Here is a 57,671-nt window from a genome sequence, read left to right on the forward strand (position 1 = left end):
CACCTCTTCCCATTCCGAACAGAGAAGTTAAGCCCAACCACGCCGATGGTACTGCAGTTTTGTGGGAGAGTAGGTAACCGCCATCTTTTTTATAACAAAGTCCCGTAAGTATAATAACTTACGGGACTTTATTGTTTATAGCATAAGCATAACAACATACAATATAATATAATTTATAAGATGAGCATATAGGAAACCTTTAGGAGATAATTTAATTTCTTTGTTGAATAGAAAACGGTAATAAACTGAATTGTATTATTAGAATTTTGATATTGAATATATGTTTAAACATTACCACTTTCTTTAAATTATTTGTATTTCCTTGTTGCTTTATTATATTTAGTTTTTTATATTTGCAAATAGATATAACAATAAATTTATGAAAAGCCATTTACATCACCATTTTGGGTTCTCTTCATTAGGTAAGTGAAGACTTATTTTTGTGATGTAATTTCAAAATATAAGTAATAAAGAGCTTACCATGTAGGTAGGCTCTTTTTCATTTTCACAAAACAATATTTATGCTACGAATTGCTATTCAGTCAAAGGGAAGACTTTTTGAAGAGACTATGGAGTTACTTGAAGAAGCAGGTATCAAACTAAATAATAAGAAGAGAACATTATTGGTACCTGTATCAGGTTTTGATGTTGAAATATTATTCTTGAGGGACGATGATATTCCTCAGGCTGTAGCTACAGGGGTAGCGGATGTTGGTATTGTAGGAGAGAATGAGTTTGTAGAGAAAAATGAAGATGCTGTAATTGTAAAGCGTCTGGGCTTCAGTAAATGCAGACTTTCTTTAGCTATACCGAAAGATGAAGATTATAAAGGACTGGAATGGTTTAGTGGAAAAAAGATAGCCACATCCTATCCTTATATTTTAGAGAATTTTCTATCAGAAAATTCCATAAAATCGGAAATTCATGTAATTTCGGGTTCAGTAGAGATTGCCCCAAGTATCGGACTGGCTGATGGAATATTTGATATTGTCAGTTCAGGTAGTACATTGGTAAGTAATCGGCTGAAAGAAGTAGCAGTTGTGATGAAGTCAGAAGCACTGCTTATCAGTAACAAAGAGTTGACAGATAATAAAAAACAAATACTGGATGAACTCATCTTTAGGATAAACTCGGTTCAGAAAGCCGAAGGAAAAAAATATATCCTCCTAAATGCACCTAATGAGAATCTGGATGAGATAATTAAATTATTGCCGGGAATGAAGAGCCCTACCGTATTGCCTTTAGCTGAAACAGGATGGAGTTCGATCCATTCGGTAATAGCTGAAAAGGAATTCTGGGAAATAATCGGCAAACTCAAGTCATTTGGAGCAGAAGGTATATTAGTTATTCCGATTGAAAAGATGATATTGTAACTCCGGACAATAACTGGATAATATTATGCAGAGTGTACAAAGCTACTTTAGATCGTTGTATTTTACACATGGTATTTTAACTCTCTTATTAGGAGCCTTTCTTGCTTTTACGAAATGGGAGATTATTCCTTACCGGGAAGATGAGTTTGATATTCCTTTTTTAATATCAGACGCTATGATCATAGTCCTTGGGTTGATCTATGCTTTTATTTATTTAGGAAAAAAGAATAAGTCGGCAAAGTACCGAAGAGGGCTTGGTGATAAACTAACGGTGTATAAAAAAGGATTGGTAGTATCGTGGGTGATAATGGCTGTGATGACATTATTTTCCATCGCATCATATATTATGACCGGTGATGAAAAATTTGTGTACGTATCATTATTCTGTGTTTTAGTTCTATTACTGAATCGCCCGACAGTAGGTCGCACTATTAGAAATCTAAAATTGGAAGATGACGAAATAGAAGTTTTGCAAAATCCTTTTTCTGCCTTATGAAAATTAATGTTACATCTGATATTTTACTGAGGCCTGTATCGCTGGAAATGGTTCATGATATATTCAATATTCTGAATACGCAACGCAATCACCTTCGAAGATGGTTGCCCTTTGTTGATAGCACCTTAGAAGAAAACGATACTCGCACGTATATTCAGAGTGTAAAAGATGAACCGAAAACTCAGTTCGGGATATATTACAGCAATGAATTTGTCGGACTTATAGGTTTCAATAATATAGATGTACAAAACCAGAAATGCGAAATAGGTTATTGGCTATCTGAGAAGTTTGAAGGACGAGGGATAGTTACCCGGTCTGTAAAAGCATTGCTAAAGTATGCATTCTTGGAAATGAAAATGAACAAAGTCGTAATAAAAGCAGCAACAGAGAACAGAAAAAGCCGTAAGGTTGCTCAACGCCTTGACTTTACATTGGAAGGGATGGAGCGTGACGGAGAACTTCTGGTTGATAATCAGTATACTGATTTGGCTATATATGGTTTACTGAAGAACGAATTTATATTGAGTGATTTTACAGAAAAGGGCTAAGTTTTATTTGAAGCCGGGTCTTGCAAAACGAGCATTTAATAATACGGTGAAAAATACAGTTATTTAATAGCTTACTTGAGACCTTAAAGACAATAACTTGTTTTTAGAAGAATAATCGAAATAATAAAAAGGTTTGTAACCTTGATTAACGAAGTACCTATGCTTACCAATGTTACTAATGAGGCTGCATCATGTATGCAGGTAATAAAGCATCCCGACAAAAGCGAGTGGAAGAGCCTGCTTGCCCGTCCTACATTCGATACATCATCTCTGAATGATACTGTATCTCGTATATTAACTGATATAAGGCAGGAAGGAGATGCTGCTGTATTACGCTACGGAGAGATGTTCGATAAGGCAGTATTGAAAGAGTTACGGGTTACTCTGCCCGAAATCAACGAAGCCGCAAATCTCTTGTCTGAAGACCTGAAAGAAGCGATCCATGTAGCGGCAAAGAATATTGAGAAATTCCATGTTTCGCAAAAATTTGAAACAAAAAAAATAGAAACGACCCCGGGCGTAATATGCTGGCAGAAAGCCGTAGGTATAGAAAAGGTGGGGTTGTATATTCCCGGAGGGAGTGCACCTTTGTTTTCGACAGTATTAATGCTTGCTATACCTGCAAAAATAGCAGGATGTAAAGAAATAATACTGTGTACACCGCCCGATAAGGATGGAAATATAAATCCTGCAATCTTATATGCAGCTAAAATGGCCGGAGCAACCAGTATTTTTAAAGTCGGAGGTGTACAGGCTATAGGAGCTATGGCATATGGTACTGCTACTGTGCCCAAAGTATATAAAATATTCGGTCCCGGTAACCAGTATGTGATGGCAGCTAAGCAATTGGTTAGTCTCAGAGATGTAGCTATTGATATGCCGGCAGGGCCATCCGAAGTACAGGTTATTGCAGATGAGACAGCAAATGCCGCATTTATAGCGGCTGACCTTCTATCTCAGGCGGAACATGGAGCCGATAGTCAGGTTATTCTTACCACGACCAGTGAAAAGGTTATAGAACAGGTTTTGTCAGAAATTCAGGTTCAATTAGCCCTTCTTCCCCGTAAAGAAATTGCAGAGAAAGCATTAAAGCACAGTAAAGCGATATTGTTAAAGAACAATGAAGATATAATAGAACTGACGAACGAATATGCGCCCGAACATCTGATAATTGAAACAGCAGATTATATTCAGTTAGCACAGCAGGTTGTGAATGCCGGTTCTGTCTTTTTGGGTAATTATACTCCGGAGAGTGCCGGGGATTATGCTTCGGGAACCAATCATACATTACCTACTAATGGATATGCGAAAGCATATAGCGGAGTGAATCTGGATAGTTTCATAAAAAAAATAACCTTTCAGGAGATAAGCCGGGAAGGAATACAAAATCTGGGTAAAACTATTGAGGTAATGGCTGAAAACGAATTGTTGTATGCTCACAAAAATGCTGTAACCCTGAGACTGAAATAATGGACTGTTATATTGTAGAATACGGGTCGAAAAAATATAATCTGGCAGTAGATCTCAGATATGAGCTTCTACGCAAGCCATTAGGTTTGGTTTTTTCGGAAGAAGACCTGAAAAGAGACAAAGAAGATATTTTATTTGTCGGGGATAAAGACGGAATTATTATCGGTACCTGTATACTTTCGAAAATAGATAAAGATACGGTTCAGCTCAGGCAGATCGCTATCGATTATCATTTTCAGGGAAATGGAGCAGGACGGAATCTGGTTGAATTTGCCGAAAAGACAGCGGCAGATCTGGGATATTCAAAAATAATATTACATGCCCGTAAGGTCGTTGTAGAATTTTACGAAAAACAAGAATACTCTTTAGTCGGACATGAGTTTACCGAAGTAGGGATACCTCATATTACGATGGAAAAAATAATAAAAACAAATACACATATGGAAAGTAAATGGACTGTTGAACAACAGGAATTATTAGATAAAGTAGCCCGGTTTATAGATATCAATGTTGTTCCCTTCGGCAAGCCTGTCAATACGGTTCTGGAGATAGAAAAACGTGACCCGATGTATGGCGGAAACGGAGTTGTGTACATGTTATCGGTATTCGAAAAAGGAGCTTTGGTTAATAACCGTATCGGAGTATATATGGTATTGCCAGCAAAAGGAGATCAGGCAGGATTTCATGAACACGGATCGAAGAAGGAACAGGAATTGTACGTAATTGTCCATGGGGAAGGTAAATATATAGAAAGGGTAGGTGAGGAGAATGAAACACGAACTCTAAATCTGAAAAAAGGAAATATAACCTCCATTCAGGGGGATAACAACTACCACTCTATAATAAATACCGGCGACGAACCTTTAATCATTTTTGTGGTAACAACTTACGAACCTAAGTAAGCGTATTATTTTTTTATCTATTAATAGAGAAGGCTAAAAGAATAATTAAAAACTAAAAGCTAAAAAAGGTAGATGAAAATATTATTCGAAAATAGTGTCACTTTTGTCACCTTTAAAGCTTAATAGCCTGTAATAGAAAGGATAAATAGGGTGACAGATAATGCTCAAGTGTCACTTTTATGTCACCTTTTAGTATAAGTTGTCACTTTCTTGTAACGTTTTATTTTATTTCTAAAATTAAGGACATAATGAAATTAGAACAATTGGTTCGTAAAAATATACAAAACCTGAAAGCATATTCGTCTGCCCGTGATGAGTTTAAAGGAGAAGCATCTGTTTATCTGGATGCGAACGAAAATCCATTGAATGGGCCTTATAACCGTTATCCTGATCCTCTTCAATGGAAGTTGAAAGAAAGAGTGTCTAAGATTAAGAATGTAGACGTGCATAAGATATTCTTTGGCAATGGAAGTGACGAACCTATAGACATCGTTTATCGTGTATTTTGTGAACCTACTGTCGATAATGTGGTCGCGATAGATCCTAGTTACGGTATGTACAAGGTATGTGCCGATATTAATAATGTCGAATACCGTCAGGTTTTATTAAACGACGATTATACATTGGATGCCGGTCGTCTGTTACAGAATATAGACAGCAATACAAAACTTGTTTTTTTGTGTTCGCCAAATAATCCTTCTGCCAATATTCTGAATAAAGAAGAAGTAAAAAAAGTCCTTACCTCCTTTGATGGTATCGTGGTTATAGACGAAGCCTATATCGATTTTTCTATAGCTGACAGTTGGTTACCCGAATTGGATAAGTATCCTAATCTGGTGATATTACAAACCTTCTCGAAAGCATGGGGACTTGCAGCCGTACGGCTGGGAATGGCATTTGCAGCTCCTGAGATAATTTCTTATTTCAATAAAGTAAAGTACCCTTACAACATCAATATCCTTACCCAAAACTTTGTACTGGAAGAGTTGGATAAGCAGGATGAGAAGGAAGAATGGGTGAAAACTTTGATCGGGCAACGTATTTGGCTGGAAGAAAAATTGCAAACTGTAGCTTTAGTAGAAAAGATTTATCCGTCGGATGCTAATTTTATACTAGCAAAGGTTACAAATGCCAACAAGGTATATAATGACTTGGTTGAGAAAGGAATAATTGTACGTAACCGGAATACGGTTTCACTCTGTAAAGATTGTTTAAGAATAACAGTTGGTACCGAAACCGAGAATAAAGCTCTGATAGAGTCGTTAAACTCTTTATAATATGGCTTATGGGAGTAGATGAAGGTGTAAAGAAGAATAAAAGAGGAGTAAAGGCTTTGTTGACAATTGCATTGATTGTGCTTCTGGTCGCTTTGTTTTTCATGTTCTTTGTAAGAATCACTCATGTCGAATCGGGATATATAGGCATAAAGTCTACACTATCCGGTTTGTCCGATTCTTCTGCCAAGCGTAATGTATCGCTGGTTAGAGGCTATAGTATCTATATGCCTTTATACACAGATTTCAAGATATACCCTGTGACTATTCAGACCGCAGCTTACGACACGATGCGAGTTAACACAGATGATGGGGTTGAGTTTGTTATTAAACCCCGTATATCGTTTCATGTAAGTGAAGATAAGGCTGCTTTGTATTTTACATCGGTGAATGATGATCTGGGGAGACTCAAGAACGGATATTTGAAGGAAATTATAGCAAGCAGTTATACAAGCATTTTGGGAGGGTATACGTCCGATTCTTTAACACGGCATCAAAGTGAAGCCGATCGTGAAGTGGAGAGCCTTATAATATCCAAAATGACAGATATTGGTCTGGAGGTAGATAATCTGAATACAAATTTTCAGATCCCGAAGAAGATAAAAGATATAATAGAACTACGGAGCCTGGCTGAGCATAATATTCTGTTGGCTCAAAATCAAAAGCGTCTGGCTTATGCACAGGCTGATATTGCCCGGATGGAAGATTCGCTCCGGTACTCATCATTGACAGACTTAGCTATAAAGAAATTATACATTGATAAATGGGATGGAAAACTACCTGCATATGGTAATGTTTCATCTAAACTACATAAAGACATAATAGAATAAGGATAATGAAAAAAAGAGCTTTATTTATAGACAGGGACGGGACAATTGTGATAGAACCTCCGGTTGATTATCAGCTGGATAGTCTGGAGAAATTAGAATTCTATCCGAAGGTAATACGTAACCTGTACTTCATAAAGAAACACCTGGATTTTGAGTTTGTCATGGTTACAAACCAGGATGGACTGGGAACTGCATCTTTTCCCGAAGAGACCTTCTGGCCAGCACACAACCTTATGCTCAAAACGCTGGAGGGTGAAGGTGTTACTTTTGAAGATATATTGATAGACCGTAGCTTTCCTGAAGACAATGCTCCTACCCGTAAACCCCGTACAGGAATGCTGACTAAATACCTGTCGGGAGAATATGACCTTACCCACTCTTTTGTAATTGGTGACAGGCTGACGGATGTTGAACTGGCAAAGAACCTCGGAAGTAAAGCTATTTTCCTAAGGGAAGATATGGATATACCGACAGAACTAAAGGAATCTTGTGCCCTTCAAACCAACGATTGGGATAAAATCAGTGAATTCCTTTTTGCAGGAGAGCGTAAAGCCGAAGTAAGACGTACAACAAAGGAAACGGATATTTATATTTTCCTTAATCTGGATGGAAAGGGCGTTTGTGATATTCATACCGGATTAGGGTTCTTCGATCATATGCTCGAGCAAATAGGCAAACATGCCAATATGGATCTAACTATACAGGTAAAAGGTGATCTTCAAATAGATGAACATCATACGATTGAAGATACTGCTCTGGCTCTGGGCGAGGCTCTGGCTAAAGCTTTGGGCGATAAACGAGGAATAGAACGTTACGGGTACTCTCTTCCGATGGATGACTGCTTATGTTCAGTTGCCCTTGATTTCGGAGGACGCCCTTGGTTGGTATGGGACGCCGAGTTTAATCGTGAAAAAGTGGGAGATATGCCTACCGAGATGTTTCTGCATTTCTTCAAGTCATTGAGTGATGCTGCTAAGATGAATCTGAATATAAAAGCTGAAGGAGCAAATGAACATCACAAAATAGAGGGAATATTTAAAGCTTTAGCTCGTGCCCTGAAAATGGCAAAGCAACGGGATATATTTAATTATGAACTTCCTAGCACCAAAGGCGTGATCTGAAGAATGTCTCTCTGAAAAAGATTCGGCTAAATTTGTATGAATATCTTGGCTAAATAAATATATTGCCTTATATTTGCACTCGCAAAAGCAAAATGGTTCCTTGGCCGAGTGGCTAGGCACCGGTCTGCAAAACCGTCTACGGCGGTTCGAATCCGCCAGGAACCTCAGAGTTTTGACTCGAATTAACGCTAATCTTTTCTTAATGAATCGGTTAGCGTTTTTGTTTTAAAGCCATCTTTCTAAACTTGCACGGTATTCGCACGGCATTTAATGTTCTACACTTGTATAAGCTTATGTAGAGAATTTCAATTTAGGTAACTGGAGGCAAGAAAAGAGGGGGTATGCCCCTTAAATGAATCTTACACTCACGCTCCAATCGCATCCGTCGAATTTTTTTTATTTTTTTTCTGAGTTTTCCAAAGCGAAAAAGCTCCGAGCAGTTAACTAACACTTTGTTTGTTGTGTTAAAGAATTGTAATATAGCGAGTTATGCGTTTTAGCCCTCTGTTTTATGTAGGGTATGTAGGATGACGTTTTTGCTATGTAGGGTTATTTTGTTTCCAAAAGACATTAGGTTTGTTGATGTAAAGAGTTGATATGATGTAAGTTATCTTGTTTTGTATAACATTTTATGTAGGATATGTATGATATGTAGGGTTATTTGAACATTTTCCCACATACGTGAGGAGAGTTAGGCTCACAACCCTACATACCCTACATGATTTTCGTTAAAAGTATGTGAAATTCGAGAATTGTCCGAAAAATAAAAAAACGTCAACGAACAAAATTTTTGTTGATTTGTTTTGGTGGATGAAATGTCTTGTAATTTCTAATCCAGATATTTTACAGTCTCTTCGAGTTTTTTCTTTACTTTGTATAAAGTTAAAAATTCAGCATGAACCAGAATATTGATTTAGTAGGCTTAGGTATCCAAAAAGGCTTGATAAAGTTCGATGAGGATAAAAAGTCAATCACATATATACACCAGAACAAGAAAAAAAACTATACTAATCCAGAAGAGAAAGTACAGGCTTTGACTTTTCTTAAATTGGTACTTCATTATGGCTATAAACCCCAAAGGATACGGCAGTTTGTGTCTGTGAAGATGGGGTCTGATACCAAAGAAGCAGACATAGTTGTATATAATGATGATGAATGCGAAGAGCCTCATATTTTGGTTGAATGCAAAAAGGAAGAAGTTAGCGAACAAGAATTTTTGCAAGCTATTGACCAAGCTTATAGCTATGCTTATGCTCTCCCCAATGATGTAAAATATGTTTGGGTAACGTCTGGACTCAGAAATGAATATTTTTCGGTTGATAAAAATAAAGTTTCTCGAATTGATGAACCAGATATTCCTCAAGTTGGTGTAAACAAGCTGGAGAACTATAAATTCGTTTATGATGCAGAAGGCTTAAAACAAGAAGTTGGAAAGCAAAAATTTTCAGACCTAAAAGTTGTACTTGAAGAAATACTGACTAAGCAATTCGAGAAAGCTCATGATGCCCTCTGGGCTGGAGGGCAATTAAACCCTTCGGAAGCATTTGATGAACTGGATAAACTTATATTCTGTAAAATATGGGATGAACGTAAATACCGACGAACTGGCGAACCTTATGATTTTCAGATTATCACAGTAGATAAAGAAGAAATAAAAGGCTACATAAGACTTTCCGCTGACCAACTGAAAGAAGCTATTCGTTTGGAGGAAAACAAACGCCTTGCCGAACGTGTAAAGTCTTTGTATGAGGAAGGGCGAAAGAAAGACCCCGAAGTGTTTCGTGACGGAATCCGATTGACTGACGAGCGTATTCGCACCGTTGTTGGTTATTTTCAAGAGATTAATTTAGGGGCAACAGACTTAGATAGCAAAGGGCGTGCTTTTGAGGCTTTTATGGAAGAGTATTTCAGAGGGAAAAATGGACAATTTTTCACGCCTCGCCCTATTGTTGATTTTGTAACAAAGGTACTGCCAATAAAAAATGAGTCTTTGGTATTAGACACCTCTTGTGGAAGTGGAGGTTTCTTGCTCTATGCTTTAAATAAAGTACGAAAACAAGCAGATGAACGATATCCTGATTACAGAACAAATTATGAAAAAGCTTTAAGACATAAGAGCTATTGGCACGACTTTGCCGAAAATAATCTCTATGGGATTGAGATAAACGAGCAAATATCACGAGCTGCCAAAATGAATATGATTATCCACGATGATGGTCATACTAATGTGATTACAGCAGATGGACTTCTGAACGAAAGTGAAATTCAAAAGCTAACAAAAAACAGAGGCTTTCGATACAACCGATTCAATTTTATTATAACCAATCCTCCATTCGGTTCTACTATCAAGAGTAAAGAGAAAAACTACTTGAAAGAATATAATTTCGGACAGAAAGACCCCGACTGGTTAGATGTAAAAGCAAAATCGACACCAACACCAAGAGAGAATCAAAGTACTGAAATTCTATTTATAGAACAATGCTATAAGTTTCTGGAGGAAGGCGGATATTTAGCTATCGTCTTGCCCGATGGAATTCTAACCAATAGTAGCCTCCAGTATGTGCGTGACGGTATAGAAGATATGTTTCGCATTGTAGCGGTGGTATCTATGCCACAAACGGCATTTACAGCAACAGGTGCAGGAGTTAAAAGCTCTGTATTGTTTCTCAAAAAGCACAAAGTAGCACATACCGAAAAGCTGAAAAATAAGAAAATGAGTCTACAAGCCAAGTTGAAGAAGAAGTTTGACTATGATGTTACTTTAGAAATTTGGGACATAGAGAAGAAACAGATATTGAGAGACCTTGAAGGATTCGATAATCCGTTTATCGACCTAAGCACCACTGAACTGAAAAAGACAGATGAATATAAAGAGTGGCGTGCTGAGGTAAATGCTGAATATACAGAACGTATCAATAATCTGAAAGAAGAGTTACAAGAAGCGTACCTAAAAGTCAAACAGGAGGAACTGCCCGACTATCCTATATTTATGGCAATAGCCGAAGATATTGGGTACGATGCCACGGGCAAGAAGACCAACAACAACGAACTGGATTATATCAGTGAGGAGCTGACTAAATTTATAACTGCAATAGACAATGGAGCAATATAAATTACCCTCACATAATAATTCCGATAAGGTTTTTATTGTCAATCGTTCTGAGTTGGAGGGACGAATAGATCCTTATTTTTTCAAAAAAGAGTTTGATGTAATAAGCGATAAGCTATCTCATATCGAAACCTTACCCTTAAAGAAAGTAAGTGTAAAAATATTTTCAGGGATTACTCCTTTAAGCGGTGGCGATTCATACACAGATAGAGAAAATGGGATTGCATTTATCCGAAGTGGAGATTATTCAGAAGATAATATTATAGACTTTTCTTCTACTAATTATATTACAACCTCTGTACACAATGGCATAATGTCAAGCTCTAAAATAAAAAAAGGAGATTTACTGATAGCAATAGTTGGAGCTACGATAGGAAAGGTTGGAATATACAATTACGATGAAGAGGCAAATATCAACCAAGCAATTTGTGCCATTCGTTTAAAAGAGCAATTTATACCAGAATTTATACATATTTATCTACTAACTGCATTAGGACAGAAGATATTAGATAGATTAAAGCGACCTGTTGCTAGAGCGAATATAAATTTAGAGGAAATATCTTCTATACAGATACCTCAAATTACCCGAACAAGACAGAAAGAAGTAGTAGATTTTTATTACAATAAGATTGACCTAAAGCAACAAAAAGAAGCCGAAGCTAAAGCCCTTTTAGATAGCATAGACAACTATTTATTGGGCGAATTGGGTATTACCCTCCCCGAAAAGGATGATAGCCTACAAAAGCGTGTATTTACTGCTCAGTTTAGTGAGATTGGAGGCGGAAGACTAGACCCATTGTCATTAAAAAATAACATATCTGATTTTCTTACAGGTAAATATAAAGAGAAAAAAATAAAAGAGATTGCTCTTAACTTTAAATCTGGATTTGGAGCAGGAAAACAAGATCAAGTTTTAGATGATAGTGGAATTATCCAGATTAGACCTACAAATATTGACGAGCAAGGTACTCTTAAGTTTGACAAGAACGTTTACCTTCCTGTTGATAATAGTTACAATGGGAGTGATTTTATAAATGTAGATGATATTTTGTTTAATAATACCAACAGCCAAGAATGGGTAGGCAAAACAGCCATCTTGAAGGAACAACAACAACTTCTATTTTCAAATCATATCACAAAAATAGTCGTAAATAAAGAAGTTGCAGTACCTGATTACATTTGGCTTATTCTCAATTCTTATCAGAAGAATAAAATATTTTACTCGATATGTACGAATTGGAATAATCAATCTGGAGTTGGTTTAGATTTGTTGAGGTCTTTACCTATACCTATCCCTCCACTCGAAAAACAAAACGAGATAGCTCAACATATACAAAGCCTCAGAGAGCAAGCCAAACAGCTTCAAAATGATGCAAAAGCGATACTGGAGCAAGCTAAAAAAGATGTAGAACAAATGATATTGGGGTAAAGCAGTACGAAATAAAAAATATATTATGGAAGATTTTCTTAACAAAGTATTTAGTGACTCAAATACATCTTTTGTATTAACTAGCATTTTAGCCTCTTTTGTATCTGTAGCTTTATCGACTCTTTTAATTACCTTGAAAAAAGGGAAAAAGGAAAGAGAGAAAATTGAAGACTTGTTTTACGCACAACTATCTAAAAAATTAGAGCAAGGATTAATAAAAGAGAAAGAAGATATCGTCATACTTTTAAGTTCATTGAATCGAAAAAAAGATTCGTATGATTCAGATTTGATACTATTATTTATTATTGAAGATTATCTTGCAAGTGATAAATGTTTACCTGAACATTATGATTTTTTGAAAAATATAGTGAAAGAGGAAAAAGAAGAGAAACCTTTTTCAGACATTCCAGAAGAGGAGCGTCGGATATTGAAATCAATAAATGACTCCGTAAAACACAATGATACAGATTCCATAAGTGATTATTTAGAACAATTAAGGTCTGTAATATCCACTAGAAATAGATTATACCTTAAAACAGCAGCATTAAACAAATGGTCTATGCCTGTAGCAATCATTGGAGTCGTTCTTACCATAATGTTTGGAATAATGAGCTTTAATAGTGTGGATTATAGTAAAATAGAAGAATCGAATCAAAGAATTTTGAAGTCAATTCAAGAGGAAAATAACCTCAATAAATCTGATTCAATTCACTAAAAATAAAATATATGGGTAGGCTAACTTTATTTTTGAAAAACTTGCGAAGATGTATAAAAACACAAGATGATAATATAAGTGAACAAAAAAATATTGTATTCATTTCAGAGCATCAAGTCTGGACAAACAATCTTGAGCGAACACTAGATAGATTATATAAGTGTCGAGACCTTGAAATAGCCAACCTTTGGCAACGTTCTGTATTTTTGGCAGTTTTCTTAACATTATGTCTTACTGGCTACGGGATATTAGTTTCAAAATTATTTTCTTTAGATACAATTTCAGAAATTAACAAGCAAACTTTTACCCATATTGGAGCGATTGGTATTGGTATTTTAGGTTTTTTATTTTCCCTTATTTGGATAATGATGGCTAAAGGCTCAAAAGCATGGTATGAAGTGTATGAAGGGGCAATATACAATTTTGAAGAAGAATTTCAAGTCGATTTACAGATACCTGATATGTATCGTATGGGGATAAACGATGGAGTTGATGGAAAATTGAACAGCTCGATAATATCAGTCAAATCAGGAGCTTACTCTCCTTCAAAAATTAATATAGTAATAGGTCAGATATTTTTGTTGCTATGGATTGTTGTTATGCTAATTCATGGTTTTTTCTTATTTTCGATAGAACTCCCTTTATGTGCTTGTTGTTGGGCTATACTATCCCTTTTATTCTTAGTCGGATTGAGTACTTTTATAATAATACAATCTAAAAGTAGCCACCTATCAAAAGAGGGTATTAAGGAGAGAGAGGGTTATAGAGAAAGTGCAGATAAATTTCGAGAAAAAAGAGATTCCGAAAGAAATTATGAGGATGTCTATTATTTTAATACTGACAAATATTTGAAAAATAAATAACGAATATTACCATGTTAACCACAGAGGCAAAAACAAAAATAGAATCTATTTGGGATAGCTATGTAGCTACAGGACGGCTTGTATATGATCTCAAAGGCAATCGACTTGAGGATATAGACCAACTACGCTTGGAGGCGATCAAACATCTAATGATATTTATTCAGCAATTTTTGGATAAGTCTATAGATGTATATGAATTTAAGACTAATGTTGATAGTTACAATAAGCGGAATAACCTATGGGGCTTCACTGCAATGAAGGGGCAAATGTTCTTCAATCAGCTGGTAAAGTATAATGAACAGCAGATAGATAAATTGACAGCAATTCTTGCCTTATGTATTGTGATGCCAAATAATTTGCAGGAAGCTCTGACCAAGATAGATAAATTGGAGTCATTTTGTAAAGTGGCTTATGAAAAAGCGGAAGACAGACGAAAAACAGCTAATCCCAATTCTGTCGGTTATTTCTTATCTTATTTTTGGCAAGTGCAAAATCCCGAAGAGTGGGCTATACTGTACACTTCCCAAATTAGAGCCTATCAAGAGTTAGATATCTGGAAGGAAAAGCCAAACCAAAAAGAGACCTATCAGTTTTTCTATCAGCTAAATGAAGAAATTCGTCTTGCGTTGAAAAACTATACTAAAGCAAGTATTTCAAATTGGGATATCGAACACGCATTTTGGGAGTATAAAGGTAATCCAAATAAAACAGCAGAGGTTAATTTACCCAAAATCGGCAATCAGCCCAAAGAATCTCCATCTATTCAACCTCAACCAGAAGTTGAGGTAGCTTTACCTCTCAAGGCGAGTTTTGAACTATCGGAGTATCTAATACCTAAAGTTGCTAAGCTTGTTGAATTGGGTAGCCAGATAGGCGTTACTTCGTCTGCTAAAGGAGATGAATTTGAAAGGCTTGTTGCTGAGATATTTAAACAACTGGATTTTGATGTTCAATTATTGGGACAAGGTACAGGAAGAAATCCAGATGCGATAATTCGATTCAGAGAGGAGAATACGGCTTTTATAATAGATGCAAAAGCGTATACCAATGGTTATACTCTTGGAACTGACGACAGAGCTATTAAAGAGTATATAAACCACCATTGCCCTAAACTGAACAAGGAGGGGTATAAGAAAATAGGGTTCATTATTGTCAGCAATTCGTTCAAATCTAATTTTGACAGCTTTATCAATTCTATTACTTGGGATACCGAAATAAAACGCTTTATACTACTCACTTCTGAGGCTTTGTTATACCTATTGGCATTCAAGACCAAAGACCGCTTACCTCTGACCACTATTATAGAAAAATTAGTGGGATTAGGTAATCTGATTGAAGCAAAGGATATTATAGCAGAGTTTGACGATGTATAAAAATAAGAAGAGCCATATCTCTATGGCTCTCATTCTGTTATTTCTTAAATACCTCCCATCGCAAGTCGTTGCTTCCTTTCATCTTGAACTCTGTAGGGCTAGAGATGAGTAGATTTGAATAAGTTCTATTACCAGTTTCAGTGAACGATAAGCCAATAGATGTTGCATTATGGTCGATGTAATAATACTTGTCGAACGATTGACCATTGTAGTAGGTCACTGTCAGCAAACCGTGTATTTTTCGTTCTCGTCCTTCTCCAGTTGCATAATTCTCATCGAGAACAACCACCTTTGCAGGATTGTACTGCTCCTTGAATGTAATAGTTGTAGTGCCAACTTCATGTACATACTCGAACGTGCCATTAAAGACAAATAGAGCCTTTTTTTGAGCCTCACTCATCGAATTGCCTGCGTTGTCGTCATCGTCGTCGCTAGAACATCCTACAAATGAAAAACTAACCACCGTCAACATTAAAAATAAAAATGCTTTTTTCATAAAAGTAAATTATAAAGTATCCATCAGCCCCGAATTGGAAGGTTTTATAAAAAAGAAACGTGGGAACTGCTAACTCATTGTAGTAAGAGGCTCTGGTAAGCCCATGACACAAATAAGCAACAGCCCCACGCCTTTTATGAAGACGTGGAACATTCTGCCTATTATCTATGTGTCAATTTGAATTTACCAGATTCCTTACTACAAGATAAAGATAGACGTTTCGTATATTTTCAATAAGTATGGAGTCTCCTAACGTTTTAGTTAACTCCATATGGCAAAGATATAAAAAAGGTCGGTATCGTAACGAAACCGACCCTCAATAATTACATTTAGCTTGTTGTATTATATCCTTTGGATATCAGCCATAAGACGCTCTTCATTTAGCTTAAATGCCCCTGCTTCTTGGTTGTGGTCAATGTAGTTCATTGGAAAGAATCCGCTATTGACAAGCTCACAGACTGTATGAGTTAACTCCATCATTTTGCATTGTTGCTCAGATAGCTCGATATGGGAAGCCTCCTTGACATATTTATCTAGGACTTCTTCATCAACCCAACACAATCTAGTCATAGAAGGAAGAGGATACCTTATTTTGAACTGCCATTCTTCAAACGGAATACCTAGAGAGCTGAATCGACTAGACAATGAGGATAGATGTGGAATAGTATTCATATAGCCTGCTAAATATTTCTTCCTCAGTTCATCTAAAAAATCTCTAGGAAAATCAGCATGATTCGCCAAAAATATAGATACAGGACGTACAAAAATATCTTTTGTCTCATCTTCCTTATCAACAGCCCTCATTATTCGTTCTAGGTCTTCTCTGCAAAATTTGACATCCCCAAATTTGCACGCTTCAATAATAATACCTTCGAAAGCACGACACACTTCTTTATACTGACCTCGTAAATATGCTTCCTTGGAAGCTAAATAGATTTTTTTCATAACCCTAAACTTTTAATAATATTCTCAACTATAGAGCCACTTTGTTGTGGGCTTGGCTCTTTACTCCCTTTTTGTAATTCGTCCACAATTCCGATTTCTAGAATAGTGTCCCGAATAAGTTTTTCCTGTCGTTCTTTATACTCCTGTGACGGCTGTGGAGTATCAAATAAATTATTCATGTTAATTATTGTTTGTTGAAGCTTCTTCTTCTTTTAACTGTTCTACTCGTTCCCTTTTGCGTTGCTCCTGCTTCTCCTTATAATATTTGCAAAGGTGGCACGTGAGCGGAAGATAAAAGACCACCTGTTCTTTTTGTGTAGGAGAATCTTTATGATAACCCATGAGCTTATTGATAGCTTCCAAACAAGCAATCTTTATTCGCTCATCCTTTGTTCCATCCATAATTGCTTTATAGCGTCGAATTTGGTTGTGACGGGTTAGGTAATCATCATCCAGCTCAACATCTTCGATGGATTGAGTTGAGGAGGGTAAACTTTCATCTGAGGATGAGTTAACTCCTATCGTATTGAAGGTTAACTCCAACTCCTTTTCTGTCAGATATTCTGCAACATGAGGAGAGGTCTTTAATCGAGAAGCCTGAACTTTCATGCTGTCTCCTTTCGCTGTCGAATTCGGATGAAGAAGTCTATATGCTTTAGTAGCATCCCATCCAGCTAATACCAAATCGCAAAAAGCAAGCTCTTTGGTTGTTAATTTATTGTCTTTTTTAACCATATTGAAAAGTTAAGTAATTTATAATATGAATGTTATTGTTGTTTTCTGTCTGTGGTAATCTGGTTAAAACCTAACCACGAGTACCTGTGTGTATGTGGTATGGTATATCTGAGATATACCTACTACCACGTACCACAATACCATATACTAAAAATCAATTTTTATTTGTTCTGGAATTATAGAGTATTTATGCCTGTTACAGTTTGGTTTAGCTAAATTCTTAATCCACCCTTTCTTAAGATAATATTTGATAAATTCACGAGCAGGCTTATCGGAACACACAAATCGGATTTCAATTTTTTCCCCTAAATTTCCTTTTGTATATATCGTATCCACAGATTGAAAAGTGTCTTTTAAAAACTGTATATGAGTTTTATCTTCGTAAGATGAAGGACTAATCTTAACTTTTTTAGTTTCTCCATTCTTGCCTCCAGACTTAAGATTCTCAAAGTCTACTCTGTCCCCTGTTATATCAAAACACAAATTCTCATCCATTCTTAGCACATAACTAGCTACTTTCTCAGACTCTGCCAGATAGTTCGCCTTGACAATACAGAAATGCCGTAAGTTTGATTCAAAACTATCCTTGCGAAACTCAATAACGCATCTGGATTTGGCTTCTATAGCTTGACTTCCAATTACATTATTTTTACTTGGAGCTAGTTCTTCCGTACGTTTTCCTGTATGATGCAAGAAGCATACGGAGCATTCATATTTTATGGCAATATCCGAGAATGGTTGCAAGAACTGTCTGACTTGGTTGTTTTGGTTTAAATCTTTGGCTGTATATAAATCGCCAAAGGCATCTAAAACAATGAGGTCGACGGGAAGATCCTCTAATACAGAGCGTAAAATTTCTATGAGATTATCTGAATCTGTCGTGCATAAGAAATTTTTCAATTTGTCTTTTGGTACTTTTAAAGTCTGATTCTGCTTGCGTACTAAAAAAGCAATAGACATTTTATCATCCTCAGTTGAGATATACAAAGCTCTTCCATGTTTGCCATTGAATTGATTTCCTAAAAAATCTATTTGTCCTGCCACAGATAAAGCTAATTGACGTAAAATCATACTTTTTCCTGTATCACTAGCCCCGACCAAGAACCAAAGCCCAACCATCGGAAATAATCCAAACAATTTTGAGATTTCCTCTATTTGCATATCTATCAGCTGACTCCCATCTGTAATACAAGGTGGTAATTTTAGCTCTATATTCGCATCCAGAGAAGCAGATTCCGTTTTTTCGTTGTTAACAACAACTTGCGGTTTATAGTCCCCACCATTTTGAGAGGACTGCATAGGATTCTTCTCCATATCAAGCTTTTTTCGAATGTTTGTACTTACCTGTCTTTTTTTCTACTACCGCTAGGTCTACTTCTTTACTGAGAAACAGAGTTCTATCCGAAATTTTATAGGCTTTCAGACGTCCATCATTTACCCAATTATTTATAGTTTGGGGTGTGACATAGAACTTAGCACATAAATGCTCTATTGTTAGATATTTTTTATTATCTTCTTTCTGTAAATCTGCTATCGCCACAGTCACAGCATCAGATATCATCTGTTTTAGATTATCTGGAGACATTTGAATCAAAATACTATTAGTCATGCTTTTAAAATAAAAAATTTAACAAAAGGAGCTGCAGCAACCTTGAAATTGATTCAAAAGTATAATTCCTGTGATTTTTTAGAGAAGCTTAAAATATAGCTATAGTAGGATATTATAACCTGCTGATTATCAGTTAATATTTCAATTGATTTTATATTTGATTAAAAAAGAAGTAAACATTTGTGATTAAGAAGTTATATAGTATTCGAAATTATCTATTGCATTATTGCTAGATATTAAAAACAAAAAGAAGCGTTCGTATTAAGCTGATGTTCAGCGATATAATAAGTATTTCGTTAGACATTCCATTTTTTAAATAGTTGCTAATTGTAGTGTAGCAAAAGCTTATACATAAAAACACCCCCACTACAAAGTATGTAATAGGGGCGGTGTAAGGGTAGTATTGGTATTGACTAAACTAACTCCATTTGATATATCTCATTTTGAGCATTTCGATAATCAATTAACATTTCAATGCAATCAATCAAATCCAGATTTAGATTTTTATATTTTTGAATTATTACAGAGTCAATAATGGTTAAAATCCATTCTGAAACTTCCTCTTTTTTCTTGTCCTTGAAATGTGTTTCATGTTCCATAAATTTGAATAAGGGAACTAAAGATTCTAATAGCTTCTTTCTGAAACTATTTCTATTCTTTCCTACTTTGGATTTTTCTTTGCTAGCCCGTTCTTTGATTATAGGTTGTATGGCTTCTAATATCTCTCGTAAGGTATGTCTATCTTTAATTCTCGTAGATTCTTTATTTTCATCATCTTTACCCAAAGAAAACGATATATGAAACAGGAGGTTATCTTTTCTTGTTAACTCCTTATACAACTGGTCTGCTTCAAATCTAGCCTCCCTATCTCTTTTTGCATTATTGGGGTCGGCTTTCTGATTAAGATAGAGAGCGTATGACATAGTATAACCGAAAAAGGTTAAAATAATATCCTTCTGTTCCTCAGTGAATTCTGCAAGAAAGCCTTTAAATTCATCTATATTGTTATTCGAGAATTCAGTAAATGCAAAATTAGCTATATCTCTATAACGAGAGAAGCCATATTTATTCGGGATTGCATATTTATTTATCATAATAGATTTTTCTTATCCAATTTTCATTTGTACACGTTGAAAATATCCATTGTCTGCAAGCATTGCTTTTTCTTTATTGTTTAATTTGAGGTAAGTTTTTAGTTGTTCCTCACTCTCATGTCCAGATATGGCTATTATTTCTGACAATTTACATCCTGCTTGTTGCATATTTGTACACAATGAACGACGGCAACTATGAGTTTTAACCATATCGCAGAATCGTTTAGATATTTTAGCCTTCATGCCAGCTTTATTTTGATTTATTTGAACTATCTCTGTAAACTCAGCCTTTTCGCATATTTTCTTTATATAATCATTAATCTTCTGGTCATAAGTCTTAGGTAAAGTGCCATTGTATTTATTCAATATCTCTTTAACCCTCCAATCTAAAGGTATATATACGGTCTTATCCGTTTTCTCTTGACATAATTCAACATATTCTAGTCCATTGGATAACTTTGTAATCATGCTAGAATTAATTCGCTTATAATCACTCACACGCTGTCCTGTTAAGCATCCGACAACAAAAACATCCCTTACCTTCTCCCATGCAAGATTATCGGATAAATCCATATTATAAAGTATTTCAATTCTTTCTTGAGTTAAGTAAACATTGTCTACTTCTTCATAATTAGCGACAAAATCAGAGTTTTCTATCTCCCTATTGTTATGGAGCTTCATATCTTTAGCTGCATACATGACAGTCTTTAATATTTTAATCATACGCCCTACAGTATTCGCAGCGTATTTTCTATCGAAGATCAAATAGTTTTTAAAGTCTCCATGAAAATCCATAGTGATATCTTCAAAATCTATCACTTTATTTCTGTCATTTTGATAGTCGTTTAGCCGATTTCTAAAACCCTTAATGCTTTTAACTGTACCTTCACTTACTTTTTTATTCGAGCGTTTCTTCAACCTTTTACCTGTTTCGAGGTCGTTAATATACTGTTCTATAAATTTATTTAGAGTTATTGGTTTTTCTATTACTTTAGGTTTTAATTCTAGGTAATAAGCATTTATAACTTCTTGTAACCATTCGCTAGTATAATCTCCAGAATGGCTGTTAAAAGCTTGAACAATGGAGTCTTTCAGTCCTCGAATTACTTTGTTGGTTTCTTGTATTAAATCATTGCTTTTATCTGTTTCTTCCACTAACTCATTTCTCTCTTCAATAGAAAGACCTTTGGTGTCTTTACTCGTTAGATATTTTAAATCCAACTCTTCTTTTTTGAGATTCCATGACTTAATTCTTATCGTAGTCTCAGTGACTCCATAGAGAGCTTTTTTCGCATCAATATTATATCTAACTCGAAGTATTGCAAATTCCGCATCTTTTTTGCTAGTTCTGTAGGTTAATTTTAATGTTGCCATAACTTTATTTTATCTCTTTATACAAAGATAAAGTTATTTTTTAGTTGCACGGTATTTGCACGGTAAATGTTTTAATTAAACAAGTTAAATTTTATATCAACAACAATAAAATATTGGTAATTAACATACTTATAACATATTCTTAACTAATCAAAACTATACAAATATTAATTTTGAGGTTCGCCAGGAACCTCAAATGCATGTTTAAAAACCTTGTAAGTTGCTATCTTACAAGGTTTTTTTTATACCCAAAGTGGTGACCACTTCAGTATATGATGCGTTAATTAGAATAGAATCTGCTTCGCTGGATGTGCTCAATACTTCACATCAATAATAGTCAGGAATATAACTTAATTTTTAATTCGTAACTGCTCCTTATTTTCCATTATTCTGTTTCTCAAATTCTTTCGGAGTCATCCCATACTGGCTCTGAAACAACTTAATAAAATATGAAGGAGAGTTAATTCCTATCAGATAACAGATTTCACTTACCCTGTATTTTCCCTCCTGTATCAGCCGGACGGACTCCTGCAGGCGGACCAGTCGTATAAAGTCGGTCGGAGTTGTGTCGGTTATAGTTTTTAACTTCCTGTGTAAGCTCGACCGGCTCATGTGGATAGCATCCGCAAGACCTTCTACATTAAAATCCGAATCAGATATATTCTTATTTATGATTTCTATCATGTTATTTAAGAATTGCTCATCCGCCCTATTCATTCCCGATTGCTGTACCGGCAAAAATGGCTTTCGGAGGAAGAGTTCTCTTTCGCGTCGTCTATTATTCATCAGCGATATTAATAAGGTCTGCAGATATTGAAAAGAAAAAGGTTTTTCTACATAAGCATCCGCACCAATTTCCAATCCTTTTATTTTGCTGCTCAGGTCGTTTTTAGCAGTAAGTAGAATTACTATTATATGGCTGTATTCGATTTCCGTTTTTATCTTTCTGCACAATTCGAATCCGTCCATTTCGGGCATCATAATATCGCTGACTACTATGTCTATGCTCTTTAGTTTCAGTACTTCCAATGCTTCTATTCCGTTCTTTGCTTTTTCTATCACATAGTTTTCATTTAGTTTTTCAGCAATGAAGTTTAGCATATCAGGATTATCTTCTACCACAAGAATTGTTTCAGCTTGTTTTTTCTTTCCCGGTTCTTCCTCATGTTCAACGATGTAGTCGGAAGGTTTAGGTATATCCTGCTCTTCTTCGGCAGGAATATGCGACAACGGAATTTTCAGGATAAAATCATTACTTTCCACTGCCGAAGAATAGAATAAATATCCATCATGCAATTCGGCTAACGATCTAGCCAGAGACAGACCTATTCCTGACCCTGTAGTTTTGCGATTTAGTGCCTCCATTTGAAAAAACGGCTCAAATATCTTTTCCTTCAGTTCTTCAGGTATCTGCTCGCCATCATTCGATACTTGTACCGTAAAATAGGTACTATCCGCCACTACAGAAATTTCTATTTCCTGTTCGGAATATTTCATGGCATTTGACAATAGATTATTTATTATCTTGGTAATTCCATCTCTGTCTACCATCGCATAAATGGGTTCGTTGTCTACGGCCGATAGTTTCAAGCTTTTCTTTTCAAAAGAGGCCTGCTGCTGAAACCTGTCTGTAATTTCTTTCACCAAAATGATCATATCTGTTTTGCGGAAGCTCAATAAAAATTTGTGACTGTTTACCTTCCTGAAATCCAGTAACTGATTAATGAGTTCCAAAAGGTTGTTCGTATTCTGTTTGATATACCGCAGATTTTTATTTACCTTTTCGTCCGGAATATCCATTTCAATGATGGATTCCAGTGGACCGCTTATCAGCGTAATAGGCGTACGGATTTCATGGGCAATGTTGGTAAAGAAATCCACCTTCGCTTCATAGAGCTCGCGCTCTTTCTCTATTTCAAACAGTTTTTGCCTTTCGGTATTCCTTTTCTGATATTTTTTCAATGAAAATTTGATCGATAAATACACTATCGTAACAAAGAGAATAAAATATATAAAATAGGCGATGTTTGAAGCCCACCATGGGGGTAATATAATAATCTCCAGCGAAGCTCCTTTTTCGTTCCACAAGCCATCGTTATTTGATCCCTTCACTCTGAATGTGTATTTACCCGGAGGCAGTTTAGCGTAAGACGCACTGTGGTTATTTTTAGTATATATCCATTCCGTATCTATATTTTCCATTTTGTAGGCATACATATTGGCTTGGGGGGCGGTATAACTGAGCGATACAAAATCAAGGATAATATTCGCCTGATTATATGGTAATTCTATTTTTTCGGTGTACAGAATACTCTTTTTCAGAGGCGAGTCTTCCATATCGGAACCTATTTCCTTATTGAAGACAGACAACTTGGTAATATACACAGGGGGCATATATTTATTCTCTTGAAATTCATCCGGTTTAAAGGCTATCAAGCCCTCCATACATCCGAAGTATAATTTCCCCGAGCTGCTCATCAACCCCGACTTATAGTTAAACTGATTGGATAATAAACCCTCATTCTGCGTGAATATTCTTACGGCCTTACTTTCTGGGTCGAATTGTACCAGCCCTGCATTGGTGCCGAACCAAAGGTTATGGTTTTTATCCTCCAGTATTTTGTATGCTACATCGTCGGGTAATCCGTCTTTTATAGTGTAAGACACAAACCGCTTGTCTTTCTTATTGTACATGCAGATACCCCCGCGATCGGTCGAAAACCAGATTTGCCCTTTGTGATCTTCTGTTATGCTGCTGACGGAGTTGGAACTCAACCCATTCCTATCTTCAACTTTGTGATGAACGATAATGTCTTGTTGCTGGTCGTACTGAAAAATTCCATTATTAAGAGTTGCTACCCATATAGTTCCTCCCGAATCTTCCATAATGTCGAACATGTAGCTTGGCTCAAATTTTGTTATCTGTTTGAACTTCATACTGCCTTTGTCAGCCACAAAGATACCCCAGGCATTACCCAGCCAGATTTTTTCGTTATGGTCTTCGCATAGGGCATATACGCTTTCTTCGTTCAGCCCCATGTCGAGGGACGAATAGTGTTGTACTCTATTCTGTGGCATATGAATTATGTCCAGCCCGTTCTTGAAGAATCCCGCCCAAATATTGAAATCCTGCACCAACAGGGCAAGAGCTTTATTGTAAGACAGATTATTTACCATACTGAACTTTTGTGTCTTCGGGTCGAAAGTGGATATACCGCTATCTTCTGTTCCTACCCATATTGTCCCGTTTTTATCCTCTTTTATTTCTCTTATCCGTTTCGAGTGGAGTGATCCTGATTCGCTGGTCGGAAAATATTTTTCAAACTTATTATTCCCGGTGGGGAGATAATTTACGCCGCCGAAATTGGTTCCTATCCATACGCCGCCTTCCCGGTCTTTATATATCTTTTCTACGATGTTGTCGGATAGAGAATGGCTGTTGAGAGGGTCTTCTTTCACATGATCTACAGTCTGCCGCTTTTCGTTTATGATATATAGCCCAGCCTGAGTTCCTACCCATATTTGGTCGTCGTTGATAACTGTTACGTGCCTTATTATCTTATAATTTGCGTCGGGTAAGCTCATATCTCTCAGTATATTCCGGCGTTTGTCGAGTTTCAGTAATTTTTCTTCATGTATTCCGATGATGATATCCTCATTGTAATGGCAGATCGTATATATATTTTTTCCGGCAAGGCTTGTATTTCCGCCCTTATTCCCCAAAAACTGAGTGAAAGTGTCATTGGATTCATTATATCGGAATACTCCCGAACCGTTCGAACCTATCCATACCCGGCCATTTTTTTCGATGGCGATACATTGCGGATTGCTTATGCTGGGGTTAAGTTCTTCAACAACGGTATATAAATATAGTTTCCGGCCGATGAGATCATATTTGAATACTCCCTGATTGGGTACCACAATCCATATATTGTTATTTTGATCCTGCTGTATGTCAGCCACCCATCCCGTGATACTGTCCCCGTGTACAGTTTTAACGTCGAAAGAGCTGAATCGTTCCGTTACCGGGTCAAAAGTAAAAACACCTTTATCTGTACCCAGCCATAAATTTTTGTCGGAATTTTCAAATAGTGCGCTAATGTTATTATTTCCTTTTCCTGTTATATGGTCGTAGCAGTTATATACTTTAAAGGATACCCCGTCGTAACGATTGAGGCGGTTGCGAGTTCCGAACCACATAAAACCGTAACTATCTTGACAAATGGATTTCACATTATTCTGGGATAAGCCCATGTTCCCATCAATTATAGATAGGTAATAATTGCTGGCAGATATATCCATTGCGGAAAACAGAAGTAGAAATGCGGCTAAAAATATATGCTTCATGGTAGACTATATGCTAAGTATCATATTGGTAACGAATATACATATTTCTAAAATCACATCTGTAGCAATAAATACAACAAATGTCCTAATGAGAATGAAAAAGTATATAGTTGCTACATATCTGTTATTTTTTGAAGAGATAGAAGTGTTTGTTTTCTCAATAATACGGATACTTTTGAAGAATCAAACATGGTAACAAATATTAATCTTTTTTAATACAGGTAGGCAGGAATCTCTAATGATTGATCTAATCTTAACATTCATTGATAATTGTTTTAATCTTAAAATTCTATGAGCAAATCAAATCTTAAATTCAGGCTAAGAGCGGCAATTACTATTCTGCTGTTCTTTGTTTCGGGGGTCATTGCTTTTGCACAAAATGTCACAGTATCAGGAACTGTCACCGATCAACAGAATGAACCTCTAATAGGGGTTTCGGTCGTAGTGAAAGGTACAACAACAGGTACCGTCACCGATTTGGATGGAAAGTATTCCATATTGGCGGCTAAGGGTGCAACAATAGTATTCTCTTACATAGGCTTCAACCCACAGCAAGCCATTGTATCAGGTGTAGTCTTAAATGTACAGATGCAGTCGTCCGACTCTTATATGGACGAAGTCGTAGTTGTAGGAACCGTAATGAAAAAGAGCGACTTGACAGGAGCCGTTGGCGGTATTAATGCAAAGGTACTGGCCGAAAAACCCGTGACCAGTGTCAATCAGGCACTTCAGGGCCGCTTGGCGGGAGTTTTCATTTCACAGGGAGCCAAGCCAACCGACGAGGCTTCCATCAGAATCCGTGGTATCAACACCATCGATGGCTCTACCGATCCTATTTATGTGGTCGACGGTATCGTTATGGATAACTGGTATGGCGGTTTCAACGCAACCAATGTGGCCGATATTGCTTCTGTAGAAGTATTGAAAGATGCTTCGGCAACAGCTCTCTATGGTTCCCGTGGTGCCAATGGGGTCGTTGTTATAACCACAAAGAAAGGTCAAGCAGGCGAAGGTAAAGTGTCTTACGATGGTTGGGTAGGGTTTCAGTCCTTCGGTCATCAGCCCAAATTGATGAATACGCAACAGTTGTATGATACTCGTTCGCAGGCATATATAAACGGCTATATAGACAGTTACTCGAAAACGAACGGTGGAGTTGCACCATCTCAATCGCTGATAGACAATTACATTAACAGCGAGATTAAAACACCGGACAGGGTTTTCACCTCGGCCGAATTGAAAGCTCTCGAAGAGGGTAGGTCGTATAACTGGCTCGATGAGATGTTGCGTAGCCCGGCTATTCAACAAAACCACGTTCTGAGTTTCTCGAGAGGTAGCGAAAGTGGATCTTTCTACCTAAGTTTTGGCTATATGAATAACAAGGGGTTGATCAAAAAAACCGAACAGACCAAGTACACAGGACGTTTCAATGCCGACCAGTTGATCAAGCCGTGGCTGAAGGTGGGTACCAATACCTCGTTTACCTATACTTATAATTCTAAATTGTACAAAGATGAGGTCTTTTATATGGCTCGTGGAGCCAGTCCATTCCTGGAGCCGAACGACACCGATCTATGGACAAGTTGGAGTAGCGGTACCAACAATGATCACAACCCTTTGCGTTCGTTGAGAATCGACAATGACGAAAGGATGAATCGTTTAGTAAGTTCCAATTACATTAATATAGAGCCAATAAAGGGTCTCAACATTCGTTCCACCTTTTCTATCGACTACGGCACCGCCGGGCGCAACAGTTATGTACCGAACGATATAAGCGAAGCGCAACGCGACTCGCATGATGGCCGTGCAACGGACAATCGCGATACCCGCACGGTGTGGCAGTGGGATAACTCTATCTCCTACAATCACACTTTCAACAAAGTGCATCAACTCAACGCAATGGTTGGTACCAGTGCCACTAGTACGAAAACAAATTGGCTAAACGCCCAAGCCGACGGTTTCTTTCTTAACAACCTCACATATCATAATATGAATGCCAACCTGAGAAAAGATCGTTTCGGGTTGAAGTCGGACTGGAATGAACAGGGGCTGATGTCGTATATCACACGAGTTAGTTATTCCTATAAATCCCGTTACCTGTTGACAGGAACCGTTCGTGCCGACGGTTCTTCTAAGTTTGCCGATGGGCACAAATGGGGTACTTTCCCTTCATTTTCCGGAGCATGGAACATTGCTGAAGAAGGTTTTATGGCAGATCAGAATATCTTCGACCAACTCAAACTGAGAGCCGGTTTTGGTGTCGTTGGTAACCAGAATATTGGTGATTTTATGTACCAGACACTCTATCTGATAAGCGGGGTTGTCACTGAGACCGGATACACTCCAACTTCCACACTCGAAGACGGACGCCGCGGTACACCTGACATCTCATGGGAAAAGCAGCAACAATGGAATATCGGTTTGGACATGGTGTTGCTCGATAGCCGACTCAATCTATCTGTAGACGCATATCTTATAGACAACAAAGATCTGCTCATGACCCGCATGTTGCCCGGTATTTCGGGTTATCAGAAAGCTACCGAAAACGTCGGAGCTATCCGGAACAAGGGATTTGAAGCCTCGCTGAATGCTCATATTATACAGGGACAAGACTTTACATGGGATGCTTCGGCCACGTTTTCTTTAGACCGCAACAAAGTTACCTCTCTTTATGGTGGTCGTAGGTTCATTTACAAATTACAAGACCAAACTGTCCAAAACGAAGGTAACCTATTCGTCGGACAGCCGCGTAATACCTTTTATATGATGCCCTCCGCCGGTATTGCACAACAATCGGATATGTGGTATGTAAACACTCTCGACCTCGGCGGTCGCGAAGTTAGCCCCGGCGATTTACTCCCTATAGATGTTAATCACGATGGTAGGATTACCGAAGACGGAGACCGTATCGTTGTGGGTTCGAAAGACCCTAAATTCTACGGCGGTTTCTCCACAGATCTTGGTTGGAGGGGACTCTCTTTAAATATGGTATTCACCTACTCATACGGAGCCAAACGTGTGGGCGGATGGTATAACGATATAGTCAGCGGTTATGGTAAGGGAATGACTTCGGCCGATCTGATAAACAACACTTGGACACCTGAGAATACCGGAGCCGAATTTCCCCGTCTGTTAGCAAGAGAAAGCTCCGGTTCTCAACGGTGGGGACAAGGTGAACTCGATTCCAGCCTGTGGGATGCCTCGTTTTTGCGTATGTCGGCTCTGACGCTCTCATATACTTTCCCTGAAAAGATACTCAGCAATATCCATATGTCTAACCTTAGGGCTTATGTAACAGGGTCTAACCTATTCTGCATCACTCCTTATAAAGGGTACGACCCCGAATTTGGGGACTCCTATCCCTCTACACGCATGTGGACATTCGGTGTTAATATGTCTTTCTAACGGCGGTAAAGTTTAAACATAAAAAAGAAATATAACAATGAAAAAGATATTCAAATACTGCGCACTATGCGCAATGGCCGGAATGTTTGTACTCTCCACTTCCTGTAACGATCTTCTGGAAGCTGAGCCGAGCGGGAAACTGACTGAAGCCGAAATGTTTGGAAATGTCAAATCGGCCATGCTGATCGTAAACGGATTGTATGATAAGAACCTCAATGCAATGCGCGGATGGGAATTCCTGCGTACAATGGTAGGAACGGACGAAGCAAGGTATGCCCGCAATCGCCACCTAACCGATAATTACGGTCTCGATGGAAGTTTTGACACTTATGGCGACGGACTTAGCGGCAACAACTCGGGACTGGGTGCACTATGGAATAACTATTGGGCTGTAGTAGTGGAAGCCGGTAAAGTTGTTTATTACCTAGGTGAAGACGAGTCGCCCGAAGCGAAGCAGTTGGTTGCCGAAGCCCGGTTTTTGCGGGCGCTGAATATGTTCAGGCTCTCCGTACAATGGGGCGATATTCCTATTCTGGATCCGGCTCTGGAAGCAGAGTATGGTACTGATCGCCAGCCTGAAAATGTGGTGTGGAAATATATCATAGACGACCTTACTGCGGCCATTGTCGATCTGGCACCCGAATCGTCCGATTCATTTCGTGCTACCCGTTACGCTGCTTTGGCTATGTTGGGTAAGTCACTAATGTATGCTCCCGAGTCTACCGGTCTCCGCAATTTCGCAGAAGCCGACAAATGCTTCGTGGAGATTATAAACTCCGGCAAGTATGGTCTGGTTTCTAATTATAAAGATTTGTGGAATAATGCCCCGTTTGAATACCCCAAAATCCCTGCTGTGTCCGATTTTCCCGACAGGCCCGACCTTATTAAAACTCCTAATTTTAAAGAAGGCGGAATATCCGAATCGCTCTTTACAGTAGAGTTCACCTATCGCTCCGATGACAGCGGCTACAATAGTTATCAGTGGTGTACCGGATCGTGGGAATTCGAAACATGGTTCGCTGGAGAGGCCTCATGGCTTTCCGGTTACGAGTACATGGTACCCAATATATTTATGTACGAAGATGTAAATACTGAAGCCGATTTTATTCACAATTATGAGTTTCCGGATCCGGTTCTCGGCCCACAACTGATTGACAGAGGTGTTGGCGTCTGGGAAGACGGTGATCAGCGCAGGGATGCTTCCATACGTTACGAATGGTACTATTATACCGATACATATTCGGAACAACCGGCCCTTAGCTATGGAGCTAACAACCTTGCTACTTATAAAAATAAAGGCACTGCGGGTCAGTTCAAATGGATACAGGTCAACGAACGCAAAGCTCAATTAGCTGATAATATGCGCGATGCGATGAACCCACATATCAAGAAATTCGAAGATTTCCGGTGTGATGTGAACACTGGTCTAGGGATAAGTATGTTCCGTACTCACAAACCATTCCCCGTGATTCGGTATGCTGACATCCTGCTTCTGCACGCCGAATGTCTCAGTGAAGCTGGTAATATCGGCGAAGCCATAAATGTTGTACAGAATCAGGTTCGTAAACGTGCATGGGGAGATGGCACACCTTCGGCTTGGAATCCGGCATCGAAGGAACAATTCCGAGATATGATTATGGATGAGCGTATGCGTGAACTTGCTTTCGAAGGATGGCGCCGTACCGACCTCATTCGTACAGGCAAATTCGTGAATCTGGTGAAGAGTCGCAACGATTGGGTTATAGAAACTCCGGGATATATTAATGAGAACAAAAAACACTGGCCGGTTCCTCTTTCCGAGATCACCGAATTCGGCTGGACTCAAAACCCGGGATACATACAATAATATTCATAAAAAAAATCAAGAACGATCATGAAAAATATAAAATTTGTGGTATTGTCTCTGTTGTCTCTTGCTCTGATTTTCTCTTGCACAGACGATGAAGAAAAGAACCATATTCCCAATACCGGAGCCCTCGAAATGGGAATCGTGGTACCGGGTAACGAAAGTGTCACTCTCTGCTTAGACCTCAAAGACAACGCTAATGTAACCAGAGCAGAGGTGTCTTGGGGGGATGATGGAAGTGCCTCCTTCGATATTGCAGGCAACCAAGTTCAACAGAAAATAGCTGTTCCCGAAGGTTCTTATATTTTTAGGGTGTTAGCATACGATGCAAACGGTAAGGAGGTAATTAATTTTCCGATGGCCGGGAAGTCTTATGGGGCAAATTATATAGGGACGTTGAAGAACAGCCGCGTGCCCATCAAGTTCAGACTCAGTCCCGAGAAAGATGTGAATATCACATGGGCTGACAATCCGGCAGGATGCCTTAGATCGGTGGTAAGCTACATCAAGGCGGGAGAAACAGAACCAACCGTGATTAATGTGACGACCGACGAGACAACATCCTTCCTTGAGAAACCGGCTCTTGAGATTGACGAAGAGGGTAAAGAGGTATTCCGCTTCGAAGTTATGAGCTATTATTACCCCGAAACGAAGCTGTTAAACACCTCGCAGAGACCCGTGTCGGTACCCGCCGATATTGTATTCGACGAGTTTCCCTCGACTATTACCAAGTACGACAACGGCCCTGTTGACGTCACATCGGTTTACATAAAGAACCCGGGACCCAACATGGTGGGAACGCCGGGTGCAGACTCAAGATTTGGAAATCTCACCGACTGGCAAACCAACACTGCTGCGAAAAACCGGGATGGTAATACCTATGGCGGATGGAAACAAGGCCTCATAGGTTGGGAAGTCGGTTGGGGTGCCGATCCTATCACCAATGGCAAGATATGGCAGAGTCCCACCCTTCCGGAGGGTACTTACGAATTGTCTATTTCCTTTGGCGGAATAATGACAGATTGGGTCGACCTGAATCTTGTCGTTGCTCCGGGCTCCGAACTTCCAAATGTCGAGAATCTTTCTACGCAAGCGATAACATACATGAGGCTGGTGAATGACCCGGTTCTGGGAAGCGACCGCAAGCTCACCTTCAAGTTGACGGGAGAAGACCAGAAGGTTTCGATCGGTGTTGCTATCACGGCAACGGGTGGAGATGCTTGGATCGATGCCATAAAATGGTTCAAACTTGTCGACCTCAAGATATATGACGAATAATTTTATAACCACAGGCAGGCGGCCATTGACCGGGCCGCCTGATAATGATAATTAGGTTATTTTGAAAATCAGTTACAAGTTACTTTGTCTTTCGGTACGTTTGTCCGCCTACTTGTAACTTGTAACTTTTTTCATATATATTCATCACAACAACAAACAATATCTTAATAAAGAGCTATAAGCATGAAAGCATTGGTATTAAGCATTCTCCTCTTCTTTTTGGCTGCGGTTACTACGCCGGGTCAAACCAAAGAGATTATACAAGTAGAGACGAACAACTTGGCGATGATTTTCACCGCCAGTCCCGGCGGGAAAGTAGTTTTCCAATATTGGGGCAATAAACTGAATGGCGCCTCTTCGTTCTTAGACAGGAAAGTAAAGGGGCAACCCGACACTAGCGATGATTTTGCATCGCAGCTGTATCCCGCTTATGGCGGACGTTATTACCTTAATCCCGCATTGAAACTAACGCATGACGATGGTGTGCTCACTACTGAACTCGTCTATGCCGGCTCACAAACAAAATCACTTGATGATAACAGGACTGAAACAATTATCAGCCTGAAAGACAAACTGTATCCTGTCTTTGTGGATGTACGCTTTGTCTCTTATAACAAAGAGAATATTATCAGCCAGTCGGTTACCATATCTCACAGCGAAACCAAGGAGATATTGGTAGAAAATCTGGCATCCTCATATATCCCTCTTCATGCCGAATCGTATTACCTCACCCATTTCAACGGTACATGGGCTCTCGAAATGCAGATGGAAGAAGAAGAACTGACTCACGGCACGAAAGTTATCGAATCAAAAAAAGGAATAAGAACCACACAGTCCGAAAATTCGGCATTTATTCTGTCGCTGAACGGCCCGTCGAAAGAAGATTCGGGTGAAGTTTATGCCGGTGCTTTAGCGTGGTCGGGCAACTATAAGCTATCCTTTGAATTAGACGAAACCGGAAAGTTGGGTATTACGGCAGGGATGAATCCTTTTGCTTCCACATTCCATCTCAAGCCCGGACAAAAGTTGGAAACTCCCGAAATGATATTGACATATAATGCAAATGGCATAGGTCAAATATCACGAAACTTTCATGACTGGACACGCAAGTACAATATGGCTCACGGTGACCAATTGCACCCTATTATCCTGAATAGTTGGGAAGGAGCCTATTTCGATTATACCGAGAAGACTATTACTGATATGATGGACGATGCCGCCCGGTTCGGGATAGAAATGTTCGTGTTAGACGATGGCTGGTTCGGCAATAAATATCCACGGAACGGTGACAACGCAGGCTTGGGTGACTGGCAGACAAACAAAACGAAACTGCCAAGAGGAATACCATACCTTGCCGATTATGCCGTAAGCAAAGGAATGAAATTCGGTATCTGGATAGAACCCGAAATGGTGAACCCCGACAGCGAACTGGCCGGAAAACACCCTGAATGGATTATAAAGAGCGGCAAGCGCGATATATTGCCCATGCGTAATCAGTGGCAGTTGGACTTGAGCAATCCTGATGTTCAGGATTTCGTATTCAACACATTTGATGAGGTTGTTTCCATGTCTCCGAATATCAGCTATGTAAAATGGGACGCCAACCGGCATGTTGACAACGTGGGCTCGGAATATCTCCCCGCAAATGAGCAAACCCACTTTTGGCGCGAATATATAAAAGGATTGTATAGTGTATATGATAGAATCAGGGATAAATATCCTGATATTCAGATACAATTGTGTTCGGCGGGAGGCGGCCGTGTAGACTTCGGCGCACTAAAGTATCACGACGAGATTTGGGCGAGCGACAACACCAATGCCCTTGATAGGATTTTTATTCAATATGGAACCAATCTGTTTTTCCCGGCCATTGTAACGGGGTCGCATGTATCCACCAGTCCGAATCATCAGACGGGTATGATGATTCCTCTCAAGTTCCGTTTCGATGTGGCTATGTCGGGTCGTTTGGGTATGGAGCTGCAGCCGAAAGATATAGGTGACGAGTACGAATTTGCAGCGAATGCAATTAAAGACTATAAGTTGATACGTCCGGTTGTTCAGTTGGGCGACCTTTACAGATTAATCTCTCCTTACGATAAGAACGGCTGGGCATCGCATATGTATGTGGCGAAAGATAAAAAGCAAGCAGTATTCTTTGCTTACAGCCTTAAATACCATGGTCGTACGACATACTTCGAAACCAAGTTGAATGGGCTTGATGCGGATAAAAATTATAAAATTACCGAGCTAAACGTAAAATCGGGTCGAAGTTCTTTCTATGGAAACGGTCAGACCTTTACAGGTGACTACCTGATGAAAGCGGGAATCAACTTGAATATAGGAAATCCGTTCGATAGCACCGTGCTGTTGATTACAGAAGAATAATTATTTTAGTACATGATTCTTTTTTGTTATGAGCTAAAATATAATTAACGAAAATAAATCCTTTATAAAAATGCGAAATCTGTTAAAAGATTATTATATCAAATTCGTTTTATTGCTATTTGCTATACTGTCCTGTGGAGTGGTATTGGCAGCACCAATAAAGAAAGAACTAAACTCTGGCTGGAAATTTCGCCAGTGGCGGCTGAATAACTGGTATCCGGCTACAGTACCGGGCGTAGTCCATACCGATCTGATGGCGAACGGAATTATTGAAGACCCTTTCTTCCGCTTAAACGAGAGAAGTGTTCAGTGGGTGGATAAAGAAGACTGGATGTACGAAACTCATTTTGATGTGGATGATGAAACATTCGCGAAAGAGAGCATACGCCTGCATTTCATGGGACTCGATACATATGTGGACGTTTACCTGAATGGGGAAAAAATCCTCGAGGGAGACAACATGTTCCGTGAATGGAAAGTAGATATAAAAAGTAAGGTGAAACAGAAAGACAATAAATTGGAAGTCTTTTTCCGCTCGCCTATCAAAGAAGACATCCCCAAATGGGACGCACTGCCTTTTCAGTATCCTACCGGACCCGACCAGTCTCAGCAAGGTGGTATCTTCAATAAAACAGTCAGTACATTTGCCCGTAAAGCAGGATACCATTACGGTTGGGACTGGGGACCACGCCTTGTAACATCGGGTATTTGGCGTCCGGTATATCTTGAAGCCTGGGATGATGTGAAGATAGAATATATATTTTTTGACCAGAAAAATGTAACCGCCGAATTGGCTGAAATAACGCTGAACACGGAGATTCTTTCTAATAGCAAAGACCGGGATGTTACTGTCAGACTGAAAGATAAAGAATCGGGAAAAATCTACGGGGAAAAAACATTCAATGTAAACGAGGGTTTTAATAATTTAGCACTTGATTTCACAATAAACAAGCCCCAACTCTGGTGGTCAAATGGATTGGGAGAACCCCATTTGTATCAATTTGAAACTGAAGTTATAGTCTCAAATACAACTGTCGATCAAAGGACAACAAAGATAGGCGTCCGTTCGCTCAAGGTAGTAAATGGACCGGACGAGTACGGCACATCGTTGTACTTTGTCCTGAATGGAACACCTGTCTTTGCCAAAGGAGCAAACTATGTTCCGAGTGATAATTTCCTTCCAAGGGTAACAAAGGCAATATTAGAAGATCATGTAATGGCCGCAGTGAATACAAACATGAATATGCTCCGTGTATGGGGAGGCGGTACGTATGAAGAAGACGTTTTTTACGATCTGTGTGATGAACATGGTATCATGGTATGGCAGGACTTTATGTTTGCATGCAGTATGTACCCATCGGAAGGAAAAATGCTGGAAACCATAAAGTATGAGGCCATAGACAACGTAAAACGCTTGCGCAATCACGCCTCTATCGCCATTTGGTGCGGTAATAATGAAGCTTACGACGGATGGTTCGGATGGGGACGCCGCGAAGAATATACCAAAAAGAATCCCGAATATGCCCGCATTATGTGGAAGCAATATGTCGACTTGTTCCACAAATTGTTGCCGGACATCGTTGCAGAGTATGCTGCTACCGGTTCCCGTTATTGGCCGTCGTCTCCTTATGGGTTGCCCGGACAGGGAAACGATGCTGTAAACGGTGACAAACACTATTGGGGGGTGTGGCACGGCAAACACCCTATTAGTCAGTATAACATCGAAAAGAGCCGATTCTTCAGCGAATACGGATTCCAGTCGTTCCCCGAATTTGAATCGGTGAAAATCTATGCACCCGAAGAGAAAGACTGGGAAATCACATCGGAAGTAATGATGGAGCATCAGCGGGCGGGTTCGTATGCCAATAATCTTATCAATGAATATTTGCTGAACGAATACCAGAAACCGAAAGATTTTGAATCGTTCCTCTACATGAATCAGGTATTACAAGGTGATGCTGTGAAAATAGCTATGGAGTCGCACCGTCGCGATATGCCGTATTGCATGGGTACTTTATTCTGGCAACACAACGATTGCTGGCCGGTAGCCTCTTGGTCGAGCCGCGACTACTATGGCCGTTGGAAAGCACAGCATTATTTCGCTCGCGAAGCCTATAAGGATATACTGGTTTCGCCCATAGCCAAAGGCGATACATTGGATATTTATGTTGTGTCGGACAGACTTAACGAATCGAAAGGAACATTAAGCGTCAAAATAATGAAACTAGACGGTACAATTGTAGAGGAGAAAAAATTAGATGTGACCATACCTAAGAATACAAGCAAGAATGTATTCACTGCTTCTGTGAACCTTTTGCTGAAAGGAACAGCAAAAGGTGATGTGTTAGTTCATGCCGAATTGGTGGATGCCGCAGGGAAGATTTATAAGAATAATTACTTTCTACTGCAACAGAAGAACATCAATTACCTTCAGGCCAACATCCACAAGAGCGTGAAACCGGTAGACGGAGGATATGAAGTGACACTTTCTACAGATAATTTCGCCCGCGCGGTATTCATGTCTATAGACGGAATAGATAATTTCTTCAGAAATAATTATTTCGATATTCTTCCGGGACAGACGGAGAGCGTAATAGTAAAAACATCATTGTCTCAACCTGAATTTGAGAAACAGTTAAAAATTGTATCATTAAAAGATGGATATTAAAAAACTGCTTATGAAAACATTACAGTTAAGTTTAATCGTATTATTGGGAGTTGTTTTCTTTTCGTGCGGCAATTCGTCAATTACTACAGGAAAATGGAAAGCCAGCTATACTCAAGAAAATAAAGGAGTAAATATTGAAAAAGATGCACAATTGGTTTTCAATAATATATATGCTTCCTATAGGCTGGGAGACAAGTTGATCACGACAAAAGACTATGCAGATAACACTGTTAAGGTAAACGATATATCTGATAAGTTCGGCAAAGCATCTGTATTACAGATAACATATTCAGATAACGATTTACCGACATTGGTTCAGTCTTTTTATATATATCCTGATAAGGATTATATCCTGACAGAGTTTACCTTAGAAAGTTCAGCGGATATTTCATCCAACTATATGGCTCCTGTAAATATAGATAATGCAGGACAAATATTGGGCACAGGTGATAATCGTGCCTTATTTATCCCTTTCGATAACGATTGCTGGATAAGGTACCAATCACATCCACTGGCTTTCGACAGTCTCAGAAGTTATGAAGTAACATCTATATTTAACAACGATAGCCGTAATGGTTTGGTTATAGGTTCAATAGAACATGATAGTTGGAAAACAGGGATAGATATAGGTAAAAGTACAAAAGAAAATATAGGTTCATTGACCTGTTTCGGTGGTGTTGCAGATTCTTTGACCCGCGATTCAAAACAGCATGGGGCACTCATCGGTAAAATAATAAAATCGCCTAAAATCTTTATCGGATATTTTAATGACTGGAGAGATGGTTTGGAAGAATACGGGCGAGCTAATGCCGCAGTAGCACCTCCAAAAGCATGGGATAAAGCGATTCCTTTTGGTTGGAATAGCTGGGGTGTACTCCAGTTTCAGTTGACTTATACTAAAGCCTTGGAAGTTTCCGATTACTTCAAGGAGAACCTGCAAAACAATAACTTTGTGAATCCGGATAAAACGGTTTTCATAGGACTCGATTCAGGTTGGAATGAGTTTACAGAAGAAGAATTAAAAGCTTTTGTACAGAAATGCAAGGATAACGGACAGGTTGCGGGAATATACTGGACTCCTTTTACCGATTGGGGCAAAAATCCGGAGCGGACAGTCCAAGATGTTCCCGAATATAAATACAAGGACATATATATTTATGCAAATGGTAACCCACAACAACTGGACGGCGCATATGCGGTAGATCCTACTCATCCGGCTATAGAACAACAAATGAAGATTAAGTCAGAGTTGTTTCGCCGCTGTGGATTCGAATATGTGAAAATGGATTTTATGACACATGGAGCCATGGAAGCGGATACATGGTATAAGAAAGATATACAGACAGGTGTTCAGGCATACAATTATGGCATGGAGCTATTAAATAAATATTTCGGCGATATGTATCTCAATCTTTCTATATCTCCTACATTTCCTTCCCAGTACGCACAGTCGCGACGTATAGCCTGTGATGCGTGGAACAAAATAAAGGATACCGAATATACCATGAATGCAGTTTCATACGGCTGGTGGATAGATAATGTATATCAGTATAATGATGCTGATCACATTGTATTGCAGGAGGCCACCGATGGCGAAAACAGAGCAAGGGTAACCTCTGCGGTTATTACCGGATTATATATTACCGGAGACGATTTTAGTAAAGGAGGTTCGAAAGAAGGTAAAGAAAAAGCAATGAAGTATCTGACCAATGCAGAGGTAAATGCGATAGCAACAGGCCGTTCTTTCCGTCCTGTAGAAGGGAATGGAGCTAAGTCGGAAAATCAGTTTATACGCAAAGACACGGAGGGTAATTTATATTATGTTATTTTTAATTATTCGGAAGAAAATATAACAATGAATGTCCCTTTCGAACGTGTAGGATTAGATACGGCAGTTGGATATAAAGCTAAAGAATTATGGAGTGGGGATAATATCGATTTAAAATCGTCCCTGACTATTCCGGCGAAGGATGTTGTTTTGATTAAAATATCTGAATTATGAAACCTCGATATTCTTTACTGTCTTTTTTGATTATAGCCTTATCTGTAGCCAATATTCAAAACAGTATATCTCAGAATCCTCAGTCGTACAGTCTTTGGTACGAACAGCCTGCTGATGAATGGATGAAGTCCATTCCGCTGGGTAATGGTCGCATAGGTGCTATGGTATTTGGTGGAGTTGAGGACGAAACCGTTGCCTTGAATGAAATCACAATGTGGTCGGGACAACCTGATAAATTTCAGGAACGCCCCCTGGGTAAGGAGATGCTGAACGATATACGACAACTCTTCTTTGATGGAAAGTATAGTGAAGGAAACCGAGTCGTATCAGAATTTATGGCTGGCGTACCGCATTCATTTGGTTCACATGTTCCGGCTGGAGACCTGAAAATGAAATTTTATTATCCTACAGGGAATGTTTCAAATTACAAGAGGGAGTTAAGCCTCGATAATGCAATAAATACAGTAATATACAAAGTCGGGAATGTAGAGTATATACGGGAGTATTTTTGCAGTAATCCCGATGATGCACTTATTATTCGTCTGACTGCCAGTAAATCGAAAGCCTTAAAATTCGATATTTCGCTAGATATGTTGCGTGAGTCGGTTTTCAATACAATAGACAATAGTATCGAATTTTCAGGTAAAGTGTCTTTCCCTAAGCAAGGTCCAGGAGGAGTGAATTTTATGGGAAAAGTGTCTGTCAGTACTAAAGATGGAAAAGTGTCTGCCCTTAAAGATAAAGTTAGTATAGATGGAGCCACTTCTGCAACTATTGTGGTCGATATAAGGACTGATTACAGTAATTCGCAATATAAAGATGATTGTTTACAAACTGTTAGTAAAGCATTAGCTCAGGATTATACAACTTTAAAGAATAAGCATATAAAAGATTATTCTAATCTATATAAAAGGGTAGACCTGTTTTTAGGGAAGAGCGATTTTGATAATTTGCCAACAGATAAAAGGTGGGAACGTGTAAAAGCAGGGAACAACGACATTGGCATGGATGCTCTGTTTTTTCAGTATGCCAGATACCTGCAGATTGCCGCCTCGCGTGAAAATTCACCTTTACCAGCCAATCTGCAAGGCTTATGGAATGATAATCTTGCCTGTAACATGGGATGGACTAACGACTATCATCTGGATATAAATACACAGCAGAATTACTGGCTGTCTAATATTGGTAACCTGCATGAAACAAATGTTCCTTTGTTCGATTATATCCAAAACCTGTCAGTACATGGTCAAAAGACAGCGGGGAATACTTATGGGGCCAGAGGCTGGGTTGTAAATACTATTGCAAATGTATGGGGTTATACGCCATCGGGGCAAGGTGTTAACTGGGGTTTGTTTCCACTAGCAAGTACATGGATAGCATCACATTTATGGACGCATTATAATTACACTTTAGATAAAGATTTCTTAAGAAATAAGGCGTATCCTATTCTTAAAAGCAATGCTGAATTTCTGATCGATTATATGGTACAAGACCCTAAGACGGGATATCTGATGACAGGTCCAAGTACTTCTCCTGAGAATGCTTTCAGTTACAACGGAGAGGTTCTGTCGATATCTATGATGCCGGCTTGTGACAGGCAGCTTGTTTACGAAGCATTTACGTCGTGTATTGCCGCTTCGGAAATACTCGCCATAGATGAATCGTTCCGTGAAGAGATGAAAACTGCATTAAAGAAACTTCCGCCTATTATGATAGGAAAAAATGGAGGTATACAGGAATGGTTTGAAGACTTTGATGAAGCACAACCGAACCACCGACATACTACTCATTTGCTTGCATTGTTCCCATTCTCTCAAATTTCGCCTGTAAAAACACCCGAACTGGCAGCGGCAGCGCGTAAAACAATAGAACTCCGATTAGCGGCATCGGGTTGGGAAGATGTGGAGTGGAGCCGTGCTAATATGATTTGTCTGTATGCTCGCCTATTCGATGCTGATAAAGCATATGAGAGTGTAGTACAGTTGCAACGCGAGTTTACGCGCGAGAATCTACTTACCATTTCGCCCGAAGGTATTGCCGGAGCGCCTTACGATATATTCATATATGATGGCAACGAAGCCGGAGGTGCAGGTATCGCAGAAATGCTTATTCAGAGTCATGAGGGATATATCGAGTTTTTGCCTGCTTTGCCGCAGCAATGGAATACAGGATATTTCAATGGTCTGTGTGTGAGAGGCGGAGCTGAAGTCGATTTAAGCTGGGAAAATGGCAATATAAAGAAAGCCAGGATAGTGGCAATAGCAGATAATAATTTTGTTCTGAAATTAAGAAAGGTTGACAATATCCCTTCTTTTTACCAAAATGGGAAACAAATCATGTATAAGCAAGAAGGAGATGGCTATTTAAGGTTTGCTTTGGCCAAAGGTGAAGAAGTAGAGTTGATTTATAATCGTTGATCAAATAGAGGTCCAATATAATTTTTATAATATTATGAGGTTATACAGGTTTTACGTCATTATTATCTGTTTTCTTTTGAGCGGTGTTATATGTAATTCGTATTCAAAAGCGTTGCTGCCTGCATATTTTTCCGATAATATGGTTATACAGCGAAACAGCATATTAACTTTCCCGGGAAAATCGGAGCCAAATAAGGAAGTAGTATTGCGAACAGGTTGGGATAATAAAGAATATACAGCTAAAGCAGATAAAAATGGTATTTGGAGCATTGAAATCACTACTCCTGATGCCGGAGGTCCATACCGAATTACCGTTTCGGACGGAGATTTACTTATCCTGAATAATGTTTTGGTTGGAGATATTTGGTTTTGCTCCGGGCAGTCTAATATGGAAATGCCTGTTGGCGGATGGGGTGAGGTATTGAATTATGAGCAAGAAATAAAGGAAGCTAATTATCCATCCATTCGTCTGTTGCAAGTAAAAAAAGCAACAGCGCTGACACCCTCTGATGATGTTGATGTAAATATGAATAGATGGCAAGAGTGTAATTCGGCTGCAATTCCGGAATTTTCGGCAATAGCTTATTTTTATGCCCGCCAGTTGTGGAACGATTTAGGTGTTCCGATTGGGGTCATTGACTGTACGTGGGGTGGTACTCCTGCTGAAGCATGGATAAGCCATAATACTCTCCAGCATGTAGATGGATATCAGGAGGAAACTGTTGTAATGGCGCAATATGGTTTTGATAAAAAAAGATTGCAACAGCTATATCAACAGAAAATGAATGATAGAAATAAAATGTTGATAGATAAAGATAGAGGATTCTTGAATAGTATTCCTCAATGGATTTCTTCGCTACAGACAGGAGATGATTGTTTCAGGATGGATCTCCCCGGATATTGGGAATCCCGGGGATTGGAGAATTTCGATGGCATCATATGGTTTCAGAAGGAAATAGATATACCAACTGATTGGCAAGGTAAAGATATCGAACTTAGTTTGGGCATGATTGACGATGAGGATATTACATATTATAATGGAGTACAGATAGCTACAGGAGAAGGATATATGACTCCCCGGAAGTACATAATCCCTGGTCATTTAGTCGAGGGTGGTAAAGGATTGATTACAATACGCGTTACAGACCATATGGGAGAGGGTGGAATTCATGGCGAACCTGAAAGCTTATTTGTAAAGGTAAATGAAAAGAAAATACCGATATCCGGAACATGGAATTACAAGATTGGTCTGTCAAAAGAAGAATTTCCACAGATGTCTGTTTCTCCCGAAAGTTCAAGTTATCCCACAGTTTTGTATAATAAAATGGTTCATCCATTTACAAAGTTTCCTATCAAAGGTGTTATCTGGTACCAAGGGGAAGCCAATGTAGATAGAGCAGACAAATATTCTAATTTATTTCAGGCATTAATAATGGACTGGAGAAACCGGTGGGGGCAAGAGTTTCCCTTCTATTTTGTACAGCTGGCAAATTTTATGGATCATAAAGCTGTACAACCCGACTCGAAATGGGCATCACTGAGGGACGCTCAGGCTCAGGCTTTGCATCTGAATAATACAGGAATGGCAGTTGCTATTGATTTGGGAGAGGCTAAGAATATACATCCAAAAAATAAACAGGCGGTGGCAAACAGGTTGGCGGATTTAGCATTATCTCAGACATATGGGAAAAATGTATCTTTAGAAGTTCCGGCTTTAATAGATTATTATATATCGGGAGACTCATTGACTCTGGTTTTTGATGGTCATTTATACTCTGCGGACGAATATGTAAAAGGCTTTATTATATCCGGACCTGATAACATATTTTATTCGGCTTTAGCTACGATAAATGGAAATGAGGTGATATTGAGATCTCCTTCTGTAAGAATGCCGATAGCTGCCCGTTATGGATGGGCAGATAACCCTGAGTGTAATTTAAAAGGATTGTCCGGTTATCCGGTTGCTCCATTCAGAACAGATCAATAATGATAATATTTTTGAGGGATGGCTAAATGGAACAGATTACCGCACTTCTGAGTATCTGTCCTAGAGTTGTTATTCTTTTATAATAAATAGTAAATATGGTTTGAAAGGCGAGCAAACCTAGTATATTGGCCTATTCGGATAAAATAGGCCAATATAATTTTGTTACGACGAGATTTATTTTGTATTTCAAATTCTCTTTTCCCCTCTGTTTTCAACCTTTCTTATATTCAACTTTTTATATAAAAAGTAATAATTATTATTCTGCATTTTACTTTATTGATCTTTAATTCTTAAGGCGAATTTTGTGACTTTTTCTATATTTTGCTTAACAACTTTACGATACATTCCTCCATACACATATTCTCAGCTATTACTAGCAGGACATCAATAAGTCTATTTTATAATTCAATTCTATTTATAAACGACGAAACTCTACCAAAAGAAATCCTTCAAGTGTTATAAAGGATATCTATAATATGTTATTGTTATAAATTGGCAGTTTTATGTTATTGTCGTAATATAAAAAGGCACAACTTTGAATTACGAACTTAAATAAAGTGTAATGCTATGGACTTAAAAAAAATGCTATCGAAGAAAATGAGTATATCTCTGATTCTTCTTTTGTTTGGGTGTCTACCAATTATTGCTCAAACTATCAACGTAGAAGGAAAGGTAACTGATATTAAAGGAGAAGAACTTCCCGGAGTAAGTGTTTCGTTAAAAGGAACTACTTCTGGTACAATGACCGATGCCGGGGGACTTTATAATTTCAGTGTGCCAAAAACAGATCAGCCTGTATTGGTATTTACTTATATGGGTTATAAAACCAAAGAAATTACCCTGATTAATACTCAGACAAAATACGATGTAGTTCTGGAAGAAACATCTAAATATCTGGATGAGGTGGTTGTGGTTGCTTATGGTGTGCAGAAAAAAGCCAATCTGACAGGAGCTGTATCGTCACTACGTGTAGACGATATAAAGGATATTCCGGTCTCTAACACATCCAGCCTTTTGCAAGGACGTATGAGTGGAGTTACTGTAAGTAGTTTTTCTGCTCAACCGGGAAAAGATAGTGATGTGGAAATCCGTATAAGGGGTATCGGAACCTTTGGCAATAGTAATCCTTTAGTATTGATCGATGGTGTAGAAGGAAGTTTGAGCAGTGTAGCGCCAAACGATATAGAAAGTATCTCGGTATTGAAGGATGCTGCTTCTGCTGCGATCTATGGTGTTCGTGCCGCTAATGGGGTTATTCTGGTGACAACTAAACGCGGAACCGGAGCTAACAAACTTTCGTATAGTGGAACCTTTGGTGTTCAGTCGGCAACTGTTTTACCCGAATTTCTCGATTCATGGCAGTGGGCAACTCTCTTTAATGAACAGAATAATGCATTAGGCGGCGATGCACCTAACCGTAATTATACTCCCGAAATGATTAATGCCCTTAAAACCGGCTCGGACAAACAACATTTTGCCAATACCAATTGGATGAAAGAAATTTTCAGAACCGCACCGATCCAAAATCACTATTTATCAGCAACCGGAGGCGGTCAGAACTCTAATTATCTGGCATCTTTAGGTTATATGAAACAGGACGGGATCATGAAAGGTACAGATACCGAGCGTATAAATTTCCGACTGAATGCCGATAGTAAATATCTTAATATGGTAACATTCGGGATGAATACTGCAGGAAGCTATCAGAAAACAGGAGAACCGCTGGGTGGTACATGGAGCATCTTTAACCAGATAATAGATCAGACCAGACCAACAATACCTGTGAAATATGATAATGGTAAATGGGGACAATACGACGGCAACCCTAATTTTCCACTATATCAAAGTAATCCGGTAGAGCTGACTACAATGTCTTCTCAGCAAAACACCTATAAATTTGATGGAAAAGTCTATTTGGATATTGAGCCGATAAAAAATCTGCACTTCAAAACCAGTTTTGCTTATCAGTATAACCAAGCTAATTACTCGGCTTTTGAGCCCACCCATAATCATTATAAATCGGATGGAAGCTATATCACAAGTGGTGTTGCCTCATTAGAAGAGCAAAAAGCTCAACAGCAACAATGGATAAATGAAAATATTGTTACATATAATCTCGATTTAGAAAAAATTCATTCATTCGGATTTTTAGTGGGACAATCTTCTCAATATAATGGAAATAAAACTTCAAATGCAAAAGGTGAAGGATTCTTGAGTAATGATATTCATGTAATGAATGCTGCCAAAACAACATCTGCTACAGGATGGGAAGAAGAAGCCACCCTACGTTCATTCTTCGGACGTGTTAATTATTCTTATTACAATCGTTATTTGGCAGAGGTCAATCTCCGTCGGGACGAGTCCTCAAGAATACCAAAGAAAAACCGGGTAGGTTATTTTCCTTCGGTTTCTGCAGGCTGGAATATTGCTGAAGAAAGTTTTTTACAGAAACAAAGTACAATAGATGCCCTTAAATTGAGAGTAAGTTGGGGTAAACTGGGTAATCAGGATATTGGTTTTTATCCTTTTGCACAAACTTATAACCTTGGATTGGATAATTATATATGGGGCAATAATAAGATTTCCGGAGCAGCATTGGCCAGTGCAGCAAATCCCGATATCAAATGGGAAACAACAACAACTACCGATATAGGTTTGGATGCTGTATTTGCAAAAAACAAACTAAGTCTTACTTTCGATTATTTCAATAAAGTTTCGTCAGACATATTACTACAGCTACCGGTTAGTGCTTTGATTGGAGTTGATGAAGCACCATATGTAAACGCAGCAGAAGTCAAAAATACAGGATGGGAAATAAGCCTGGGCTATAATGATAAGTGGAATGACTTTTCTTTTGGTGCAAATCTTAATTTCAGTCATGTGAAAAACGAGATTACCAGTGTTAGCGGACGTAAGGACTGGATTAATGACTGGACTATCAATTTGGCCGGAAACCCTATAGGTTCATATTACGGATATGTAGCAGATGGGCTATATACTACTCAAGAGCAGATAGACAATGCACCTGTCGGTATTGGAAATCCCCGTATCGGAGATATCCGCTATCTGGATATCAGTGGTCCTGACGGAGTGCCCGATGGAGAAATAACTGACAAGGATCGTACTATTATTGGGAATCCTTTTCCAAAAATCACATATAGCCTGAACCTTACTGCTGGATATAAGCACTTTGACTTTTCTGCATTCTTTCAAGGCATAGGCAATGTTGATCGTATTGTTATGGATTACCCCTCGATAGGAGGTGGAGCCACAAAGGAAATATGGAGCCGATATAATGCCAGTGAAAATCCTGACGGAACATATCCATCTTTAGGTAATTCAACGTATAATGCTCTTCCATCTTCTTTTTGGATTAAAAGTGCATCCTATCTGAGACTAAAGAATTTAGAGATTGGTTACTCACTACCTTCTTCTATACTTAGTAAAGCCAGGGTACAAGGTTTAAGAGTATTTATATCTGCTCAGAACCTGATTACTTTCACCGGAATCAAAAATTATGATCCTGAAAAATATGCAGCAGACAGTCGAAATTGGACTTATCCGAATGCTAAAACATTTTCAGTAGGATTAAACATAAATCTATAACTATAACATAACAATAATACGCCATGAAAAGAATTAAGATACAATTAGTAACACTAATTATAGGCTTGGGCTTTATCTTGCCTTCTTGTTCCGATTTTCTGGATCAGGAAAATCCATCTTCTGCTTCTTCCGGATCGTACTGGAACAATAAGCAAGAAGCCGAGGCTATGTTAGGTGGATGTTACGGGGTGTTGCAGCAACAAGGTCTATACTTCAATTATTATAATGGGGCCGATCCCAGAGCATTGGATGGTTTTGGAACAACAGATGGCTCCAGCGGTTGGTGGTTTTGGTCTCCGGCGGATAATGCTTTGAGCTGGGGACAACTTTCCCCGTCTCAGGAATTGGTTGAAGTCGTATGGGATGCATGTTATAAAGGCATTGCAAGATGTAATGAAATTATTTTGTATGTGCCCCAGATGGGACCTGATAAAATAGAACAGGCTGATGCTGACAGGATAGTGGGTGAAGCAAAATTTTTACGTGCTTTCTTTTATAATTATTTGACTTCTCTATACCGTGATGTTCCGTTATCCACAGAACCTACTTCGACAGGATATATTTCTAAAAGTTCTAAAGCGGATGTTGTTCAGTTTATAACCGAAGACCTGAAAAAGGTTGTGGAGTCGGACGCACTTCCTGATAAAATATCTGCAGAGGAAAGAGGTCGGGCAGACAAAGGCGCTGCATGGGCTTTGTTATGCAGGATATACTTATACAACCAGAAATGGGCGGAAGCGGCCTCTGCTGCGCAGAAAGTGATCGACTTGGGCTATAATCTCGAAGATAATTATTTGAAATTATTTAGCGAAGCAGGTAACAATAGTCAAGAAGTGTTATTTGCGGTACGATTCAGTGCTACTATTGATGGTACAGAAAACAAGATGAGAGGATTCTTATCTACTCGAAATAACGAAAACTACTATACTCCTATAACTGTTACAGGTGACTTGTTAAATGAATATTACGATAAAAACGGAAAGACTTTGAGTAAAACGTCTTTTACTTCTGAAGAACTTCTCGACCCTGCAAACAGAGATCCTCGCTGGGGATATAACTTTATAGGAATAGAAGAAACATGGAAAAGTGATGACTGGATCAATTGGTACCAGGTACTTAGTGGGCATATAAACAAATATCAGGATTATACAGTAACTGAAAAATTCTACGACGACCAGGATTACTACGTTATTCGTTATGCTGATGTATTACTGATGCGCGCTGAAGCGTTGGCAAACAGTAGCGGCAGTCAAAGTGAAATAGAAGGTCTGATCAATCAGGTACGCGACCGTGCAAGTGTAAGAATGCCACATGTTACAGCCGCAGAAATTTCAGAGGCAGGAGGCATTCTGAACGTAGTCAAACATGAACGTAGAGTGGAACTTGCTTTCGAAGGTCATCGTTATTTCGATTTGAAGCGTTGGGGAGAATACAATAAATTATCTGAATACGCATACGTTGGTGAAGCTAAATCTCAAGTTTGGCCTATCCCTCAAAAAGAGCTAGATAACAATAAAGCTCTGACCCAGGCTCCGGAATGGGGAGGTGAATAATTCACATAATTAAAAAAGTAACATTGAGTTATCTGTATAAAAGCAGATAACTCAATGAATCTAAGACTGCATTTACAAGCCTTATAGGGCATGTTACATTCCGCAAAAGACAATAGAAATGAAAAGAAACCATATTATATTATTTCTCTCAATTATCATAGGATTAGTTAGTTGCAAAAAGACAGACGACGAAGTGCGTACACAACTATTCGATGATAACTGGCTATTTCATTATGGAGATATAGTGAACGGAGAAAATCCGACATTAGACGATTCGCAATGGAGAAAACTTGATTTGCCTCACGACTGGACTATCGAGGATATTCCGGGAACAGATTCTCCTTTCGATTCTACTGTTGTCAATGGCGTAGCCAGCGGGTTTACACGGGGAGGCACCGGTTGGTACAGAAAACATTTCCATATAAATAAATCGCAGGCTGGAAAAAGCTTCTATATACAGTTCGATGGTGTATATATGAATTCTGATGTCTGGATCAACGGTCAGCATTTGGGTAATCAATTTTATGGTTACTCCACATTCGGCTATGATATTACTGATTATCTGAAATTCGGAGAAGACAATCTTATTGCAGTACAGGTGAAGACAGAAACTGTAACTTCCCGTTGGTACTCAGGTTCGGGTATTTACCGCCATGTTTGGCTGACATCTACATCGCCGTTACATGTAGACAATTACGGTACGGTTATTACCACTCCCGAAGTTTCGGAACAACAAGCCAAAGTAACTGTTTCATCTACATTAGTTAACGCTACATCTGAAAATGTAGACGCTATCCTTAAGTTCAAAATATTAGATACAAACAAAAAAGTTGTTGTACAGAAAGAACAAAGATTCAGTATATCCCAAAATAACAAAACGACTGTAGAGCAGGATTTAATTGTAGAAACTCCAGACTTATGGTCGACCGATCATCCTTCTCTTTACACACTCGTTACAGAAATAGAACACAATAATAAAATAACGGACAAGACAGAAGATATTTTTGGTATCCGTTCTATCCGGTTCGATTCCGAAAAAGGGTTTCTTCTTAATGGAAAAGAAATAAAACTGAAGGGGGGATGTATTCACCATGATAATGGGCCATTAGGAGCAATGGCATTTGATCGTGCGGAAGAACGAAAAGTGGAACTTCATAAGGCCGCAGGATTTAATGCTCTCCGTATGGCGCACAATCCACCGTCTCCGGCTCTTCTCGATGCCTGTGACCGATTGGGAATATTAGTTATCGACGAAGCTTTTGATGTATGGAAATATGGCCACTTTGAAGAAGACTATTCTAAGCGTTTCGACGAACTGTGGAAATCAGATCTGCGAAGTATGATATTGCGCGATCGTAATCATCCTTCTGTTATTATGTGGAGTATTGGCAATGAGATTAAGCAAAATGATACGGAAGAGATGGCTAATCTATCTCAGGAGTTAGCCGAATATACACGTTCTATTGACAGTACTCGCCCGGTAACGGCAGGAGTAAATTCCGTTTCATCAAAGAAAGATGCTTATTTGAAGACTCTTGATGTTGCCGGATATAATTATTCTCCAAAAGAATATGTTACAGGCCATGAACGTAACCCCGATCAATTGATTTATGCCTCCGAATCATATGCCAGTCAGGCTTACGATTACTGGAAGGATGTTGAAAAATATCAATGGATTATCGGCGATTTTATATGGACATCATTCGACTATATCGGCGAAGCCAGTATTGGATGGTATGGTTATTATCTGGAGCAAAGCTTCTATCCATTTTATATGGCATACTGTGGAGATATTGATATATGTGGCATAAGACGCCCTCAATCATATTATAGAGAAACACTGTGGAGCAAGCAACCAATTACTCACATAAGTGTAACACCGCCTGTACCGTCATTTCCTCTCAATCCTAAAAAAGAAGATTGGAGTATCTGGGATTGGCCAGACGAAATAGATTCATGGAATTTCGAAGGATATGAAGGCAAAGACTTGAGCGTGTGGGTATATACTCAATGTGAAGAGGCTGAATTGTTCCTTAATGGTAAATCATTAGGAAGAAAGAGAAATACAGAACTTACCAAAAACAAACTCGGCTGGAATGTGCCATATCAGAAAGGTATCTTGGATGCTAAGGGGTATAACAATGGAAAAGAGGTAACCGCATCTGTCCTGAAATCGGCAGATAAGGTCTCTACAATAAGACTTACAGCAGACAAAACTGTTCTGTTGGAAAATGGGCAGGATTTGAGTTATATCATAGTAGAACTGATAGATACCGAAGGGAACGTTAGTCCGGTAGCAGATAATTTGGTAACATTCGATGTCTCCGGCGAAGGTTTGCTAGTTGCCGTTGCTAATTCGAATCCTATGAGTACCGAAAGTTTTCAGAAGAACTATCGTAAAGCATGGAGAGGTAAATGTCTGGCAATTCTAAAATCGGGAAAAAAATCAGGAAAGATCCTTTTGAAAGCAAGTGTTGAAGGACTACCTCAAGCCGAAATATCAATTGCCATAAAATAAAAGATTATGAATGTATTAAGATATTTTACTGTTTACTTATTGTGTGCAACTTTTCTGAACTCCTGTATGAATAGTTCTGAAGAAGGGTTTGTGCGTAAGCAAAACTTCGATGACGGATGGAGTTTCCACTATGGAGATATTCCGGCTGAACAGATATTCATGGAAGACACTACACGATGGACAACAGTCGATTTACCTCACGACTGGAGCCTCGATATGCCCTTTGCTAAGAGTAACGGAGGCATAGCCATAGGACAAACACAAGGAGGAACAGCATGGTATCGCAAAACATTTATAGTACCAGCAAAACATTCTGATAAAAAATTGACACTGTATTTTGAGGGAGTATATATGGAGTCGGAAGTGTGGGTGAATGGTACGCAGGTATCTTTTCATCCCTATGGCTATACATCTTTCTTCTGCGATGTAACGGAATATTGTAATACTGCCGGACTGGAAAATACGGTTGCAGTAAAAGTCAAAAACGAAGGAAAGAACAGCCGATGGTATGCAGGTTCCGGTATATATCGCCATGTCTGGTTGATTACTGAAGATAAGCTACATCTGAATGAATGGGGAACGTTTATCACCGCAGATGTAATATCGGACGAGAAAGCAAATGTAAATCTGGCTGTTGATGTTTCTAATGAAACAGACAAGACAGTAGAAGCCATTCTATCTATTGAAATAAAGGATAGTCTAAATAACATTGTAGGAGGTTACAGTAAGACTATAAATCTGAATAATGCGGAATCAAGAACGGTAAGTCAATCCGTCGAAATATTAGATCCTTCTCTTTGGTCTGTCGATTCTCCTACTCTTTACACTGCAAATGTAAGACTGGAATCGGATGGGAAAGTTAAGGATATGATTTCTGTTCCTTTCGGAATACGGAGCATCTCTTTTTCTGCCAAGAATGGTTTTCTTCTTAATGGAAAGCCGATGAAATTAAAAGGAGGCTGTGTACATCACGATAACGGATTACTAGGTGCTACGGCTATAGACCGTGCCGAAGAAAAAAAAGTGGAATTGTTGAAAGCAAACGGGTTTAATGCAGTACGCTGCGCACATAATCCTCCTTCCGAGAAATTTCTTGATGCTTGCGACCGGCTGGGTATTCTGGTAATAGATGAGGCTTTTGACCAATGGCAGAAGCAGAAAAACCCGGAAGACTATCATCGTTTTTTCGACGAATGGCACGAAACGGATTTAGCCTCGATGGTATTACGCGACCGTAATCATCCATCTATTATCATGTGGAGTATTGGTAATGAAATACAGGAACGTTCCGATTCGTCGGGTATCGCGATTGCGAAACAACTGAAAAGTATTGTCAAAAAATATGACAACACACGTCCGGTGACTGCAGCTATAAATGACTATTGGGATAATCCTGATTTGAAATGGAGAACAGCTTCACCTTTGGCTTTTGAGTTTCTTGATGTAGCCGGCTATAATTACATGTGGTGGGAATATGAAAATGACATAAAATCTTATCCCGAAAGAATTATATATGGCAGTGAAACTACAGCAATGGAACGTGCCGTAAACTGGGATTTGGTAGAAAAATATCCAAATATCATCGGCGATTTCATTTGGACTGCAATCGACTATCTGGGAGAATCGGGTATTGGTCATGCGATTAATATTAAGGATGGAGAAAAAGATCCTCCACAGTTTCTCGACTGGCCTTGGTTCAATGCATGGTGCGGCGACATTGATATTTGCGGATACAGGAAGCCACAAGCTGCTTTACGTGATGTGCTGTGGAACAATAGCAAAATAGAAATGCTTGTTCACACACCTATACCCGAAGGATATAAAGAAAAAATAAGCTATTGGGGATGGCCCGATGAGGAGGCCAGTTGGAACTGGAGAGGATACGAAGGAAAAGAAATGGAAGTGAAGGTATATACACGTTATCCGTCTGTAAGATTATACCTCAATGGAAAACAGCTTGCAGAAAAGGAAACGGAGAAAGACCGGATTAACAAATACTCGGTACGGTTTAGGGTCAAATATGAAGAGGGAGAACTCAAAGCAGTAGGAGTAGACACCAATGGAGAAAAAGAATCTGTTATACTGGCTACTACAGGAGAACCCACTAAGTTGAGGCTAAAAGCCGACCGTCTGAATTTAAAAAATACAAAGAACGATTTATCCTATATACAGATAGAACTTGTAGATAGAGATGGAAATATTGTTCCTGACAGAGATATTAACCTCAGGTTAAGTATTTCGGGAGAAGGTAAAATATTGGCTGCGGGAAATGCCAGCCCTACGGATATGAAAAGTTTCCGTTCGCTAACACCCAAAACATACAAGGGGAAAGTTCTGGCTATTGTTCAACCGACAGGGAGAGAAGGCAAAATCGTACTGAATGTAAAAACACAGGAATATGGAGAAGAATCCCTATCCTTAAATGTAAAGTAAAAGATGAAGAATTTCAGTCTTTACTTGAAATGATCCTATGGAAATAAACATAATAACGAAGATAATCTATGAAAAAGAAAAAACAATTATTTTGCTATGCAATCATCTGTTTGGTAATTACATATATATACTCATGTAAACAAATACAGAGAGAGCAGACCCAAATTGTTTCGGGCATAGTATGGAATGATACAGACGGCAATCCGATAAATGTTCATGGAGGAGGAATAATGTTCCACGATGGAACGTACTATTGGTACGGTGAATATAAAGGAGATAGTACCTATCGTCTCCACTGGGTTACAACATGGGAATGCTGGCGGGCCGATGCCGGAGGTGTTGCCTGTTATTCATCAAAAGACCTTGTAAACTGGAAATTCGAAGGAGTTGTATTGCCAAGTACACCGGAAGATACGACTTCGGATTTGCACCCCTCTCAGGTAATAGAGCGTCCTAAAGTCATTTACAATGATAAAACAAAGAAATTCGTTATGTGGATGCACATCGAAAGTCCCGACTACGAAAAAGCACATGCAGGGGTTGCTGTCAGTGATTCACCGACAGGTAAGTTTACTTATCTTGGATCTTTCAAACCGAATGGAGAGGATAGTCGCGATCAGACTATTTTTAAAGACGACGATGGCAAAGCGTATCATATCTACTCATCGGAATGGAACAAGACATTGTATATTGGATTATTGAATGATGAATATACACAGCATACAGGTAAATATACCCGTAATTTTATCGATCAGTCACGTGAGGCTCCAGCCATATTTAAACATAATAACAAATATTACCTGATAACTTCGGGGTGTACAGGTTGGGATCCGAATGTAGCCGAATGTGCTGTTGCCGATTCTATAATGGGAGAATGGAAAGTAATAGGGAATCCTTGTATTGGTCAGGATGCCGAAAGTACTTATTTTGCTCAAAGTACTTTTGTCCTTCCGGTTGCAGATAAAAAAGACACTTATATTGCTATGTTTGACCGGTGGAACAAAACAAACCTGATAGACTCCCGTTATATCTGGTTACCTCTTACATTCAAAGATGGAAAGCCGGTAATAGAATGGAAAGATAGTTGGTCTTTGGATTAAAAAATACTTGTAACATGAAGATATTAAAAACAGCTGTTTACTTACTTTTTCTTTTGGGCTATGTGCAGACTTCACTCTATGCCGGTAATTTGCCTGAATTTAAAAGTTCTCTGACCAGTGGGCTTAAACAACCATTTACAATCTATAATAATTGGTCGGCTTATGACGAACTGTCAGACAATATACCTCAAACAGAAGAACTATGTATGAAAATGCTGGATAACGTTATCCGGCTAAAAAAACAAGGCGTTCAGATAGATTGTTATATGATGGATGCATTTTGGTTCGATGTAGATGGAGGTTACAGAACATGGAATAAAAAGAACTGGCACAATGGCCCGGATAACTGGTTGAAAAAATGCAAAGAAAATAATATCATTCCGGGACTTTGGTTTTCGACAAACCTTATTCAAAGCGGAGGTTCGCCGATGTTGAATTTTATATCCGAATGGGAAGGATCACAAACCTCGGATGGAGCAATTCTAAGCCTATTTGAAGGAGGATATCTTGACCATTTGATAGAAACACTGCAGATATATGCAGATAAAGGATTCGGTGTATTTAAGTTCGATTTTGCCTACTTCAACGCTGCATCCGATTATGCAAAAAGCTCGATGCTTCCGGCAGATATAGAAGAAGCGAATAAACGAGTTTTTATACAAGCAATTAAGAAGTTCAGAGCAAAAAATCCGAACGTAATATTTATTGGTTATAATGGATTTGGCCGTGATATGGAAAATACAGTAACACCTTTTCGTAAAACAGTCGATCCCAGATGGCTCGAAATATTTGACACCTTATATTCAGGCGATCCTCGCTTTTCAGATGTACCGATGATGAATGTCTGGCGTTCGCAGGATATGTATAGCGACCATATGGTGCAGCAATTCGCATTCAACGGCTTGCCATTACAGCGTATAGACAACTGTTCGTTTATGATAGGCGAAACAGGTACATGCTATAACAGAGGTATTGCTGCGTGGAAAAGTTCGCTCATATTGAATTTGGCACGTGGCGGATGGCTCAATGTTTATCATGGAAATATTGATCTGCTGAATAACGAAGATGCACAATGGTTTGCCAAAGTACAGAGAACCTATTTACAACTACAACAATTCGGACAGACATCTATCATTGGCGGTATTCCCGGCAAAGGCGAAGTATACGGATATAAAGCGGTTTCTTCGGATGGATGCCTGTTGACGATAATCAATCCGTCACAATCGTCGCAGGAAATAGAGTTACCTTCAAATTCTTATAATCAAGGACATATCTTATTTACAGACAAAGGATTTACACCAATATTGGATGGCAATAAACTGGTATTAGGTGGCGAACAAATGGCTGTAGTAGGATTTGGTAGATTTAATATGACTGGATATGATTGGGGAGAGGAAAGCGATGTGATAATACCACAAAGCATAGAGCCGATGAATGTGGATATTCAAATAAAAGATAATCATACAGCTCAAATTCAGATAAACAACACTACGGAAAGCCTACGTATTATTTTCAGCCAACTCGATGGATATGGTAAACCATTTCGTTCGTGGGGTGGAGCGCCTCCCGATGGAATTAAGATGGACGAGTTTCTGAAAATTACGGCTAAGCAAGGACAGAAAAATGTTCCCGTAAAAATCAATTATGATAAAATGATCTGGAGTGGACTTTCGTGGGGAGTCGGAGAAATCGATGTAAAAGATATAAATACGAAATCTCCATTAACTATTACATGCTGGTCGAAAGACGGGGATAGCAAAAACTTCAGAATCGAAGTTTATAATGTGACATATTAAAGGATATAAGATATGAAAAGTACAAAATTATTTATACTGTTTTTTCTTGTTTCGGTATTAGTTAATGCTCAGGATATAAAGCTGGCTGCAATATTTACCGACAATATGGTACTGCAACAACAAACACAGGCTCCTGTATGGGGGTGGGCGAAAGAAAAATCCAAAATCAACATTACAACTTCATGGGACGGAAAAGAGTATGAAACCGTTGCTGATAACAACGGTAAATGGAGAATTTCGGTAACAACCCCCATTGCAGGAGGCCCGTACACTATAGCTATAAATGGTTCTGAAAAAATTGAATTAAAGAATGTATTCATCGGTGAAGTATGGCTCGCCAGCGGACAGTCAAATATGAGCATGCGACTGAAGGGATATAAACATCAGCCTGTTACAGGTTCTACCGAAGCGATACTGAACTCGAAAGGGAAAAACGTACACTTTATAAATATTCCTGAATTGGCAGCTTACAGACCACAAGATGATGTTAAAGATGCCCGGTGGGAAACAGCATCTATATCCACAACCGGAGAATGTAGTGCTGTATGTTGGTTTTTCGCCGATTTGATAAATC

37 protein-coding genes, 1 tRNA gene and 1 rRNA gene (1 of these 39 running past the window's edge) are annotated in these 57,671 nt (G+C 38.8%); 30 read left to right on the top strand and 9 right to left on the bottom strand.

Features of this window, described 5'->3' with window-relative positions; genetic code table 11:
- The 15 genes from rrf to BUC12_RS05720 all read left to right on the top strand — a co-directional run.
- Window positions 1-86: ribosomal RNA gene (gene rrf / locus BUC12_RS05645) — 5S ribosomal RNA — on the top strand; the annotation flags it as partial.
- A 435-nt stretch (window positions 87-521) separates the two neighbouring features.
- Window positions 522-1,373: an ATP phosphoribosyltransferase gene (hisG, locus tag BUC12_RS05655; protein ID WP_062177077.1), complete on the top strand. Its 852-nt coding sequence runs from the start codon at window positions 522-524 to the stop codon at window positions 1,371-1,373.
- 25 nt (window positions 1,374-1,398) lie between these two features.
- Window positions 1,399-1,869, top strand: coding sequence for a hypothetical protein (locus BUC12_RS05660; RefSeq protein WP_062177079.1), 471 nt, complete (start codon window positions 1,399-1,401; stop codon window positions 1,867-1,869).
- Window positions 1,866-2,417, top strand: a complete 552-nt coding sequence (locus BUC12_RS05665) for a GNAT family N-acetyltransferase (RefSeq protein WP_062177084.1) — start codon at window positions 1,866-1,868, stop codon at window positions 2,415-2,417. The genes BUC12_RS05660 and BUC12_RS05665 overlap by 4 nt, the downstream gene beginning before the upstream one ends.
- A gap of 195 nt (window positions 2,418-2,612) precedes the next feature.
- Entirely contained in the window at window positions 2,613-3,887 is a 1,275-nt protein-coding gene (gene hisD / locus BUC12_RS05670; RefSeq protein WP_062177788.1) for a histidinol dehydrogenase, read from the top strand.
- On the top strand, window positions 3,887-4,789 hold the full coding sequence (locus BUC12_RS20325; RefSeq protein WP_236689366.1) for a GNAT family N-acetyltransferase: 903 nt from the start codon (window positions 3,887-3,889) through the stop codon (window positions 4,787-4,789). Before hisD ends, BUC12_RS20325 begins: the two co-directional genes overlap by 1 nt.
- Window positions 4,790-5,034: 245 nt before the next feature.
- Entirely contained in the window at window positions 5,035-6,066 is a 1,032-nt protein-coding gene (gene hisC, locus BUC12_RS05685; RefSeq protein WP_236689374.1) for a histidinol-phosphate transaminase, read from the top strand.
- 8 nt (window positions 6,067-6,074) lie between these two features.
- Window positions 6,075-6,893, top strand: coding sequence for an SPFH domain-containing protein (locus tag BUC12_RS05690; RefSeq protein ID WP_062177089.1), 819 nt, complete (start codon window positions 6,075-6,077; stop codon window positions 6,891-6,893).
- A 5-nt stretch (window positions 6,894-6,898) separates the two neighbouring features.
- Complete coding sequence (gene hisB, locus BUC12_RS05695) at window positions 6,899-8,014, top strand: bifunctional histidinol-phosphatase/imidazoleglycerol-phosphate dehydratase HisB (protein WP_062177092.1); 1,116 nt, start codon at window positions 6,899-6,901, stop codon at window positions 8,012-8,014.
- Between the two features lie 94 nt (window positions 8,015-8,108).
- Window positions 8,109-8,179: transfer RNA gene (locus BUC12_RS05700), tRNA-Cys, on the top strand.
- 730 nt (window positions 8,180-8,909) lie between these two features.
- Entirely contained in the window at window positions 8,910-11,126 is a 2,217-nt protein-coding gene (locus BUC12_RS19720; protein ID WP_062177094.1) for a restriction endonuclease subunit M, read from the top strand.
- Window positions 11,113-12,552, top strand: coding sequence for a restriction endonuclease subunit S (locus tag BUC12_RS19725; protein ID WP_062177097.1), 1,440 nt, complete (start codon window positions 11,113-11,115; stop codon window positions 12,550-12,552). Before BUC12_RS19720 ends, BUC12_RS19725 begins: the two co-directional genes overlap by 14 nt.
- Window positions 12,553-12,577: 25 nt before the next feature.
- Window positions 12,578-13,267 (top strand): hypothetical protein, encoded by a 690-nt coding sequence (locus BUC12_RS05710; RefSeq protein ID WP_062177100.1) that lies wholly within the window; start codon window positions 12,578-12,580, stop codon window positions 13,265-13,267.
- 11 nt (window positions 13,268-13,278) lie between these two features.
- A complete protein-coding gene (locus BUC12_RS05715; RefSeq protein WP_062177103.1) occupies window positions 13,279-14,130 on the top strand; it encodes a RipA family octameric membrane protein in 852 nt (283 codons plus the stop codon).
- An 11-nt stretch (window positions 14,131-14,141) separates the two neighbouring features.
- Window positions 14,142-15,503, top strand: coding sequence for a restriction endonuclease FokI C-terminal domain-containing protein (locus BUC12_RS05720; RefSeq protein ID WP_062177106.1), 1,362 nt, complete (start codon window positions 14,142-14,144; stop codon window positions 15,501-15,503).
- Window positions 15,504-15,540: 37 nt separating this feature from the next.
- Here the strand turns inward: BUC12_RS05720 and BUC12_RS05725 are convergent, their stop codons facing one another.
- From BUC12_RS05725 to BUC12_RS05765, 9 genes are all read right to left on the bottom strand, one after another.
- Complete coding sequence (locus BUC12_RS05725) at window positions 15,541-15,999, bottom strand: hypothetical protein (RefSeq protein ID WP_062177109.1); 459 nt, start codon at window positions 15,997-15,999, stop codon at window positions 15,541-15,543.
- Between the two features lie 342 nt (window positions 16,000-16,341).
- On the bottom strand, window positions 16,342-16,944 hold the full coding sequence (locus BUC12_RS05730; RefSeq protein ID WP_062177112.1) for a hypothetical protein: 603 nt from the start codon (window positions 16,942-16,944) through the stop codon (window positions 16,342-16,344).
- A complete protein-coding gene (locus BUC12_RS05735) occupies window positions 16,941-17,123 on the bottom strand; it encodes an RNA-binding protein (protein WP_062177115.1) in 183 nt (60 codons plus the stop codon). Before BUC12_RS05735 ends, BUC12_RS05730 begins: the two co-directional genes overlap by 4 nt.
- A gap of 1 nt (window position 17,124) precedes the next feature.
- Window positions 17,125-17,628, bottom strand: a complete 504-nt coding sequence (locus tag BUC12_RS05740) for a hypothetical protein (RefSeq protein ID WP_139262011.1) — start codon at window positions 17,626-17,628, stop codon at window positions 17,125-17,127.
- 198 nt (window positions 17,629-17,826) lie between these two features.
- Window positions 17,827-18,993 carry an AAA family ATPase gene (locus BUC12_RS05745; RefSeq protein ID WP_062177121.1) on the bottom strand — a complete coding sequence of 389 codons (1,167 nt, stop codon included), beginning with the start codon at window positions 18,991-18,993 and terminating at the stop codon, window positions 17,827-17,829.
- Window position 18,994: 1 nt separating this feature from the next.
- On the bottom strand, window positions 18,995-19,288 hold the full coding sequence (locus BUC12_RS05750; RefSeq protein WP_073357297.1) for a helix-turn-helix domain-containing protein: 294 nt from the start codon (window positions 19,286-19,288) through the stop codon (window positions 18,995-18,997).
- A gap of 413 nt (window positions 19,289-19,701) precedes the next feature.
- Window positions 19,702-20,382, bottom strand: coding sequence for a hypothetical protein (locus BUC12_RS05755; protein WP_062177127.1), 681 nt, complete (start codon window positions 20,380-20,382; stop codon window positions 19,702-19,704).
- A 12-nt stretch (window positions 20,383-20,394) separates the two neighbouring features.
- Window positions 20,395-21,756, bottom strand: coding sequence for a tyrosine-type recombinase/integrase (locus BUC12_RS05760; protein ID WP_062177129.1), 1,362 nt, complete (start codon window positions 21,754-21,756; stop codon window positions 20,395-20,397).
- Between the two features lie 375 nt (window positions 21,757-22,131).
- On the bottom strand, window positions 22,132-26,103 hold the full coding sequence (locus BUC12_RS05765; RefSeq protein WP_062177132.1) for a hybrid sensor histidine kinase/response regulator transcription factor: 3,972 nt from the start codon (window positions 26,101-26,103) through the stop codon (window positions 22,132-22,134).
- 291 nt (window positions 26,104-26,394) lie between these two features.
- Here BUC12_RS05765 and BUC12_RS05775 point away from each other — a divergent pair, with 291 nt between their 5' ends.
- The 15 genes from BUC12_RS05775 to BUC12_RS05845 form a co-directional block, all read left to right on the top strand.
- On the top strand, window positions 26,395-29,508 hold the full coding sequence (locus tag BUC12_RS05775) for a SusC/RagA family TonB-linked outer membrane protein (protein ID WP_082141879.1): 3,114 nt from the start codon (window positions 26,395-26,397) through the stop codon (window positions 29,506-29,508).
- A gap of 37 nt (window positions 29,509-29,545) precedes the next feature.
- Complete coding sequence (locus BUC12_RS05780) at window positions 29,546-31,354, top strand: RagB/SusD family nutrient uptake outer membrane protein (protein WP_070808557.1); 1,809 nt, start codon at window positions 29,546-29,548, stop codon at window positions 31,352-31,354.
- Window positions 31,355-31,381: 27 nt separating this feature from the next.
- Window positions 31,382-32,632 (top strand): DUF5013 domain-containing protein, encoded by a 1,251-nt coding sequence (locus BUC12_RS05785; protein ID WP_062177141.1) that lies wholly within the window; start codon window positions 31,382-31,384, stop codon window positions 32,630-32,632.
- Between the two features lie 183 nt (window positions 32,633-32,815).
- Window positions 32,816-35,017 (top strand): alpha-galactosidase, encoded by a 2,202-nt coding sequence (locus BUC12_RS05790; protein ID WP_062177144.1) that lies wholly within the window; start codon window positions 32,816-32,818, stop codon window positions 35,015-35,017.
- A gap of 70 nt (window positions 35,018-35,087) precedes the next feature.
- Complete coding sequence (locus BUC12_RS05795; protein WP_062177147.1) at window positions 35,088-37,685, top strand: beta-mannosidase; 2,598 nt, start codon at window positions 35,088-35,090, stop codon at window positions 37,683-37,685.
- A 10-nt stretch (window positions 37,686-37,695) separates the two neighbouring features.
- Entirely contained in the window at window positions 37,696-39,687 is a 1,992-nt protein-coding gene (locus BUC12_RS05800) for an alpha-galactosidase (protein WP_062177798.1), read from the top strand.
- The gene (locus BUC12_RS05805) at window positions 39,684-42,104 is read left to right on the top strand and encodes a glycoside hydrolase family 95 protein (protein ID WP_062177149.1); all 2,421 of its coding nucleotides are present in this window, start codon (window positions 39,684-39,686) and stop codon (window positions 42,102-42,104) included. The genes BUC12_RS05800 and BUC12_RS05805 overlap by 4 nt, the downstream gene beginning before the upstream one ends.
- 34 nt (window positions 42,105-42,138) lie before the next feature.
- Window positions 42,139-44,091 (top strand): sialate O-acetylesterase, encoded by a 1,953-nt coding sequence (locus BUC12_RS05810; protein WP_062177152.1) that lies wholly within the window; start codon window positions 42,139-42,141, stop codon window positions 44,089-44,091.
- A 567-nt stretch (window positions 44,092-44,658) separates the two neighbouring features.
- On the top strand, window positions 44,659-47,697 hold the full coding sequence (locus BUC12_RS05815; RefSeq protein ID WP_062177155.1) for a SusC/RagA family TonB-linked outer membrane protein: 3,039 nt from the start codon (window positions 44,659-44,661) through the stop codon (window positions 47,695-47,697).
- Window positions 47,698-47,720: 23 nt separating this feature from the next.
- Window positions 47,721-49,250, top strand: a complete 1,530-nt coding sequence (locus BUC12_RS05820; protein WP_062177158.1) for a RagB/SusD family nutrient uptake outer membrane protein — start codon at window positions 47,721-47,723, stop codon at window positions 49,248-49,250.
- 118 nt (window positions 49,251-49,368) lie between these two features.
- Window positions 49,369-51,768 (top strand): glycoside hydrolase family 2 TIM barrel-domain containing protein, encoded by a 2,400-nt coding sequence (locus tag BUC12_RS05825; RefSeq protein WP_062177162.1) that lies wholly within the window; start codon window positions 49,369-49,371, stop codon window positions 51,766-51,768.
- A 6-nt stretch (window positions 51,769-51,774) separates the two neighbouring features.
- A complete protein-coding gene (locus tag BUC12_RS05830; protein ID WP_062177164.1) occupies window positions 51,775-54,201 on the top strand; it encodes a glycoside hydrolase family 2 TIM barrel-domain containing protein in 2,427 nt (808 codons plus the stop codon).
- Between the two features lie 68 nt (window positions 54,202-54,269).
- Window positions 54,270-55,301: a glycoside hydrolase family 43 protein gene (locus BUC12_RS05835; protein ID WP_062177167.1), complete on the top strand. Its 1,032-nt coding sequence runs from the start codon at window positions 54,270-54,272 to the stop codon at window positions 55,299-55,301.
- A 14-nt stretch (window positions 55,302-55,315) separates the two neighbouring features.
- Window positions 55,316-57,097 carry an alpha-galactosidase gene (locus BUC12_RS05840; RefSeq protein ID WP_236689367.1) on the top strand — a complete coding sequence of 594 codons (1,782 nt, stop codon included), beginning with the start codon at window positions 55,316-55,318 and terminating at the stop codon, window positions 57,095-57,097.
- A 12-nt stretch (window positions 57,098-57,109) separates the two neighbouring features.
- Window positions 57,110-57,671 carry the beginning of a sialate O-acetylesterase gene (locus tag BUC12_RS05845; RefSeq protein WP_062177170.1) on the top strand. It continues 875 nt past the right edge of the window, so the window shows 562 of its 1,437 coding nt (coding positions 1-562); the start codon lies at window positions 57,110-57,112; its stop codon lies beyond the right edge, outside the window.

The sequence above is a fragment of the Indolivaga macrotermitis genome (assembly GCF_900128985.1).
Lineage (GTDB): Bacteria > Bacteroidota > Bacteroidia > Bacteroidales > Dysgonomonadaceae > Dysgonomonas_A > Dysgonomonas_A macrotermitis.

Excerpts from the sequence above, each read along its gene's own strand:
- hisG (WP_062177077.1), top strand. The coding sequence starts at position 522 with ATGCTACGAATTGCTATTCAGTCAAAGGGAAGACTTTTTGAAGAGACT.
- BUC12_RS05660 (WP_062177079.1), top strand. The coding sequence starts at position 1,399 with ATGCAGAGTGTACAAAGCTACTTTAGATCGTTGTATTTTACACATGGT.
- BUC12_RS05665 (WP_062177084.1), top strand. The coding sequence starts at position 1,866 with ATGAAAATTAATGTTACATCTGATATTTTACTGAGGCCTGTATCGCTG.
- hisD (WP_062177788.1), top strand. The coding sequence starts at position 2,613 with ATGCAGGTAATAAAGCATCCCGACAAAAGCGAGTGGAAGAGCCTGCTT.
- BUC12_RS20325 (WP_236689366.1), top strand. The coding sequence starts at position 3,887 with ATGGACTGTTATATTGTAGAATACGGGTCGAAAAAATATAATCTGGCA.
- BUC12_RS05690 (WP_062177089.1), top strand. The coding sequence starts at position 6,075 with ATGGGAGTAGATGAAGGTGTAAAGAAGAATAAAAGAGGAGTAAAGGCT.
- hisB (WP_062177092.1), top strand. The coding sequence starts at position 6,899 with ATGAAAAAAAGAGCTTTATTTATAGACAGGGACGGGACAATTGTGATA.
- BUC12_RS19720 (WP_062177094.1), top strand. The coding sequence starts at position 8,910 with ATGAACCAGAATATTGATTTAGTAGGCTTAGGTATCCAAAAAGGCTTG.
- BUC12_RS19725 (WP_062177097.1), top strand. The coding sequence starts at position 11,113 with ATGGAGCAATATAAATTACCCTCACATAATAATTCCGATAAGGTTTTT.
- BUC12_RS05710 (WP_062177100.1), top strand. The coding sequence starts at position 12,578 with ATGGAAGATTTTCTTAACAAAGTATTTAGTGACTCAAATACATCTTTT.
- BUC12_RS05715 (WP_062177103.1), top strand. The coding sequence starts at position 13,279 with ATGGGTAGGCTAACTTTATTTTTGAAAAACTTGCGAAGATGTATAAAA.
- BUC12_RS05720 (WP_062177106.1), top strand. The coding sequence starts at position 14,142 with ATGTTAACCACAGAGGCAAAAACAAAAATAGAATCTATTTGGGATAGC.
- BUC12_RS05725 (WP_062177109.1), bottom strand. The coding sequence starts at position 15,999 with ATGAAAAAAGCATTTTTATTTTTAATGTTGACGGTGGTTAGTTTTTCA.
- BUC12_RS05730 (WP_062177112.1), bottom strand. The coding sequence starts at position 16,944 with ATGAAAAAAATCTATTTAGCTTCCAAGGAAGCATATTTACGAGGTCAG.
- BUC12_RS05735 (WP_062177115.1), bottom strand. The coding sequence starts at position 17,123 with ATGAATAATTTATTTGATACTCCACAGCCGTCACAGGAGTATAAAGAA.
- BUC12_RS05745 (WP_062177121.1), bottom strand. The coding sequence starts at position 18,993 with ATGGAGAAGAATCCTATGCAGTCCTCTCAAAATGGTGGGGACTATAAA.
- BUC12_RS05750 (WP_073357297.1), bottom strand. The coding sequence starts at position 19,288 with ATGACTAATAGTATTTTGATTCAAATGTCTCCAGATAATCTAAAACAG.
- BUC12_RS05755 (WP_062177127.1), bottom strand. The coding sequence starts at position 20,382 with ATGATAAATAAATATGCAATCCCGAATAAATATGGCTTCTCTCGTTAT.
- BUC12_RS05760 (WP_062177129.1), bottom strand. The coding sequence starts at position 21,756 with ATGGCAACATTAAAATTAACCTACAGAACTAGCAAAAAAGATGCGGAA.
- BUC12_RS05765 (WP_062177132.1), bottom strand. The coding sequence starts at position 26,103 with ATGAAGCATATATTTTTAGCCGCATTTCTACTTCTGTTTTCCGCAATG.
- BUC12_RS05775 (WP_082141879.1), top strand. The coding sequence starts at position 26,395 with ATGAGCAAATCAAATCTTAAATTCAGGCTAAGAGCGGCAATTACTATT.
- BUC12_RS05780 (WP_070808557.1), top strand. The coding sequence starts at position 29,546 with ATGAAAAAGATATTCAAATACTGCGCACTATGCGCAATGGCCGGAATG.
- BUC12_RS05785 (WP_062177141.1), top strand. The coding sequence starts at position 31,382 with ATGAAAAATATAAAATTTGTGGTATTGTCTCTGTTGTCTCTTGCTCTG.
- BUC12_RS05790 (WP_062177144.1), top strand. The coding sequence starts at position 32,816 with ATGAAAGCATTGGTATTAAGCATTCTCCTCTTCTTTTTGGCTGCGGTT.
- BUC12_RS05795 (WP_062177147.1), top strand. The coding sequence starts at position 35,088 with ATGCGAAATCTGTTAAAAGATTATTATATCAAATTCGTTTTATTGCTA.
- BUC12_RS05800 (WP_062177798.1), top strand. The coding sequence starts at position 37,696 with ATGAAAACATTACAGTTAAGTTTAATCGTATTATTGGGAGTTGTTTTC.
- BUC12_RS05805 (WP_062177149.1), top strand. The coding sequence starts at position 39,684 with ATGAAACCTCGATATTCTTTACTGTCTTTTTTGATTATAGCCTTATCT.
- BUC12_RS05810 (WP_062177152.1), top strand. The coding sequence starts at position 42,139 with ATGAGGTTATACAGGTTTTACGTCATTATTATCTGTTTTCTTTTGAGC.
- BUC12_RS05815 (WP_062177155.1), top strand. The coding sequence starts at position 44,659 with ATGGACTTAAAAAAAATGCTATCGAAGAAAATGAGTATATCTCTGATT.
- BUC12_RS05820 (WP_062177158.1), top strand. The coding sequence starts at position 47,721 with ATGAAAAGAATTAAGATACAATTAGTAACACTAATTATAGGCTTGGGC.
- BUC12_RS05825 (WP_062177162.1), top strand. The coding sequence starts at position 49,369 with ATGAAAAGAAACCATATTATATTATTTCTCTCAATTATCATAGGATTA.
- BUC12_RS05830 (WP_062177164.1), top strand. The coding sequence starts at position 51,775 with ATGAATGTATTAAGATATTTTACTGTTTACTTATTGTGTGCAACTTTT.
- BUC12_RS05835 (WP_062177167.1), top strand. The coding sequence starts at position 54,270 with ATGAAAAAGAAAAAACAATTATTTTGCTATGCAATCATCTGTTTGGTA.
- BUC12_RS05840 (WP_236689367.1), top strand. The coding sequence starts at position 55,316 with ATGAAGATATTAAAAACAGCTGTTTACTTACTTTTTCTTTTGGGCTAT.